The following is a 57,671-nucleotide window of genomic DNA, read 5'->3' as shown; positions in this document are numbered from 1 at the left end:
GACTCATAGATGTGGATTTTTAAGCTTAAACAAAATTTTAGGAAATATTTTATTACAATGAGATAAAGATAATTTATTTTTTTATGAAAAAACACTTTTTTTTTATTGCTCTTAACCCTTTAAACATAAGGGATGAAGAAAAAAATAAGAAAAAAATCACTTTTTTTTGATTTTTTTAAAACCAAAAATTAATCTCATACGTATATACCATTATAAAAGTAAGTGAAATAATACAGAAGTAAAAAAAATAGATAAAAGCCGACAGCAAGTTTCAAAAAGTAAATTTCAATAATCAAAAAATTAGTGTCATGAATTACATACATAAATTAAAAATATTGATAGTTGCCTTAACAAGCGTTTTGCAATTTGCAAATTATACCGGCAGCAAAGTTCGTAAAGGTATTGTTCGAAATAACCTATCTGAAGTATCTGTAAATGATAACTCAGAAAACATAAAAGATATTGTTGATATAGGATTTTAAGATATAAAAATTTATAGTTGATGAGGATCGGACTTCCAGCCGAAAATTTTACCCAAATTACAAACAGCCAGACAAGAGAACCATTTGAAAATTATACAAGCCAATCATTTATAAAGTAAGCGGAGTTAGTAAATCAGGGATAAAATAAATTTTCATCATAACCGTGATACGTCAACTATAATTTAAATAATAAAGCAAAAACTGCTTAGAAAATTTATTTCATGGTTTGATTTGTTTGTATGGGGAGAAGCCTAACGAGTGATTAACGTTAGGCTTCATTTTTTTATTTAACTTTTGATTAATAAAAAATAATCCAGCAAATAACCTCTAAGAAACTGATTTTGATTAATTTTATAAAAAATTAAAACATGAAAAAAATAATATTAATGGCGTATGGTGCACTACTTTTATTTAGCTGCCAAAACCAAGCGCAAACCAATAAAACAAAAACGCCTAAAACGGATAAAATCATGACAAAAGAAACTATTTATCAATTTAAAGTAGAAGATTTATCAGGAAATCCTTTTGATTTTGCTTCCTTAAAAGGTAAAAAAGTAATGATTGTAAATACGGCTTCAAAATGTGGTTTAACGCCTCAATACAAAGATCTTGAAGCGATTTATAAAGAATATAAAGATAAAGGTTTTGTAATTGTAGGTTTTCCGGCAAACAATTTTGCATCTCAGGAACCAGGCACAAATGAAGAAATTGGTGCTTTCTGTCAACAAAATTATGGTGTAACTTTTCCTATGATGGACAAAGTTTCGGTAAAAGGAGATGATATGTGCGAAGTGTACAAATTCCTTACTCAAAAATCTAAAAACGGTTTACAGGATTCTGAAGTAGAATGGAACTTTCAAAAATACCTGATCAACGAACAAGGCGAATTGGTAAAAGTAATTAAACCAAGAACTTTGCCTACAGATCCTGAGGTTATTAACTGGATAAAAAGTTAATTAATAAACTATCAAACCAAACAATCCGCAAATTTGAATTTTCAAGTTTGTGGATTTTTTTATGTTTTTACCTCAAAGAGCGCAAAGAAGATTTAAACAAAGTTCGAAGGATTATAGAAAAAATAAAAAAATCCGTCTAAAATCCGCGTTTTCGCTTTAGCGAATCTGTTTCATACGTGTATATATTGTGCCCTTTCCGGTTAAATATCTACTTCAATATCAACTGCATAAAAACCAAATCCAGCCAATGATCAAATTTATACCCAACTTCACGAATTGTTCCGGTTATTGTAAAACCAAATTTTTCATGAAAAGCAATACTTCCTGCATTATCAGCATCAATGGCACCAATCATAACATGATAACCTTGTTCTTTTGCCAAACGAATTAATTCTGTTAATAATTGAGAACCAATACCTTTTCCTATTATGTGATCGACAACATAAACAGAATGTTCAACCGTATATTGATAGCCAATTTTTTCACGAAATTGTCCGTAACTTCCAAAACCAACAACTTCTCCGTCTAGATCGGCAACAACAATAGGCAGGTTTTTCATTTTTTTATCTTCAAACCATTTTGTCTGTACTTCAATTGTTTGAATGTCATAATTGTAATTTGCCGTTGTATGTAAAATAGAATGATTTACAATTTCCAGAATTTTTTCTAAATCATTTGCTGTTGCAGGTCTAAGTATAATACTCATTAGTGTTTTTGTTTTTTTGGAGATAAATTTACGATTAAATCAAACAAATTTCACATAATAATCGTGAATTAATGGCTATTATTTCGCGTTCAGTTCCGCTAATAAAGCATCGACATCTTTAGAATTCCAGTTCATTTCCTTAGAAATTGTTTTGGCATCTTTAGCATATTTTAAAGCAGATTTTTTATCTTTTATTTTATTGTAAAGCCTTGCCAAAAGTAGATTCCCGTCATAAGAATCATTTAATTCTAAAGAATGTTTTACCCAGAAAATTGATTTTTTCAGGCTTTCTTCATCTGTAATATGTTTCAAATATGTTTGTCCAATATCTTTCAAAAAACTGGCATCATTCCAAACTAATTTCTGAGTATCTTCAAGTGTAATTTTTTTATAAAACTCCCATTTTTCGGTTCTTTCGGCCAAAGTTAAATCAAACTTAAAAACAAGAGAATCGGTTTTTTGCAAACGAATTGATTTTGCGATTTCCCTTTGTTTGTAATAGTTTACCGTATCTAAATTATCAACGTAAGGACGCAATAATTCCGTTACAATATTTTCAATTTTGCGATCAACACGATTTTGCGAAGCCACTGCGGCAAATTCCTTTTGGTGATTTAAAACAAACTGAAATTCTCTCGAATTAATATCCGTAACGCCATTAGCAATCACGCGCCAGTTGGTTTCACTAATTAACTGGGCATCAGATTGTGTATTAAGGTAAATATGTGTGGGAATTGATAAATCAGTTCGGTCTTTTCCTTTTTTCAACGTGTTTAAATAAGCAAAAAATAAGGTTGAATTGCCTGGATCAGCCAGAAATTGTTTTTCTAAATAGGGCAATTGCATCTTTGGATTTAAGGCATAATTGGCTTCCGTCAAAAATTCTGCTTTTTTCGATTCTCCTTTTAAAGCATATAATAAGGTCTCATTATTTGGATCTATAAACAAAAAAGTAGGCAATGATTTGGTATTGAATTTATCCTTAAGTGCAATTCCTTCTTCTTTTTCGATGTTTTTCCAAATACAGACATAGTTTTTCTTAAGAAAATCCATAACGCCAGCATCACTGAATACGTCTTTTTTCATTTGATTACAATGCGGACACCAATCGGCGTAAAGCATTACAAAAAGTGGTTTTCCTTGTTTTTTTGCTGTTTCAAGACCAGTTTTATAAGGTGTATCATCTGGAACAAACTGATTTTGAGATTTTACAGTTTGAATGGTAAGAAATATTAAAAGCAGATAAAAGAAACGCATACTATTATTTTTTATCGAAAATTCCGTTGCACAAATATATCCTCTTTTTACAAAAGCAATCTTAATATCTTCCTAATTTATAAGCAAAATCCAGTGTGAAGTTTGTAACTTTGTAAGATCAAAAGGAATCTCATCTTTATAGATTTTCTTTAAAAAAAATAATACGCCATAAGAATGATTTACCCCAAAATACCGCTTGCACAAAGCATTATCGAAATTTGTTCAGCAAAAGGAATCACTAATATCATAATTTCCCCGGGATCACGAAATGCACCTTTAACAATAGGCTTTGCACAAAATCCAAATTTTACCTGTTATAGCATTGCAGATGAGCGTTGTGCTGCATTTTTTGCTTTAGGAATTGCGCAGCAGACTAAAATTCCAACCGCCATTATTTGCACGTCAGGTTCTGCCTTATTAAATTATTATCCGGCTTTTGCGGAAGCATTTTACAGTGAGATTCCGTTAATTGTCATTTCTGCAGATCGTCCGCAAAGTAAAATTGATATTGGAGACGGACAAACAATTCGTCAGGAAAATGTTTTTCAGAATCATTCCGTTTTTAATGCTAATCTAACCGAAGACGCTTCAGAAGAAAATGATTTAAAAATCAATAAAGCTATTGAAACGGCAATTCTTCAAAAAGGTCCGGTTCATATAAATGCACCTTTTGAAGAACCTCTTTATCAAACTGTTGAAACACTTTCGGTTCATCCAAAAATAACAGCTTTAAAAGAAAACAAAAGAATTGCAACCATTGAAAATGCAGCAGAATTTGTTTCGGAGTGGAATTCTGCAAAGCGCAAATTAATTATGGTTGGGGTGAACGAATCAAATTCTATTGATCCAGAAATTATTGAAAATTTTGCCAATGATCCTTCAATTGTGGTGTTGACAGAAACAACATCAAATCTTCATCATCCTCGTTTTATTAATAGTATTGATACTTTAATTACACCATTTGAAGATTTTGATTTTCAGGAATTTCAGCCAGAAATTTTAGTGACTTTTGGCGGAATGATTGTTTCGAAAAGAATCAAGGCTTTTTTACGAAAATACAAACCAAACGAGCATTGGCATATCGATACTTTGCGTGCCTACAATACTTTTGATGCAAATACAAAACATGTGGTCATGGAGCCAAATGATTTTTTTACCGATTTGTTTTCAAAAACTACTTTTACAGAAAGTGATTATTTTTCTAAAATTGACAAAATATACTATTTACGCAAAATAAGAAAGCAAGAATATTTAAGTAAAATTCAGTTTTCAGATTTTAAGGTTTTCGAGAAAGTAATTGAATCATTGCCTAAAAATAGTCAGTTACAGATAAGCAATAGTTCTGCAATTCGATACGCACAATTGATTGATATTGATGCGTCTGTCGAAGTATTTTGCAATAGAGGGACAAGCGGAATTGACGGAAGTACATCGACAGCGATCGGAGCGGCGGTAGGAAGCCAAAAGCAAAACGTATTTATAACCGGCGACATTAGCTTTTTGTATGATAGTAATGCTTTATGGAATTCGTACATTCCTAAAAACTTCAAAATCATATTAATTAATAATGGCGGCGGCGGAATTTTCAGGATTTTGCCCGGACATGAAGAAAAACCTGTTTTCAATACTTATTTTGAAACTTCACATCATTTAACTGCAGAGCATTTGGCCAAAATGTATAAGTTCAACTATTTGACAGCAAACGATGTAGATTCATTGGAGGATGGTTTAAAATCTTTTTACAACAATAATGATAATCCTGTAATTCTGGAAGTTTTTACACCGACATTAGAAAACGATATAATCTTAAAACAATACTTTAAAGAGTTGGTTTAATTTTGTAGTAAAAATAGTGTTAAAATTTATGTTTTGCTAAATAAATGTTTTAGATTTGATCCCGAAAGATTAATCTAATAAACATATATTATGAGTGCAAGAGCAGAATTAATTAAAAAGTATGCCGAAGATTTGAAAGAGAAATGTGGAGTAACACCAGACATGGATTTACTAACAAAAGTAACAATTGGTTGTGGACCATCAATATACAATGCTGATGCATCAACGGTTGCTGCAACTCAACATTCTGAAATAGATACTGTAAAGAAAAATTTCCTGATTAAAAAATTAGGCTTGCCAAATGGTCCGGAATTAGAAGCGGCAATTCATTCGGTTCTTGAAAAATATGGACATTCGAACAAACATAAATACAGAGCAGTTGTTTATTATTTATTGACAGTACACTTCAAAAAAGAAAGTGTTTATAATAAGTAATTTTCTATTTAACTATTATATAAAAAGCATCCTTAGTGATGCTTTTTTCATTTTATTTTATGAGAGTTTTAAAAATTCCAATAAATATAGGATTTACTCCTTTTAATCTCAAACATTTTTCTTTGAACCATTTTCAAACTTCGTACATTTGCACCTTAGAAACTTAGTTGCTTTGTGATTTAGAACCTCATTATAATGATTGAAATAGGAAAATACAATACACTTACCATATTACGGGATACCAAAGTTGGATTATTTTTAGGAAATCCTGAAAAAGATCCGGAAGGAATTCACGATATATTATTACCCAATAAATACGTACCAAATGAATTTGAAATAGGCGAGGAGCTTATTGTTTTTGTTTATTTAGATCACGAACAGCGTCCAGTTGCCACAACTCTTGAACCTTATATATTATTAAATGAATTTGCTCTTTTGCGAGTAAATTACATCAATCAGGTTGGTGCTTTTATGGATTGGGGAATGGAAAAAGATATTCTGGTTCCGTTTAAAGAACAGGCGCGTCCAATGGAAAAAGGAAAACGCTACCTGGTTTACCTTTATATGGATGAAAAAACCAATCGTTTGGTAGCGTCAAGTAAATTGAACCAATTTTTAAGCAACGATCAGCTTACTGTTGAAAAAGGAGAAGAAGTGGATTTAATCGTTTCGCATATAACCGAATTAGGTATTAATGTAATCATCAATGAACAGCATAAAGGATTATTGTATAAAGATGAAGTTTATGATGACGCCATCAGAACCGGTGACAGAATGCGCGGATATATCAAAAACATTCGTCCTGATAATAAAATAGACGTAGCATTGCAAGTGCAAGGTTATCAAAGCATTGAACCAAATGCAGAGAAAATTTTAGATGAATTGCGTGCTAACAGAGGTTTTTTACGTTTAAATGATAACTCTCATCCCGAGGATATTAAAACGGTATTGAAAATGAGTAAAAAAACGTTTAAAAAAGCAATTGGAGCTTTATATAAAGAAAAGCTCATTGAAATAAAAGAAGATGGGATTTATTTGATTCAGGAGAATTAAAAATTAAATTCCAATATCTTTAAATTCCAAATTAATATATAAGTTGGAATTTGGAATTTTTATTTTGGAATATATTTCAATTAAAATATAGCCCGAGGTTTCAACCTTGGGGAACGTATGAAATTAGAATATTTTATCCAAACGGTTGAAACCGTTCGCTTTGTCTGTATTTGGTGGAATTTGGAATTTCTATTATAGAATGTATTTCAATTAATATATAGCCCGAGGTTTCAACCTTGGGAAACGTATGAAATTAAGATATTGTCTCCAAACGGTTGAAACTGTTCGCTATGTCTGCATTTGGTGGAATTTGGAATTTCTATTTTGAAATGTATTTCAATTAAAATATAGCTCGAGGTTTCAACCTTGGGAAACGTATGAAATTAAGATATTGTATCCAAACGGTTGAAACCGTTCGCTATGTCTGTATTTGGTGGAATTTTGAATTTTTAGTATAGAATGTATTTCAATTAAAATATAGCCCGAGGTTTCAACCTTGAGAAACGTATGAAATTAAGATATTGTATCCAAATGGTTGAAACCGTTCGCTTTGTCTGTATTTGGTGGAATTTGGAATTTCTATTATATAATGTATTTCAATTAAGATATAGCCCGAGGTTTCAACCTTGGGAAACGTATGAAATTAGAATATTGTATCCAAACGGTTGAAACCGTTCAATATGTCTGTATTTGGTGGAATTTGGAATTTTTATTATAGAATGTATTTCAATTAAAATATAGCCCGAGGTTTCAACCTTGGGAAACGTATGAAATTAAGATATTGTATCCAAACGGTTGAAACCGTTCGCTATTTCTGCATTTGGTGGAATTTGGAATTTCTATTTTGGAATTTAAAGCGCATTATAACAGGAAAGGCTACTCATTACAAGTAGCCTTTCCCTTTTTATTCTAGTTTTAAAAAAAATTGTAATTAAAAAAAAACAGAAATAAAATTATTCGAATCAATCAAAAAATAAAAGCGTTAAAAATTTTAGAAATTACTTTCTGATTGGGTATGTCTTTAAATAGTTTGCTGCATTCGTATTCAAAAGCAAAAAATTAATTTCACGGCTGAACCATTTGGTTGATAAAATATTTATAGAAAGTTCTTCAATTTTAAATTAGTCCCCATTATCGTAATCCTTTGTTAGACAAACTGAATTAACAATTCTATTCTTTAACCTTAGGTGTTACTATCTCTTCCTTGAAGTTTCAACAAATGCGTAAACCATTTGCTCATCAGTTAAAGTTTTAGCATTCAAAACCCTAAAAAAATGAGCGACAAATTTTTTAAATTTTCTCAAAAAAATCATTTTTTAGGTTAATAAATCAGTGAAAGAAAATCAATCTGAAATCAATAAATTAAATGTATCTAATTGATTTCTAGGCTGTAAAATTACTTCTTTTTTTTTAAACCGAATGTTAAATAATGTTATTTTTTGTAGGGAAATACTAATTGTTAACATTCCGGGTAATTTTAGCAAACACTTAAACTAAATAGAGTAGGTAAAAATATAAAAATGGTTTATTTTTACATTATAATTATTTAAAATAAAACAAATAGAAATGGATTGGATAACTGCCAGAGAATTTGAAGATATAACCTATAAAAAATGTAACGGAGTTGCAAGAATTGCTTTCAACAGACCAAATGTTAGAAATGCTTTTCGCCCAAAAACAACTTCAGAATTGTATCAGGCATTTTATGATGCTCAGGAAGATACGTCAATTGGAGTAGTTTTACTTTCTGCGGAAGGACCATCAACCAAAGATGGAGTGTATTCTTTTTGCAGCGGTGGCGATCAAAACGCACGCGGACATCAGGGTTATGTTGGAGAAGATGGACAGCATCGTTTAAATATTCTTGAAGTGCAGCGTTTAATTCGTTTTATGCCAAAAGTGGTTATTGCGGTTGTTCCGGGATGGGCAGTTGGTGGCGGACATAGTTTGCACGTAGTTTGCGATATGACTTTGGCAAGTAAAGAACATGCTATTTTTAAACAAACAGATGCCGATGTAACCAGTTTTGACGGAGGTTACGGATCTGCATATCTGGCTAAAATGGTAGGTCAGAAAAAAGCACGTGAAATTTTCTTTTTAGGCAGAAACTATTCAGCTCAGGAAGCTATGGATATGGGAATGGTTAATGCCGTAATTCCACACGATGAGTTAGAAGATACAGCATACGAATGGGCACAGGAAATTCTACAAAAATCACCAACCTCTATCAAAATGCTAAAATTCGCCATGAACTTAACAGATGACGGAATGGTGGGGCAACAGGTTTTTGCCGGCGAAGCTACTCGTTTAGCCTACATGACCGAAGAAGCAAAAGAAGGAAGAAATGCCTTTTTGGAAAAAAGAAAACCAAATTTTGGCGAAAATAAATGGTTGCCATAAAGTGTAATTAACTTTTAGTCTCAGTGCCAGTTTTCAGTCACATTATGAAAACGGATACTGGTCTGAAAGTTTTTTAAGAATTTAAATAAAAATATAATCAAACCAATTTTAAGTTACAGCTAAGTCTGAAAACTGACACTGGGACTGAAAACTTTTCTAGAAAATCTAAAATAAAAAATAATGAAACATTGGATTGAAGCCGCCAGATTGCGCACATTGCCTTTATCAGTTTCCGGAATTATCGTAGGAAGTATATACGCCTTATCAAACCCAACCTCGACTATTGATACACCAACAGAAGTTTTTAGCTGGAAAATTTTTGGCTTTGCACTTATAACAACACTTGGTTTACAGGTTTTATCCAATTTTGCAAATGATTACGGCGACGGCGTAAAAGGTACCGACAATGCCGACCGAGTTGGTCCACAGCGTGCTATACAAAGCGGTGTTATCACGCCGCAAGCGATGAAAAAAGCTATTATAATAACGTCATTATTAACGCTTTTATCTGCAATAATCCTGATTTATTTTGCTTTTGGAGAAAGTAATTTTGGATATTCTATTTTCTTTTTATTATTAGGAATCGCCGCAATTGCTTCTGCAATTCGCTATACCATTGGTAATTCAGCTTATGGTTATAAAGGTTTTGGAGATCTATTTGTGTTTATTTTCTTCGGATTGGTAAGTACTTTAGGCGTGAATTTTTTATATTCAAAAGAAGTAGATCCGATATTAATTTTACCTGCAATTTCAATAGGTTTATTAAGCGTTGGTGTTTTAAACCTGAACAATATGCGCGATGAAGAATCAGACAGAAAATCCGGAAAAAATACAATCGTAGTACAAATTGGCGGAGCAAAAGCAAAGATTTATCATTTTACATTAATTATTACCGCAATGCTTTTGGTAGTGGTTTTTGCAATTTTAAGCCATTACCGTTTCGATCAATATTTGTTTTTACTGGCTTATATTCCTTTAACTAAACATTTAATTACCGTTTATAAAAACCAGAATCCTAAGTTATTAGATCCTGAATTAAAAAAACTCGCACTTAGTACATTCCTGCTATCTATATTATTGACAGTATGTATGATTTCGCTGATTTCAGACATATTTGTTAATCTTTTTTTAGGCGGAAGATAAAATAAAGTTCAACTTTTAAAACTCATCAAATGAAAATTACATTTTACGGACATGCTTCTTTAGGGATCGAAGTAGGAGGAAAACATATTCTTGTTGATCCTTTTATTACTGGAAATCCAAAAGCTGCAGCAATCGACATAAACACACTTAAAGCAGATTATATTTTACTAACGCATGCACATGGCGATCACGTTCTGGACGTTGAAGCTATTGCAAAACGCACCAATGCTACAATCGTTTCTAATGCAGAAATTACGAGTTATTATGCACAAAGAGAATTAAAAGCGCATCCGATGAATCACGGTGGAAGCTGGAAATTTGATTTCGGAAAAGTAAAATATGTAAACGCAATTCACTCCAGTTCTTTTCCTGACGGAAGTTACGGCGGAAATCCCGGAGGTTTTGTAATCGAAAGCGAGCATAAAAATATCTATATTGCCGGCGATACAGCACTTACAATGGATATGAAATTGATTCCGTTAAGAACAAAATTAGATTTGGCTATTCTTCCAATCGGAAATAATTTTACAATGGATGTTGAAGATGCTATTATTGCTTCTGATTTTGTAGAATGTGATAAAATTCTGGGTTATCATTTTGATACATTTGGTTATATCGAAATCAACCATGAAGATGCCATTCGCAAATTTTTTGATAAAGGAAAAGATTTGATGCTTCTTAATATAGGAGAATCAATCGAGCTATAAATTAAGGAATAATTTGTCATCTGAGCGGAGCCGAATGATAAGGAGCTATTTCCCGCTTTCGGCTATATCTTTTTTGAGGCAATGAAAAATTTGCCTCAAAAAAGGATACCGCCTCTATCGGGGCTATGGCTTTAGTTTTCATAAGAAAATTATTTTGGCACAATATATGTCATTTCTACGAGGAAAATTGCAATAACTAATTGTCAAAGATTACTGTTTTCTTTGCAGCGTTTAATGTGTGATTTTCTCCTTTTCGAAATGAAAATGGATAAATAAAGCTTAATCATTTTAATCTGAAATCTGTGGCGAACAAACAATTAGAGAAAATTAGTGTAATTTGTGGCAAAAAAAATAATATGACTTTCAAAAAACTAGTCCTATTTCTTTTAATTTCTATTTCATATAACTCTTTTGCACAAAAAGATGGTTACTGGGACAAAGAACGAGCTACTACAAAAGAAATTATAGTGTACGCCCGTGACAGAATCGCGCTGACAACCGAAGATTTACCTGTTGGTACAACTGAAATTGTGTATAGAATTACACTTTTAGACGAGAATCAACAAATGGCAAATAGTCTGGTTTCAGTACTAAAGGCGATTCCGGATCCTACAGGAATAAGTCAGGGTTCTGCCGGTGCTGTTTTTTTAATGTCAAAAATTTCCGGAGACGACACTTGTACTTATGCATTATTTACTTCAGGTGAAAACGCAAAAAAATATATTGAAGACGGAAAAACAGATAAAGCCTGTTACGCACAAGTTGACGCTGTCAGTAAAGATGCAAAACGATTATCGCTGGATAAATCGTCTTGTTTAGGTCAAAACATAAGTACAATTTGGTTTGGTTTTCACAGTAAAAACTGGGTTATGAATCAAAAAATTGTTTTAGAAGTTGTGCCGTGGGTTGATACAAAACTAAATCGAGGCTGGAATCAGGATAACAAAAACGAAATTATCAGTTTATGCAAAACATCAACAATGGCACAAAAAATGGCCAATTCTGACGATTTTTGCGTTTGTATTTTGGATAAAATTATAAAAAAATATCGTTATTCAGAATTCCAAAAACTATTGCCTATTGAGAAAAATAAAGCATACAAAGATTTTGGGAATGCCTGTTACGGAGATGCCGATATTTCTAAAAACGTTTATAACGACTTGAGAACACAAGCTTCGGTATTAATAAAAGCGCAAAAATACAACGAAGCAATTCCAAAATTAAACACCATCATTAATGACGGAAAAGCCACAGCGCTGGATTACAGCTCTATTGGATATTGCTATATTTTGACAAAACAATATGCAAAAGCAATTAAAGCATTAAAAGAAGGTGAAAAACTCGACGATACAGAATTGTTGGTAAAACTGAATCTTGCTCACGTTTATTTAGTTAGTGATGATTACAGCGAAGCAAAAGCGATTTATAAAAAATACCAAACCCAAAACGTCACTGACAGTTTGAGCTGGACAGAGAAAACGAAACTTGATTTTGCTGCATTTCAAAAAGCAGGATTGCCATCAAAAGATTTCGAAAAAATCTTAAAACTTTATAATTAAAAAATTTTCACCATATAAGTGATATAAGTTCATTTAAATAGTTTTACAGCAAAACTTCGACTTATTTATATCACTTATATGGTTCAAAAAACCATGAAAGCAACTTATCACAAATACATGCTTGAATTCAAACGCCCGTCAGGAACGTCGCGTGGTGTTATGACCGAAAAAGAAACCTGGTTTATCATTCTTGAAAACGAGGGTAAAAAAGGAATAGGCGAGTGTGGTATTTTACGCGGTTTAAGTGCTGATGATCGAGAAGATTATGAAGAAAAATTAAAATGGGCGTGCGAAAATATTCATTTAGGAGAAACCGCCCTTTGGGAAGCTTTATTGGAATTTCCGTCGATACAATTCGGAATTGAAATGGCTTTTTTATCCTTAAAAAGTGAAAATCCGTATGTATTATTTCCTTCTAATTTCACCAATAATGCGCAATCAATTACCATAAATGGCTTGGTTTGGATGGGTGAACCATCTTTTATGAAACAGCAAATTGAAGAAAAACTAGCGGATGGTTTTAAATGCATCAAACTTAAAATTGGGGCTATAGATTTTCAAAAAGAATTAGAATTATTGCAATTTATAAGAAGCCATTTCTCTGCAGAACAAATAGAAATCCGCGTTGATGCAAATGGCGCTTTTGGCTTAAATGAAGCTTTAGATAAACTCAAGCAATTAGATCAATTTCAACTTCATAGTATTGAACAGCCTATTAAAAAAGGAAATATCGAGGCAATGAAAAGTCTCTGTGAAACAACACCATTTCCGATTGCTTTGGATGAAGAACTGATAGGTGTTTTTTCATTAGAAGAAAAAGAAAAACTTTTACAGGAAATCAAGCCACAATATATTATTTTAAAACCTAGTTTTATTGGTGGTTTTAGAGGAACTCAGGAATGGATTACACTTGCAGAGAAATATAATATTGGCTGGTGGATCACATCGGCACTTGAAAGTAATATTGGATTAAATGCCATTGCGCAATGGACGTTTTTACAAAATTCAAAAATGCCACAAGGTTTGGGAACTGGCGCACTTTATACCAATAATTTTGATTGTCCTCTTGAAGTTTCCAACGGTCAATTGTGGTATAATACAACTAAAAACTGGGATTCAAACTTCTTGGATAAAGCATAAAAAAAGAGTCTTTCTTCTTGAATCTTTCTTCTATAATCTTTCTTCACTATTCTTTTCCACCCAATATATTTTCCTGAAAATCTTTCAAATCCTCCCATTTTCCTTCATAGGCCAACAAAGCTTGTTTTGCCCATGTACTTGGATTATGCATTGCGTAATTTTCTCCACCGGCATCTAAAACAGCTTGTAGTTTTTCCGTTGATGCCTCTGATAATTCCTGCCATGTATTAATTCCGGCAACATTCAATAAAGTTTCAATTTTTGGCCCGATTCCTTCTACAATTTTTAAATCATTTTCATTTATTTTTTGATTGTAAACTTTTGCAGCCAAATTTTCATTAAAAAGAAATTCAGGTGTTTTAATTTCCGAAAAAGATTGAGCAGTATTCGAAATATTACTAGTAGCTTCAAGATCAGCTTCAAGCGATGAAATTTTCAGGTGTAAGTTTTTAGTATTTGCTTTGCATGCGTCTAAATCAGCTTGCAAAGCAGCAGCGAGAGAAACGTCTTTTTTCGAATTCATCTTTCCAAGTAGGTAACCTAATATTCCACAGATTAAACCAACCAGAACCGGTATTAAGATATAAGGTACATTCATGGCAGTATATTTTAATTAAACTTCACCATTGATCTAATAATTATTATTAATCTACACAATTCAGATAATTAAAGATGCTATCAAATTTAACAAAAAAATAAATACATAATGTTTTCATTATCAGATATTTTAAATTTAATATTCTAATTTTTAGATAGTTACAAAATCGAAATAAATTGTTTATATCAAGGAATAGCAATTTCATGACTGAATTAAAATGAGTAACTTGCAGTAAAAATTTAATTTGCAGTTGAAATGATTGAAATAGAAAGAAAGTTTCTTGTAAAATCTGGTGATTTTAAAGAACAGGCTTTTACTCAAAATAACATTGCTCAGGGCTATTTAAGTTCTCTTCCTGAACGAACAGTGCGCGTGAGAATTAAAGGAAATAAAGGATTTATTACCATAAAGGGAATTGGGCAACATGGCGGAATGTCGCGTTTTGAGTGGGAAAATGAAATTCCGCTTGACGAAGCACAGGAATTATTAAAATTATGTGAAAAAGGTAAAATCGAAAAAACACGCTATGAAATCAAAGCCGGAAAACATGTTTTTGAAGTAGATGAATTTTATGGAGAAAATGAAGGTTTGATAATGGCCGAGATTGAATTGGAATCGGAAACAGAATCTTTTGAAAAACCGGACTGGCTTGGTGAAGAAGTTACAAATGATCAAAGATATTATAACGCTTATTTGAGTAAAAACCCTTTTAAAGATTGGGAAAAACAATAAATTATGACAGAATACGATTTGATTATTGTGGGAGGCGGACCAATTGGTTTGGCCTGCGCAATTGAAGCTCAAAAAAAGAAACTGCGTTATTTAATTATTGAAAAAGGTGCAATTGTAAATAGTATTTTCAACTATCCTTTATATATGACTTTTTTTTCAACGGCTGAAAGACTAGAAATTGGCGATATCCCATTTAATTGCCTCGCTCCAAAACCAGGTCGTCAGGAAGCATTGGAATATTACCGAAATATTCACCGTTATTTTAATTTTTCGATTAATTTATTTGAAAGAGTACTTAGTGTTAAAAAACAGGAGAACTCAATTTTCAAAATAACATCTGATAAAAATATTTACGAAGCCAAAAACGTTGTAATTGCTACAGGTTTTTATGATATTCCGATTGAGATGCATATAAAAGGTGAGGAGTTACAAAAAGTTCGTCATTATTATAAAGAAGCTCATGAATATGCTTTTAGAAATATTTTGGTCGTTGGCGCGAATAATTCTTCTGTAGATGCGGCTTTAGAATGTTGGCGAAAAGGTGCCAATGTTACGATGGTAATTCGCAAAAATGAGATAAACAACAGGGTGAAATATTGGGTTAAACCTGATATAGAAAACCGAATTGCAGAAGGAAGTATTAAAGCGTATTTTGAATCAAATATTACTAATATTACAGAAAATCAGGTAGAAATTTATACGCCAAACGGAAAAGTGACAATTGAAAATGACTTTGTTTTAGCTTTGACAGGTTACAAACCAGATTTAACTTTTCTGGAAGATATGGGCATCGAACTTTCTAACGATGAATTGAAAATTCCATCTTACAATCCTGAAACCATGGAAACTAATGTTAAAGGATTATTTCTTGCCGGTGTCGTTTGTGGCGGAATGCAAACGCATAAATGGTTTATTGAAAACTCGCGTATCCATGCTAATATGATTGTGGATTTTATTACTTCTGCCTAACGGATAATAATATTTTCAGATAAATGCTTAAAAAACATAAAAAAAAAGCTGGTTACAAACCAGCTTTTTAAATTTATAATTATTCTTTCCCACCGTCAAGAACATCTTGCCAGTCTTTCAATTCTTTCCATTTTCCCTGATAAGCCAGTTCCGCTTGTCTTGCCCAGGTTCCCGGATTATGAATTGTAAAACCTTCTCCAGCGGCATTTAAAATATTTTGTAATTTTTCAACAGAAGTTTTAGACAATTCAAACCAGGTATTAATTCCGGCATTGTGATATAATTCTTCAATTTTTGGACCAATTCCTTCAATTATTTTTAGATCATTTTCTTTAACTTTTTTATCTAAAATCGTAGAAGCTAATACATTATTAAAAGGAATAGGATTTACATTTGAAACAAAATTAGAATGCTTTGTGTCTTTTGATAAATCAGAAATTTTAGCATTTAATTTTAAACTATTTTCTCTGCAAAATTCTAAATCATTTTCTAAAGATGAAACTTTAAGATTTAAATCTTGTATAGTTGATCTACATTTTTCCAGATCCGATTTATAAGTCACAGATTCATAATTGTTTCCTTTTTTAGAATTCATTTTTCCAATTAAGTAGCCTAAAATTCCACAGATTATCCCAACTAATGCAGGGATTAAGATACAAGGTATATTCATGATATATTTTTTAATTAAATTATTTTATAGTAATTACTGTTCGTCTGTTTTTTGCCATTCCTTCAGGAGTATTATTTTCGGCAATAGGTTCCTCAGATCCTTTTGATTGTGTCTCAATACGAGAAGGTTCAATTCTGTTTTTGATCAGGAATTTTTTAACAAATTCAGCTCTCTTCTTTGCAAGAAGAATATTTGCATTAGGATTTCCACTGTTATCAGAATGCCCAACGATTAAAACGGTTGCATCGGGATTTTGAATTGTATATTTTACAATATTTTTGATTTTTTGAAGCTCTTCAGCATCTAAATTGTAATTTGCCTGATTAGTGTTAAAATGCAGGATAAGCGGATTTGCATTTAACTTATCCTTAAATGAATTAGCAGCTACAAGAGCATTCAATTTAAAGTTTACAGGACCTAATAGAGTGTCGCTGCTTACATCCCAATTATCTAATAATTCTCCGTTTGTATCAAATTGCGCAGCAGGTAAACCAAGAGATACAAAGTAATCCTTAATATCATTTGCACGAGCCAAACCAAGATTGTCGAAAATAGTTGTATTGCTTTCACCTTTCATTGCATATCCTGTAATAGAGATTTTCTGATTTGGATTTGCAATTAAAATAGTTTTTAGCTTTTCTATCCCCATATTTATAGAGTCAGAAACAGGTGTTATCAGTGTACCATTGCTTTTTAAGAAATTAAAATTAGCATCACATTGATAATTAATCTCAGGGCCGTTAAGAATAAAAGGATTACGGCTATTCTTTAATGTTTTAACAGGTAGTTCGCCGTTCTGAACTGTTTTGGTAGATATGCAGCAATTACAACAAAAATGAAGGAATAAAATTGTCCCCAATATAATTGTCGCTGCTATACCTAATAAATAAAATAATTTCTTAGACATATTTTTAAGTTTAAAATTCGGACAAAAATAATGGCTTAATATTCATTTAAGTATCAAAATAAGACAATTTTTCTTGTTAATATTTAATTTTTAAAAAATAAAAGCAAAAAAAACTCTCTCTTTAAAATATCAAATTTAAAGAGAGAGCAGTATTATTAGTAAAAAGTAACTTTACGAGCTACAAGATAGCATAGAACAACCAACTTTAGATCGAGCCCAATCTGGTCGTTTTGCAAACCATTTTTCAGATTCCGGTTGTTCGTCGTATGGTTTTTGCAAGAGCAGATACAATTCGTTTATTAAAGAATAATCTCCCTGATCTGCAGCATAAATGGCTAATTGAGCCATATAATTTCGAAGTACATATTTTGGATTAATAGCATTCATTTTTCCTGAACGATCTTCATCCGAAAGAACTTCAGCATTTAATCTTTCAATATAAACAGAAAACCATTTTTTCCAGGATTCTAAAATATCCCCGGAAATTTCTTCTACCGAATAAAATGCATCAGTAACTTTTTCAATGGCACTTTCAGGTGAATCGTTTTTTTTGATCTTGCTTAAATTTCTAAAAAATATCGTCATATCAGTTTCTGATAATTGTAAAATCGTCTCTAAACCAGTAATTAATTTACTATCAGCTTCAGTTGAAGTAAATATTCCTAATTTGCTTAAAGACATTGTTTTATAATCTTCTTCGAAATCTGTAATAAATGATGCCAATATATTTTCTAAAGGTTCTGCCTCATTAATTAAAGGATAGAGAGCATTGGCTAATTGATATAAATTCCATTGCGCAACTTGTGGCTGATTTCCAAAACGGTATCTTCTGTTTTGACTATCGGTTGTATTTGGTGTCCAGTTCGGATCGTAATTTTCCAGCCAGCCGTAAGGTCCGTAATCAATTGTGATTCCGTGAATTGACATATTATCGGTGTTCATTACACCATGAACAAAACCAACACGCTGCCAATGCACAATCATTTCGCGGGTTGTATCGGCAACTTTTTTAAAGAATTGTATATATTGTTCTTTTGGTTCGCCTTTAATTTCCGGAAAATAATATTTGATATTATATTCCACAAACTCTTTTAAGTTTTTAAGCTCGTTTCTGGCTGTAAGCATTTCAAAACTTCCAAAACGAATAAAAGACGGCGCTACACGACAAACTACAGCACCTTTTTCATAAGCAGGATTTCCGTTGTATAAAATGTCGCGTAAAACCTGATCTCCGGAAAGCATTAGCGAAAGCGATCGGGTAGTGGGAACTCCTAAATAATGCATGGCTTCTGCACATAAATATTCTCTTATTGAAGAACGCAAAACGGCTAGACCATCAGCAGTTCTGGAGTATGGCGTTTTTCCGGCACCTTTTAACTGCAAGGTAAAAAACTCATTGTTATGTTCAACTTCCGTTAAATTTATGGCGCGGCCATCGCCCAATTGTCCAGCCCAATTTCCGAATTGATGTCCGGCATAACACATTGCATAAGGTTTTGTGTCTGGCAGAATTTCTTTTCCCGAAAAAGCATTCAAAAATTCTTCTGATTGGATTTCATCTTTAGAAATCCCAACTAATTCAGCCACTTCTTCAGAAGCGTGAATTAATTTAGGCTCAGATGGTTTTGTTGGATTTACATATGAAAACAGCGCATTTTTAACCTGACGAATTTCATTTGTTTCGCCTGGATCTGCAGGTAATTCAGCAGTAAATCGATTATTTATTTTTAAATTTTTCATTTTATTTTTTATTTTTTTGCCACGGATTACACAGATAAAAAATGATTTTTTTAAACATAAAATGTTTTATTTTTTACCATTAAGAGATTAAGAAAAATTAAGAAGCTGTACTTAAATGATTAGTTTAAAATAATATGTTTGATTTACTTTATCAATAAGAAGCTAAATTATATTAAGAAGCAATCCTTAATTTTTCTTAATCTCTTAATGGTTAGTTTAAAAATAACTTTTTTTTACTCTTTTCTTAATTTTTTTAATCTGTCGCAAAACCTTATTTAATTTACTAATTTATCTGCGTACATTTTTTTTAATTTTTGAACTTTCGGATCAATTACGATTTGGCAATAACGAGCATCCTGATTGTTGTTGTAATAATTTTGATGGTCTTCTTCGGCATCGTAAAATTTTTCAAATGCAACTAGTTGTGTTACAATAGGATCGTTATAAAAAGTTTTTACTTCTTCAAAAACTTGTTCTGCAATTTCTTTTTGTTCTGCATCATGATATAAAATAACAGAACGATATTGAGTTCCGACATCTGCGCCCTGACGATTTAAAGTTGTTGGATCATGGCTTGTCATAAAAATATAAATAAGATCATGATATGAAATTATGTCAGGATCATAAGTAACTTGTATGACTTCGGCGTGACCGGTTCTGCCAGTACAAACTTCACGATAAGGCGGATTTTTAATAAATCCTCCGGAAAATCCCGATTTTAAAGATTCAATTCCTTTTAACCGCTGAATTACAGCTTCAATACACCAAAAACATCCGCCACCAAAAGTGGCTACAGACAAATTTCCCATAAATGGTATTGTTAAGTTTTACATGCCCTATTAATCCGATAGAATATTATGATAATTTATTCAAAAAAATACCAATTAATTAAAGATACTAAAAGGTTATTTAATGTTTGAAGTTTATAATTGATAAATTCACAATTCTATAAAAAAGCAATATATTTGCAATCAAACTCAGGCACACTAATGAATAGCAAAAATAATACCATCAGTTTAGAAACGTATTTTCAGGATTTTAGAAAAGATATTGTTGGAATAAATCAGGAATTTACATCTGCGTACGGTCAAAAAAAGATCATTTATACGGACTGGACGGCTAGTGGAAGGTTATATCGACCAATTGAAGAGAAACTTCTTAATGAATTTGGACCTTTTGTAGCCAATACACATACCGAAACTACTGTGTCAGGTACTGCCATGACAAAAGCTTATCATCATGCCAGACATATTATTAAACGCCATACGAATGCCAATCAGGATGATGTTTTGATTACTGATGGAACCGGAATGACGGGCGTTATCAATAAATTTCAACGTATTCTGGGTTTGAAAATTCCGGAAAATTTAAAAGATTTTATCACCGTTCCTGCCGAAAAAAAGCCAATTGTTTTTATTTCGCACATGGAACATCATTCTAATCAAACGTCATGGTTAGAGACTATTGCCGATGTTGAAATTATTCCTTCTTGCGAAAAAGGACTTTTTTGTCTGGATAATTTAGAAGAGTTGCTGGAAAAATATGCTGATCGTACAATTAAAATTGCTTCGATTACGTCTTGTTCGAATGTTACGGGTTTGAAAACTCCTTTTCATGAAGCAGCCAAATTAATGCACCAGCATAATGGGGTTTGCTTTGTAGATTTTGCCTGTTCAGGACCTTACGTAGAAATTGATATGCATCCTTCAGATCCGGAAGCGTATTTGGATGCTATTTTCTTTTCTCCGCACAAATTTTTGGGTGGTCCCGGAACTTCGGGAGTTTTAATTTTCAATAAAAAATTATACAATAATATGATTCCTGATTGTCCTGGCGGAGGAACCGTAAGCTGGACAAATCCTTGGGGTGAACATAAATATATCGACAATATTGAAGATCGCGAAGATGGTGGAACTCCAGGTTTTCTTCAGGTTATAAAAACGGCTTTGGCAATTGAGCTAAAAGAAGAAATGGGAATCGAAAACATTTTGCAGCGCGAGCACGAAATTGTTGATTATGTTTTTAGTGAATTAGAACCAATCGAGAATATTAAAATTCTTGCGGGTCAGCATAAAAATCGTTTAGGAGTTGTTTCCTTTTTTATTGAAAACTTACATTTTAATTTAGGTGTAAAATTATTGAATGATAAATTCGGAATTCAAACCAGAGGCGGTTGCAGCTGCGCCGGAACTTACGGTCATTTTTTACTTCATGTAGATCAGGAAACTTCAAACAAACTGGTGAACGAAATTACAATTGGTGATTTGATCAAAAAACCGGGATGGATCAGAATGTCGATTCACCCAACAACAACGGATGAAGAAATAGCTTTTGTTTGTGAAAGTATTAAAGATTTAGCTCAAAATCATGAAACCTGGGCTTTGGATTATTCTTATAATAAAAACACTAACGAGTTTATTCATAAAAATGCAACTTCGTTTGAAGATGAGTTGGTTGAAAAGTGGTTTAAGTTTTAGAAATTTACTTTTAGGGTTGTTTAAATTTAACCGCAAAGAGCGCAAAGGCTTACGCAAAGTTCGCAAAGTTTAATAATAGCTTTGCGAACTTTTGTTTTTTATAAAATTACATGCAAAACCTTGCGTTCCTTGCGGTTAAGTGTAATCTGTTATGTTTTTTATCTTTAATAAATTACAATATTTCTAAACTAGCCCCGATAGAGGCGGTATCCTCGCAGTGAAACGGAGAGATAAAGCCGAAAGCGGGACAAATGGTCTTGAAAACCAAATATTTCTGCTTCTTATAATAAATAAAAAACCCGACATGCTAATGAAAAGCTGTCGGGTTTGTATTTTTAAATAATTAAAAATTATTGTGCTTGTTGAAATTTTTTGAGTGATAACAAAGCTTGTTCTTTTATTTTGCTCTGAAAAAAACCTGTCCATCCCAAGAGTAGTCCTTTAAAACCGAAAGCTTGTTTTGACCATTTCCAAACATCAAAACTATCTGTGTGTTTGATGATTAGACCGTCCTGAAAAATAAATTCGGCAGCAATTCTATTGATTACTTTTCTGTTGGTTTTGCTAAAATTATAAGTCGCAACCCAATTTGCAGATCCGGTAGAATCGTCAGCTTTTACATTAAAGAACTCAATTTTAAGATTGCCCTTACTTCTTAAAAGCAACATTTTCCACATATCAGAAACTTGTTCTTCTTTTAATAAACCAAAAGCGGGATCAATAAAATGAATTTTTGGATGATAACATTCACTCATTGTTTGGTAATCGGCGTTGGCAAAAGCAGTATAAAATTTGGCAATTAAGTTTTCGTTCGGGTTCATAAAATACAATTAGAATATAAATATAAGATTTATTAAAGGAAAAAATCTTTATAAAACGCTAATTTCTTTTGCTGTATTGAATGTTTTTTTGGATTGGTCGAACGCTGTAGAAAAATAAGATATTTTATTTACCGCTGTAAAATATCCGGTCTGGTTGCCAAAAGTATTTGAATTTCCTGTAATAATGAATCTAATTCCCTTAATATCAGTATTTTTCAATTTATTCATTTCTGCCGGTGTAAAATAATAATAGGAAGTTGTTTTTCCATCTGAAGATTCTTTTACATTTTTATCAACGCAGGCGATAACATCGGCATTGGCCAAATCTACATAAACTCCTCCGGCAATTCGGGCTTTGTCATTTGCCGTTGCGATTGTTAATTTTAAAATTCCGCCTTTTTCTGTTTTTGCAATCTGAACGTTTGCTTCGCCCGTATACGCATATTTTTCGCAGATAAAAGTATAATTTTGTGTTGCTGGATATGGTTTAGAACCATTTACAATCATGGTTTCCTGAGCATTAGAGAATGTTGAAATCAACAATAACACAAAAAGAGGGAATTTTAAAATCATAGTTTAATTTATTAATCTGTTATTTGGGATTCGAACTTTTCATCCCAATCCATTGATTTTATAGCAGAAACTAAATTATTTTCATTTACAAAAACACGTAATTCCTTATTGGCTACTTTTTTAGAGTACAAGGCGTGGTAACGATAAATAGTTTCTTGTTTTGTTTTGTAGACACCGTCTAATTTCAAATCTATAAAATTGCCATAATATTGTCTAAATCGCTGGCAGGTTTTTGTTAAGCGTTCTTCTGTTGTGTTTTCCATTACAGATTGTGTAACTTCGGTTTCATTAAAAGGTTTAAACTTAGAGGTATTGCAGGTTTCTAAAACCCGCTTGCCTAAATCGTACGCTTTTTGTTGCTGTGAGGAACTAATTTCGGACGCCACAACTTTTTTAATTTTTAAATCTTCGGTATCTCTGCTAATATTTTTGGACTTACAGCCAATTAGCAACAACAAACATATAATCAATCCTGCTTTCTTCATAACTATTTATGTTATTTTTAATAATAAGTTAGGGTCGGGACAGTTTTCTATGTAAAAATTTAAGTCATTTATATTGCAGACTCCGGGATAATCGCCATTATAATTTTCAATATTATTTATAATCTGAAAATGCAAATGAGGTGCATAATCTCCATTAATTGTAGAATCTCCAAAGGTTGCAAAACTTTCACCTTTTCTAAAAACAGTCCCAACGGTTAAGTTTTCTATACTTTCTAACGATAAATGTCCGTATAAAGTATAAAATTTTTCATTTTCAATTTCATGCTCCAATATAATCGTTGGCCCGTAATCGCCTAAACCTTCATTATTTTTAAAACTATGAATTTTTCCGTCAAGCGGAGCTACAATCGACGTACCCACTTTTCCCCATAAATCCAAACCAATATGAATGTTGCGTTCCGGATTATTTTCGTTTTTAAAAATGGTACTTCTTTTATATAAATTCCGTCCTTCAATATAACCGCCAAAAGCAATTTCGGCATCGTTCTTTTTTAAATAATCTGATATATAATCTTCAAAATCAGAGGCGTTTGATGGTTTTTTCTCCACCAGTTCTTTGTTGGTTACAGATAAATCTAATGCTACATATTTTGAAAAATCTATACTTGAATCGATAACTTTAGTAGGTGGCAAGGATTTTAAAATAGAAACTAGGGTCTTCATAAAATGGTAAATTAAGCAACTTTTTCAATGATAATTAATTCGTTGTGAACCTCTATGCGGGGCAACATTTTTGAGGAAAACAATTTAGGATTTATTTCTGAAATATACTTTTTATTTCTAACATTATGTGCTTCATCCAAAATCATGGTATTAAAAAGCACAAAGCCTTCATTTTTTAATAATGAAAAAACACGGTCTGTAAAGAATGTTTCAAACAAAAAATTCGGCATTTTTATATCTTCAAAAACATCAATAATAATCAAATCATATTTGTCTTTGGTTTTTAGCACAAACTCAAAAGCATCATCGATCACAATTTCGAGTTGCTTAATCTGGTCAAGATTAAAATATTGATTTGCAATCTGAATCATATCGGGATCAATTTCAACTCCTGTAATTTTACCTTTATATTCTATTTCGTCAACAAGAGTTTTAATCACGCTTCCGCCGGCAACGCCCAGCAATAAGATATGATTCATTTTCAGAATGTTCTCATATCCAATATTTCGCAATCCATACCTTAATATACGCTGCAAACTTCCGTATGAATAATTGGTGTTTTCAGAATCTAAAACTAATTCTCCATTTGCCCAGGTAACTTCGATCATTTTACTTCGGGCTGATTTCTTTTTAAATATTTTTATTGGAATCAGATAACTGAATATTTTTTGAATCATTTTGTAGTGCTTTTACTCAAAATTAGCATTAAAATCTTTTATTTTGCATCAAATAATAAATTTAATGAAGAAAGATTTATACAAGTTCATTTTTTTTAAGTTAATGGGCTGGAAAATAGTAGGGATAGAAAATGCCGAAGTAAAAAAATGTATCCTGATGGTGATGCCTCACACTAGCAATCATGACTTTTATTTGGGAGTTTTAACCCGCGGAATTTCCGGATTGCAAATGAATTGGGTTGGAAAAAAAGAATTATTTACTTTTCCGTTTGGGTATTATTTTAAATATATGGGCGGCGAACCTTTAGACAGAACTGGTGGTTTGAATAAAGTAGATTCTATTGCCGCTATTTTTGACAGAAAAGAAGTTTTTCGTCTGGCAGTCGCTCCGGAGGGAACACGAAAAGGAGTTAAAGAAATTAGAAGCGGATTTTATTATATAGCGCTTAAAGCAAATGTGCCCATTGTTCCGGTAGCTTTTGATTGGGGTAAAAAAGAAGTGAATCTTGGAAGACCTTTTTATCCAACAGGAAATTACGAAGCTGATCTCGAAATTTTGAAAGAACATTATAAAGGAGTTTTAGGCAAAATTCCTGAAAATGGAGTTTGGTTCTAAATTTTCAATATTTTTTTGCTTACGTGAGAATCTCTTATTTGAAAAATATTTTAAAAAATTTTCAAATACGCGAAAAATTCAAATTACGGGATATATACCTTAAATGTCCCGTTTTTATAAAAAAATACAATTTTCTCAATTTCGCCTTCTACTGAATTCAAATTTGAGTTTTTAATTTCCGGAGAAATTCTTTTTTCAGGATTTTCTGTTTCTTTATGATTCATTTCCGAAAACAGATTTGTAGCAATTAAATTTTCATTTGATGGGACAGGAGCAGAAGGTTTTTCAATTTCTGTTGTGTTTTCAATTTTTGGAATAACAGTTTCTTCTTCACTTTTAGGAAAAGTTCCTTTGCCGTTTAAAATCCAATAAAGATCGACATCCGGAAAAACATCTAAAATTTTGAGTACAAAATCCAGACTTGGTTTGTTTCTTCCCGAAAGTAGGTGAGACATACTGGAGCGCTGCACGCCAATTTTATCCGCAAAAGAAGAGGCATTTAAAGCATAATAATCTAGTATTATTTCAAGCCTTTTTACAAAATCATCGATGTTTACCATTGTAAATTACATTATTAAAAGGTGATGTTTACAAATGTAATTATAATAAATGGAATAAGCAATTTTACAATAGTAAATAGTATTTTTATTAATGAAAAAGACTTAATTTCACTATAAGTAACGACGTATAATTGATTGAAATAGAGTCATTTACTTTGTCGCATTAACATATATAACAATTGTTAACTTTAATTCTTTATAATCTGTGATTTAAACATTAAAAACTGTTTACATTTCTAAATACTCATTATTTTTAACTGTTTACAAATGTAAAAATAAAGATGTTTACTTTTGTAAACTAATCGAATTACAATGAATTTAGAAGAATTATTTAACCAATACAAAGAGCAATCTATATCAGGGCGTTATCTTACTTTAGATCATATTAAGCCAATATTAGAAAAGCTAAATACAAATAATCAAGTTAAAATTATAGGTCATTCTGTTTTAAACAAACCTATATATAGTTACGAAATTGGTACAGGAGAAACGCGTATTTATTTATGGTCTCAAATGCACGGAAATGAAAGCACCACAACTAAGGCACTTTTTGATTTTATAAACGTATTAAAGAGCGGATCTGATTTTGCTGAGAAAATGCTTAAAACATTTACTTTTTATGCTATTCCGATTCTAAATCCTGATGGTGCAGCACTTTATACACGTGAAAATGCTAATAAGATAGACTTAAACCGTGATTCTCAAAATCTGACTCAACCTGAGAGTAATGTTTTAAGAGCTGTATTTAATACTTTTAAACCGCATTATTGCTTTAATCTCCACGATCAGCGTACTATCTTTGGAGCCGGAGATACAGGAAAACCAGCTACAGTTTCGTTTCTTTCCCCTTCTTTTAATGAAGAAAGAGACATAAATGATAACCGCTTAAAGGCAATAAATTTAATTGCCGGAATCAATGATGTGCTGCAGGAGTATATTCCGGGGCAAGTAGGGCGTTTTGATGATTCGTTCAATATCAATTGTATAGGAGATACGTTTCAGTTTTTAGGTGTACCCACTATTTTATTCGAAGCAGGGCATTTTCAGGGCGATTATGAAAGAGAAATTACCCGAAAATACATATTTTTCTCACTAATTTCAAGTTTTAAACTACTTTCCGAAAACGATTTAGTTGATAATCGATTTAATGATTATTTGAATATTTCACAAAATAAAGTGGTTTTTTATGATTTTATGTATAAAAACATCAAAATAAATTATGATGGTATCGAAATTATTACGAATTTTGTCGCACAATACAAAGAAGAATTGATTGAAAATAAGATTCAATTTAATGCTTACATAGTTGAAGTAGGCGATTTGGAAAATTATTTCGGGCATTATGAATATGACGGACAAGGTGCTGAATATTCAGATGATTTGGATAACTTTCCGAAATTGAATCAGAAAGCAGATTTTTATTTAAATAAAAATGTTAAATTTGTTAACGGATTGACAAAAAGTTAATTTTTATGTGAATTTGTTATTTTTTATATATATTTTTATACTTTGTTATAGCAATTAGTAATATTAATTAAAGAATTATGAGTAAATTTCGTTTAGATGAAGTAGATCACCAGATTTTAGATATGTTAATAGACAATACGAGAGTTCCGTTTACTGACATTGCAAAAAAATTATTGATATCTGCTGGAACAGTACATGTTAGAGTAAAAAAAATGGAAGACGCAGGGATTATAATGGGATCTTCACTAGCCTTAGATTACGATAAATTAGGGTATTCATTTATTGCTTATGTAGGTGTATTTCTTAATAATACGTCTCAAACTAAATTTGTATTAGAGCGAATCAACCAAATTCCATTCGTAACTGTAGCTTCTGTAACAACAGGAAAATTCAATATTTTCTGTAAAATCAGAGCGAAAGATACAAAACACGCGAAGGAAGTTATTTTCATGATAGACGATATCGAAGGCGTTTACAGAACAGAAACAATGATTTCATTAGAAGAAAGTATAAACGATAAGAAGCGTTTGATGCATACTATTTTTAAAAATATGTAATATTTTCTTGAATGCTATATTAAAATATAACCTCAAGTTTATTCTTGGGGTTTTTTTATGACCAATTAACCAACCAACTATAGATTATGTACACGTTACCTAAAATAGAACGTTTTAATCAAGATGTTCTTTCAAAATATCACATTTACAATAGTGTATTTATAACATTACCTTTTGATTCTATTGACAATACTGGAGTTTTACTTCCTTTATTTACAGAAACTTGCGAAACGGGCTTTAAAAAACAAGAAACACCAAAAGAGATTTTTGATTTCTTTTCGAATAAATATTTAAATAATGCTTCTGAGACTGAAAAAATCGATTTAATGTTTCGATTTATTCAGTATATAGAACGTCAGATTGTATTATTTGATGCTATCGAAGACGCTGCTTTTCCCGTTGTAAACAACATGGAAGGACGCGGTTCTCTTCGTGATATCAAAGAGAAATCAGATGCAAAAGAAAAGGATGATGATCTTATTGAATTCCTTGAGAATTTCAACGTAAGAACCGTTTTAACAGCACATCCTACGCAATTTTATCCTGGGCCGGTTCTGGGAATTATAAATGATTTAACGGAAGCGATCCGATTGAATAATTTATTGAAAATTAAACAATTATTAGCTCAGTTAGGAAAAACACCTTTTATCCAGAACGAAAAACCAAATCCTTATGATGAAGCGGTGAGTTTGATCTGGTATCTGGAAAATGTTTTCTACGCAACATCAGGAGAAATTGTTCACTATTTGCAAAAAAATATTCTTCACGGAAATGCGATTCAAAACCAATTAATCAAACTTGGTTTTTGGCCGGGAGGTGACCGTGACGGAAATCCTTTTGTAACAACAGAGATTACTTTAAAAGTAGCAGAACGTTTGCGTACTTCTATTTTGAAGTGTTATTATGTTGAAATGAGAAGTTTAAAAAGAAAGCTAACTTTCTCAGGTGTAGATACTTTGGTATTAGATCTTGAACAAAAACTTTATCGTTCCGTTTTTTATTCAAAAGGAGAAATTTACATTACTTTAGAGGAATTATTATCACAACTGAATGCAATTCGAAGCATTATAATCGAAAAACATCAATCATTATACTTAGATGAACTGGATGCATTTTTGGTAAAAATTAATTTGTTTGGATTCCATTTTGCGACTTTGGATATTCGTCAGAATAGTAAAATTCATAATGTTGTTTTCAAAGATGTTGTGAATTATTACCTGAAGTCAGGATCTAAAATTTTTCCTGAAAATTATTATGAATTATCAGAAGAAGATAAATTGATTGTTTTATCAAAAGTAAAAGGAGAATTGAATCCGGATCATTTTGACGATGAAATCACAAAATCTACTTTAGAATCTGTTCAGGCTATAAAAACGATTCAGGAACGCAATGGTGAATTTGGTGCAAACCGCTACATTATTAGTAATAACGAAAGTGCCCTGAATGTAATGGAGACTTTTGCAATGATTCGTTTGAATAATTGGGAAAATCCTACGGTTGATATTATTCCGCTTTTTGAATCAGTTGATGATTTGCAAAATGCACACCATATCATGGAGCAATTGTATACAAATCCTGAATATTCTAAACACTTGCAAGACAGAGGAAATAAACAAACGATCATGCTTGGTTTCTCTGACGGAACAAAAGATGGTGGTTATTTAATGGCTAACTGGAGTATATATCAGGCAAAAATTGCTTTGACAGAAATTTCAAGAAAATATGGCATTAAAGTAATTTTCTTTGACGGCCGTGGCGGACCTCCGGCTCGTGGTGGTGGAAAAACACATAAATTCTACGCTTCTCTGGGACCAAAAATCGAAAACAACGAAATTCAGATTACAGTTCAGGGACAAACGATTAGCTCTAATTTCGGAACGCTGGATTCTTGTCGTTACAACATCGAAAACTTATTAAGTGCAGGTGTAACCAATCAGGTTTTCAGCAAAGAGAAAAACGAATTAACTGCTGCAGAAACGGCAATTTTAACACAGTTGGCAGGTTTAGGTTATGACAAATATCTGAGCTTTAAAAACCATCCAAAATTTATTCCATATCTGGAAAAGATGAGTACTTTGAAGTATTATTCTAAAACAAATATTGGAAGCCGTCCATCAAAAAGAAGCAAATCTGAGCAATTGGATTTTGCTGATTTAAGAGCGATTCCTTTTGTAGGTTCATGGAGTCAGTTGAAACAAAATGTACCAGGATTTTTTGGAGTAGGAACGGCGTTGAAGTATTTTGAAGATAATAATCAGTGGGATAAAGTAAGTGATTTGTATCATAATTCATTATTCTTTAGAACATTGCTGGAAAACAGTATGATGTCATTGGCAAAATCATTTTTTCCTTTAACAGCATACATGAGAAAAGATCCTGAATTTGGGGAATTCTGGCAAATCATTTATGATGAATTTGTAGAAACAAAACGTCTTTTGCTTAAAATTGCAGGTCATGCAACATTAATGGAGAATTATCCTGATGGTATAGCTTCGATTCAGGTAAGAGAGCGTATTGTGATGCCATTGTTGACCATACAGCAATATGCTTTGTTGAGAATTAATGAATTGAACAAAGAAGATGGCAATAATGAAGAGCTAGTTAAAGTATATGAAAAAATCGTAACAAGATCTCTTTTCGGAAATACAAATGCGAGTAGAAACTCAGCTTAACATAGAATTTTAACTCATTTTATAATTAAAAAATAAAAGAATGAATTCAAGCCAATTATCAGAAAATGAATATTCAGGCGGATTTGCGACTTATATTCGTGAAGCTGGAGATGTAAATTTGATTGAAGAATTAGAGATTTCGCTACATGATTTTATCCGATTTGTTCAAAATATCCCGATGGATAAATTTGATTATCGCTATGCTGAAGGCAAATGGACCATTAAGGATATTATCCAGCATTTAATGGATTGCGAGCGTATTTTTGCTTATCGCGCTTTACGTTTTTCAAGAAATGATAAAACACCTTTGGCAAGTTTTGAAGAAGACGATTATGCAAATAATACCGATTCAAATAAAAGAAGTATTCAGGATTTATTAACGGAATTATCTGCTTTAAGACACTCAACTTTATTATTTTACAAAAGTTTATCTGAAGAACAACTTAAACGTATTGGAACTGCTTCTAATATTCAAATTTCTGTTCGTGCGTTGGGCTTTGTAATCATCGGACATCAAAAACATCATCAAAAAGTTTTTGAAGAAAGATATTTGTAGAAGTTAAAATATGACATATAAAAAAATCCTGTTAAGTAAATTTCACAGGATTTTTTGTTTTAATAAGTTGTCATTTCTTACATCCGTTAAACCCGACAGGTTTTTAAAACCTGTCGGGTTTACTATGCGAAATGAAATTATTTATTCCTCTCCACAATAGCAAGCCCAAAACGGATTTTATCATAAGATAATTTCTCTTCAAAATGATCATAATATGGTTTCAAAGCTGTTGGATATTCAAGTTCAACTTGTGCTTTATGCAGAAGTTTAACCTCTTCATCAGAAACAAACTGGCTTATATCAATATCATGTCCGTCCACATATAATTTAGCTAAATGCGAAATAATGGTAGTTTGACCAAGATTTCGTTTTGCAGCAATTTCTTCAATAGTATTTCCATTTTGAAAAAGCTCTAAGGTTGTTTTATATGTGTTGCCTTCTTTTTTGGGTTTAGATTTAGCGTTTTCTCTTTTTACTTTTTCATAGTAAATAATGGCATCTATAAACTCCTGTCCATATTTTTCGAGTTTCGCTTTACCAACACCATCAATGGCCAAAAATTCTTCGTCACTCATTGGTCGTAAAGTTTCCATTTGTCTCAAAGCAGCGTCACTGAAAATTACATAAGCCGGAACTTCTTCATCTTTAGAAATTTCATAACGCAATTTTCGAAGTATTTCAAAAAGAGAATTTTTCGCCGCTTTTGTTTTTGTTTCTTTGACTTCGTTTTTATCAATTACTTTTTTAACAACAGTTGTCAGTTTTACTTTTTCACCTTCAAACAAAACTTTCCTGGCAAAAGGAGTGAGTAAAATTTTATTATGCTGATGAAAAGCAATTTCGCAATATCCGAGATTAATCAACTGAATCAGGTATTGATTCCAATCGTACCAGGAAATGTCATCGCCAATTCCGTACGTTTTTAAGTTTTGATAATTTTTTTCGTAGATATATGCGTTTTTTGATCCTCTTAAAAAATCGACAATTACAGCCAAAGGTTCAGATTCCTGCAAACGGGTAATAGCTGAAAGTGCTTTTTGAGCTAAAATTGTTCCGTCAAAAAATGTTGGCGGTTTTTTACAAATATCGCAGTTACCGCAGTTTTCAGTAACCAATTCACCAAAATAAGAAAGAAGAATTTTTCGTCTACAGCTCAAAGCGTCTGCATATTGTTTCATTCTTTCCAGTTTTGCTAGCTGAACATCAGAATTTAATCCTTCTGAAGCAAATTTCTGCAATTGAATAACATCTGCATAACTTTCAAACAAAACAGTTTCAGCAGGTAATCCGTCACGCCCTGCACGGCCAATTTCCTGATAATAACCTTCTATATTTTTGGGCAAATTATAATGAATTACCCAGCGAACATTCGATTTGTCAATTCCCATTCCAAATGCAATGGTAGCGCAAACTACCTGACAATCATCATTTATAAATTCATCTTGTGTTTTAGCACGGATTTTATTTTCTAAGCCGGCATGATATGCTTTTGCTTTAACACCGCTTTTTTGCAATTTTAATGCAAGTTCTTCTGTTGTTTTTCTGCTTAAGCAATATATAATTCCCGATTCGTTGGGTTTGTTCTCAACGAAATCAATAATTTGTTTGACACGATCTAAGGCAGGGCGAACTTCGAGACTTAAATTTTTTCTATCGAATGAAGCTACAAAAGTTTTAGGGTTTCTTAATTTTAGCTGTTTTGTAATATCCGTACGCGTTGCTTTATCTGCCGTAGCGGTCAAAGCTAAAACCGGAGTAGAAGGGAAGCGGCTTTTTAAATATCCCAAATTCGTATAAGCCGGTCTAAAATCATGTCCCCAAGAAGAAATACAATGCGCTTCGTCGATTGCAATTAGACTGATTGTCAATTCATTAAAAACAACATCGAGATAAGATAAACTTTCGGGAGCAATATAAACAAGTTTAAATGTATTAGATTTTAAATTGTCGATATAAAATTGCTGTTCTTCGCTGGATTGACTGCTGTTGATATAACAAGCAGAAATTCCGTTTGTTTTTAGACTATCTACCTGATCTTTCATTAAGGCAATTAAAGGCGAAATTACAATTGTAATTCCGGGTAAAACCAAAGCAGGTAATTGAAAACAAATCGATTTTCCTCCACCGGTTGGCATTATCGCTAAAGTATCCTGTCCCGAAAGAATGGTTTGGATAATCGTTTCCTGATTCGGTCTAAATTTCTCAAATCCAAAATTTTCTTTTAGTTTGGCATGTAATATTTCTGAATTCATTTGGCTTATAATAATTAAGCATTAAATATAGAAAGAAAAGATAAATTATAATATTTTTCTTATAAAATAATTTTCTGTAAATTTTAAACAAATAAAAAAGGAACCCTGAATAGAGTTCCTTTACTTTATTTGGAAAGAGACAAATTAATCCTCGTCGTCTTCGTCATCATCTTCATCAGCAATATCATCCGGGTCTCTGTCATCATCGTCATCGTCATCTCCGCCATCTGTATCTGGTTTATCTATTGCATCATCATCCTCATCGTCATCAATATCATCGTCAAGATCAAGACCTTTTACTGGTTCAATTACATCAACATCAACGTCGATATCATCGTCTTCATCATAATTTTCGATTCTGTCAGCAAGTTTAGTACTAATTTTTACTAAATAAATAGTGTCTTCAGTACGAACTTCAACAGCTTCGATCAATTCGTTTTTAGCATTTCTAAAACGGATTACATCCGAATCATCATAACCATCAGGAAACTTTTCTACCAAAAGGTTTAAAATTTCGTTGGTAAGTTTAGCGTAGTCTACTATAACTCTTTTCATAAATATCCTATAAATCTAATAAGTAAGCAAAAATTAACGGTGCTACAATTGTTGCATCCGACTCAATAATAAATTTAGGGGTTTTAATATCTAATTTACCCCAAGTGATTTTCTCGTTTGGAACTGCACCTGAATAAGATCCGTAACTTGTTGTTGAATCTGAAATCTGGCAGAAATAACTCCAAAACGGAATATCATGCATTTCCATATCCTGATACAGCATTGGTACCACGCAAATAGGAAAATCTCCTGCAATACCACCACCAATTTGGAAAAATCCAATTCCGTTAGAACTGTTTTTTGGGTACCAGTCAGCAAGGAATGTCATATATTCAATTCCCGACTTCATAGTAGAGGCTTTCAAATCTCCTTTGATAACGTATGATGCAAAAATATTACCCATTGTACTATCTTCCCATCCCGGTACAATAATAGGTAAGTTTTTCTCAGCTGCAGCATACATCCAGCTATCTTTTAAGTCAATTTCGTAATATTCTTCTAAAACACCTGATAACAACATTTTATACATGAATTCATGTGGAAAATAACGTTCTCCCTTATCATCAGCATCTTTCCAGATTTTGTAAATGTGTTTTTGTAAACGACGAAAAGCTTCATGCTCAGGAATACAAGTGTCAGTAACACGATTTAATCCTCTTTCAAGTAATGCCCATTCGTCTTCTGGTGTCAAATCACGGTAGTTTGGTACTCTTTCGTAGTGAGAGTGAGCAACCAAATTCATGATGTCTTCTTCTAGATTGGCTCCGGTACAAGAAATAATCTGTACTTTATCTTGTCTAATTATTTCGGCAAAAATTTTACCAATTTCTGCTGTACTCATAGCGCCAGCCATACTTACCATCATTTTGGCACCATTTGCTAATTGTTGTTCATACGCTTTTGCAGCATCAACTAAAGAAGCAGAGTTAAAGTGTAAATAATGTTTTTCAATAAACTGACTGATAGGTCCTTTCATTTTTTTTGTTTTTTTGTTTTTTTTTTGAATTAAAAGTTTCAACCTTTTAGATGACACTGCAAATTAATAATTTTATAGATATTAACATTTAATTTGCAGGTTTTTTTTTATACTTTTTTTGTGTATCCTAAAATCTTCAATACGTCGTCAGAAGTTTGTTGTTCTGAGAAAACCTCAGTTGCTAAAATCCCGTTTTCGTCACGATCTATCAAAATATGTTTAGGCTGTGGAATCAAACAGTGGTGTAATCCTCCGTATCCTCCAATAGTTTCCTGATACGCACCTGTATTAAAGAAACCAATGTATAATGGCTTTTCTTTGTTGTATTTAGGCAAATAAATCGCGTTCATATTTTGCTCTGAATTGTAATAATCGTCACTATCACAAGTCAAACCTCCTAATAAAACCCGCTCGTAAGTATCATTCCAACGGTTCACCGCCAGCATGATAAAACGTTTATTTATAGCCCAAGTATCAGGCAAAGTAGTAATGAATGAAGAATCAATCATATTCCATTTTTCTCTATCATTTTGTTGTTTTTGATACAAAATCTGATAGATGGCACCGCCACTTTCACCTACTGTAAATGATCCAAATTCTGTAAAAATGTTCGGAACATCAACTTCTGCTTCATCGCAGGCAATTTTAATCTGATTGATAATTTCATCAATCATATATTGATAATCATATTCAAAGGCAAGCGAGTTTTTAATCGGGAAACCACCACCAATGTTCAATCCATCAAGAGTAGGGCATTCCTTCTTAAGTGCAATGTATACTTTGATACATTTTACCAGCTCGTTCCAGTAATATGCTGTATCGTTTATTCCGGTATTAATGAAAAAGTGAAGCATTTTAAGCTCTAATTTGTCATTTTCCTGAATTTGTTTTTTATAGAAAGAAACGATGTTTTTATATCCAATTCCTAATCTTGATGTATAAAACTCAAATTTAGGCTCTTCTTCAGCTGCAATACGAATTCCAATTTTGAATTTTCCTTTGATTTCGCCCTGAAGCAAATCAAGTTCTTCATAGTTGTCAATGATTGGAATAGTGTTTTTATGTCCGTTGTTGATTAATCTTGCAATATTACTGATATATTCGTCTCTTTTGAAACCGTTGCAGATTACATAAGTACTTTTATTGATCTTACCATTTTCAAGTAAATTCTCTACAATATTAACATCAAATGCCGAAGATGTTTCAATATGAATGTTATTCTTGAAAGCTTCATTCATAATGTATTCAAAATGAGAACTTTTTGTACAATAACAGTAGTAATATTTTGCTTCGTATTTGTTCTTTTCCATTGATTTTCTGAACCAGGCTTTCGCTTTGTTGATGTTTTCAGAAATCTGAGGCAAATAAGTAAACTTTAATGGCGTACCATATTGTTCAACCAATTTCATCAAATCGATACTATGAAATTGTAAGTTGTCTTTGTTTAATTTAAATTCCTCTTGTGGAAAATAATATGTTTGGTTTATTAGATCAGAATATTTTGTATTCATTTATTTTTCAATATTTTAGGATTGTAATTTTAATTTAAGATACGATAATAATCTTAAATTCAAACCCTAATATTGGCAAATATAATTTGCAGTTTTTCGTGTTCGGCTTTTGAGCAAAGGAAAACATCAAAGCAAAACGGACTTTTACTATTATAAAAACGGTTCAACATTCTTAGTAAAGAACTATTGAGCCGGTTTCTATAAGAACTAAAATGTCTTTGTTTTTTATTTGTTTTCATCGTGGCAAATGTAAAAAATAATATATACCTAAAGCAAAGGTTTTGATTAAAAAAAAGTTTAAGATTTATAATCTTGAAACGCATCTAGAATCAATTTATTTTCAACGGATTGGTTAATTTTTATTTTTCCTATTCCTTCAATTAATGCAAATTGAATTAATCCGTATTCATTTTTTTTGTCGTGAACAAGCAATTCTAAGATAGGTTCGATGTCATTTTCTTCAAACTCTATAAAATCGTAAATACTTTGAATTGCAGTTTTAATTTCTGCGTATTCTTCAGCTGTAATTAAATTTTTATGTAATGAAATATAACTTTCCAGAATCATTCCCACAGCGATTGCTTCTCCGTGTAATAATGTTTTTTTGGTTTCGCTCTCCAGAAAATAACTTTCAATAGCATGACCTAAAGTATGCCCGAAATTCAAGGCTTTACGAATATTTTTTTCTGTTGGATCCTGAATTACAATTTCATTTTTAATTTCGACCGAACGATAAATTAATTCATCAAAATCTGCGTAATCAATTGATTTTAAATCCAAAAATTGTCTCCAGTAAGGAGCGTCATAGATTAGACCGTGTTTGAGCATTTCTGCCAGACCGGAACGCATTTCGCTTTGTGGTAAAGTTTCAAGATAATCGGTATCAATTAAAACCATTTGCGGAACATTGATAACGCCAATCTGATTTTTAAGATTTCCAAGATCAACTCCTGTTTTTCCGCCCACAGAAGCATCAACCATAGATAAAAGAGTAGTAGGAATATTGATAAAATCAACGCCGCGCTTGAAAGTAGAAGCGACAAATCCGCCTAAATCGGTTACAACGCCGCCGCCAAGATTAATTACAAGAGATTTTCTATCAGCACCAAGTTCCGTTAATACATTCCAGATTTCGATACAGGTTTCAATGTTTTTGTTGGCTTCACCAGCTTCAAATTCGATGATTTCAATCGTTAAATCTGTTTCAAGTAAGGGCAAAAATTTAGGCAGACAATATTCATTTGTTTGATTATCAACTATAATAAACAAATTAGAATATTTATTTTCTTTTAAATGAGTATTTAGAGCTTCGTATGCATTTTGGTTGAAATGTACGAGATAATTATTGGCTTGAATAGACTGCATATCTTTTTGGTTAATTGAAACCGCAAAATAAGGCATTTTAAACTAAATAATATTCAAACTTTTGCTATAATTTGTGTCAAAAACACCTTAAATAAAATGACATTAAATAAGGAACTGCTTATTTGCAGGTTTTATTTAATTGCAGTTGTGCAGCAGCAAAATTTTTAGATTTAGAAATATTAAAATAATGACAGGAATTTTCTAAGTCATTCATTTTATTATAACAAGTTGCGATATAAAATTCGGTCATTCCATCATTTAATCCTTGATATTTTAAAGCATTTAAAAAATAATTAATAGCTTGTTTATAATGTCCCGAAAAATAATAGCACAAACCTATATTCTGCATTATATATATGTTTTTTGAATCGATCTTAAGTGCTTTTTGGTAAGATGGAATCGCTTTATCAAATTTTGATTGCGCTAAAAAAAGTTGCCCTTCGTTTGTATAGCTTTTAACTAAAATATCTTTTTTTAGATTTAGTAAAGTGCTGTCGTTTGGAATTTCTTTTAATCCCTGGTCAATAAAATGAATTAAACTTTTCTGGTTGAAATTAGTTTTTTGTAATTCATTAGCCGGAATTGTCCAGGCTTCAGTAATTTTTCTAAACCTAGAAAACAGTTTATGTTCCTTTAGTATTTCGATGGTATCTTTTTTTAATGCCGCTAAATTGGTTGAATATTTATAATAGAATAAATTTCTCGGGCGCATATAAAAAGCTTCTTTAGTATAGATATAGGCACTATCAATATTTCCTTTTTCTTTAGAAATAAAATACTTGTAAAAATTTATCCTACCGGAATATGGGTTTATTTTGCTGGCCTTAGCAAAACAGGATAGCGCCTTATCATACTTTTTCTCTCTAATATAATAAATCGCAGCATATTCATAAAATGATTCTGAAGTAAGAAATACATTAGGAAAGTGAGGCATTCTTTTAATAATTTCATCACCGGTTAATTTACCTTTTAGTTTGTTATTAATATCATCTTTAATAATTTCTCCTTCAAGATTTGAAGCTTTATAAATTAAAAAAGCGGAACAGCTGGTAATAATTGCTATGCCAATTAGTATAGGGAATGTTTTTATTTTGAATGACAAATAATTTTGAATAAAACCACGAGAGTTTACTAATGTTAATGCCAATAATAAACTAAAGAATATTTGCATTGTTGGTTTATACATTGGGAAATTAAAAAAAGCATCACAGCTGTAGACAAGTAAAAGCATTAAACTTAGAACTGCTATGTTTTTTGTATCGCCGTCGTTAGATTTTACAATTCTTATAGTATTGACAAAAAAGACGAATACAAAAAGAGATAAATAAAGGATGCCATTTAATATTCCGGTTTCAGCAAGTACTTCTAAAAAATCATTATGGGGATCTAGCGAAACGGTAAAATCATTTTCGGATGTTTTTTCATAAGGAATTGATTCAATACGATAATTACCTAATCCTATTCCTAATAGGGGATTTGCCTGGCTCATTTTTAAGGCATTTCCCCAATAAGCTAATCTTGCTTTTGCGGAAGCATCTGTTGCATTTATTTGTGTAATCCTATTTTCTACCGATTTATAACGCTCATTATTTTTGTATTTCTCAAAAGAGCGATTTGAAACAAATAATGAAATTATTATTGGTAAAATCAAAATGAAACTTTTGATTAAGCTTGATCGACTGAAAAAATGTGTTTTTAAGAAATAAAAAATATAAACAATAATGATTAAACCTAAACTAAGTAACGATGCTCTTGCACCCGTTAAAAATATGGCAGTAGTAACGAAAAATAATATAAATAGTGAAAATTTCTTTTTTATACCCGTAAAATAAGTAATTCCGAGAAATAAAAACGGAACCTTAATCGTTAAACTTGCAGCCAAAATATTGATATTCCCGGTGTTACCAGTCATAGTATTTAAAGCTTCTGCAACTGAAACATACCTTGAAAATTGTGTAAATTTATATAACGCCAAGCCTGACTGGAAAAAGGCACTAACTGAAATAATGAGAACAATTTTATACAACAGATTAAGTTTATCTTTAAGTAAAATGGTAAGATTTAGAAATAGACAAAAGATAATTATTAATTCAGTAATTCTGGTGATAACAAGAGAAGTGTTTTTAGCTGCAATAACGGATAATCCACAAAGTAGTAGAAAAACTAGATATCCTATACTGAGATAATTTCTGCGCAGTATTGGAATTATATCCGTAGAAATCATTTTTGAATTCACGTAAAAATAAATCCCTATTAAAAGATTTAAAACAGATAAATACAAAAACTGAGCATTTGCAATTAAAACACCTGATGTATTGGGTATAAAATCAATAAATAAAAGTAAAGCAATAAAAATTAAAACAATATATGTAGGAATGATTGATATTCCATTGTTTGTATTTGTTCTGATATTCATGATTATTTGTTATTTTTTACAAGGTATAATTTGTAAGAATCTGCAAATTTATTAAATTAAATCATAATATAATCTTTTTCTTACTTTTTAACATTGCGAAAGTTGATTTTTACTCCAATAGCATTCATCCAAAAAATACATTTTTGGTTTGAATATCTTTTTAAATGTCAAAAAACTCTTGTTTACAAGCTTAAAATCTACTCAAATGTTATTAGCAATATTGAAAAATAGGCGACGTTTTAGTAAATAATATTCAAAACTCTATCTATCTTTGCACAAAAAACTGACCTTAATGGAAAAAATATTCGATAACACTCAAGTTGCTTTCTCACTAAAGAGCGATACAGAACTTGATAGAGCTTATTTTCTTTTTAAAATGATTGACAGTCAACCCTTAGTAAGGATAGGAACTGCTGTTACCAATTTTGCTATCAAAGCAAATCTTCCTGTGGAAGGATTAATTCGTGCAACTGTTTTTGACCATTTTTGTGGTGGTGTAAACGAAAATGATTGTATTACAGTAGTAGACAAAATGTTTACAAAAGGAGTTTCATCTGTTTTAGATTATTCAGTTGAAGGAAAAGAAGAAGAAGAGCAGTTTGATGCTGCTTTGCAAATGACTTTAAAAACGATTGAATTTGCTAAAGAACGTTTAGCGATTCCGTTTGCTGTATTTAAGCCAACCGGTTTTGGCCGTTTTGAATTGTATGAGAAATTAGGAGAAAAACAAACATTAACTCCCGCAGAACAAGCAGAATGGGATCGTGTTGTGGCTCGTTTTGATCAGGTTTGTGGTGAAGCGCATAAAAAAGATGTGGCTTTATTAATTGATGGTGAAGAAAGCTGGATGCAGGATGCTGCTGATGATTTGGTTACCGATATGATGCGCAAATACAACAAAGAAAAAGCGATTGTTTTTAATACTTTACAAATGTACCGTTGGGATCGTTTGGATTATTTGAAAAAATTACACGAAGTTGCTAAAAATGAAGGTTTCTTTATTGGAATGAAATTAGTTCGTGGCGCTTACATGGAAAAAGAAAACAAACGCGCCGAAGAAAAAGGATACGTTTCGCCAATTTGTGTTTCAAAAGAAGCTACAGATATAAATTATGATGCTGCTGTACATTATATGTTAGAGCATTTAGAAATAATGTCAATTTTTGCTGGAACTCACAACGAATTGAGTTCTTATAAATTGATGGAAATGATGCAGGAAAAAGGAATTGCCAAAAACGATAACAAAATCTGGTTTGGACAATTGTACGGAATGAGTGATAATATTAGTTACAACTTAGCTGAAAACGGTTATAATGTCGCTAAATATCTTCCTTTCGGACCTGTAAAAGATGTGATGCCGTACTTGATTCGTCGTGCTGAAGAAAACACTTCGGTTGCCGGACAAACAAGCCGTGAATTATCAATGATTAAAGCAGAACGTAAACGTAGAAAAGGAAAATAGTCTTCAGTCTCAGTTTACAGTTTTCATATTAAAAAAGCTGTTTTTATTGGAGCTTTTTTTTGTGTAATCATTTAAACCCGACAGGTTTTTGAAACCTGTCGGGTTTGTTATGTTAAGGATTCTCGGAAAGTTTGTCATTTCGATTCTGATAAAACCAAATCTTTTTAGGAGCTAATCCCGCTATCCGTTCCAATCTTTTGCTTTTTAAAGGAAAAAGCAAAAGGATTTCCACTTCTATCGGGGCTAGGGCAATCATTTCCATAAAAACATTCCGTTTAGTATATCATTTCGAGGAACCAGAAATGAAAAAAGGATGAAAGATCTTAATCTTTCACCCTTTTTATATTGGAATTTAGAATTTCCTAAAATTGGAATTTCTTCATTAAGAGTTACTAAACTGAAGATTACTCAGATTTTTATAAATCCCGTTCTCCAGGTTTATTAATTCCTGATGCGTTCCTTCTTCTGTGATTATTCCGTTATCCAGAACTAAAATTTTGTCAGCATTTCTAATAGTTGAAAGACGGTGGGCGATAATAATACTTGTTCTTCCTTCCATTAAAACTTCTAAAGCTTCCTGAACCAGTTTTTCGCTTTCACTGTCTAATGATGATGTTGCTTCATCCAGAATCAAAATACTTGGGTTTTTAAGCAAAGCTCTCGCAATTGCAATACGCTGACGTTGTCCTCCTGATAATTTTACGCCGCGTTCTCCCACAAGTGTTTCGAATTTTTCCGGAAATCCTTCAACAAAATTCAAGGCATTGGCCTGTTTTGCTGCCAACATAATTTCTTCATTTGTGGCGTCCGGTTTTCCGTAAGCAATATTTTCTCTGATCGTTCCTCCAAATAAAATTACATCCTGCGGAACAATACTCATATTTCCACGAAGATTTTCAAGATCATAATCGTAAATACTTTTCCCGTCAACAAGGATTTCTCCTGATGTAATATCGTAAAAGCGTAATAGTAGAGATGAAATAGTCGATTTTCCGGCACCACTTGGTCCAACGATTGCTATTTTTTGACCAAATTCAGCTTTGAAATTTACGTCTTTTAAAACCTGAACTTCCTTGCGTGAAGGATAACTAAAAGCAACATTATTGAAGCTAACAACTCCTCTTAGTTTTTCTATAGAAGATGATTTTTGAGTCGCTTTTATATCTTCGGGAGTTTCCTCTAATAATTCAAAAACGCGTTCTGTAGCTCCAACTGCTTTCTGGATTTGAGCATACATCTCGGCAATTCCTCCAAAAGAAGCACCAATAAAGGTGGTATAAAGTACAAATGAAATTAAATCACCAACACCTTCAACTTCTCCTTTAATAGTTAAAGTAATTCCGTACCAAACAACGGCTACAACACATCCAAAAAGGCAAAGAATAATAAATGAGGCAAAATAACCTCTGTATTGACCTCCTTTGATAGCGATTTTTACAATTTCTTTAATCTTATTTTTATAACGCTGAATTTCGTACCATTCGTTAGCAAAAGCTTTTACATTGCTGATTCCCTGTAACGTTTCTTCAACGATTACCTGACTTTCGGCCACTTTATCTTGTGTTTTTTTTCCGTATTTACGAATAAATCGCCCAAAAATTACTGCTGCAACGGCAACAACGGGAACGATTGCCAACATCATTAAAGTCAATTTTGGACTAATACTTCCCAAAATAATAAAACCTCCAATGATTAATATAAACTGACGTAAAAACTCCGCAATTGTGGTCGTAAAAGTGTCTTGCAATTGCGAAATATCAGCGCTAATTCTACTATTAAGTTCTCCAACACGTTTTTGAGAATAAAATGACATTGGTAACTTAACCAGATTCTCATACAATGCAAAACGAATATTTGACAATGAGTTTTCGGTAAAATTCACAAAAAGTGAAATTCTGAAAAAAGAGAAAATAGCCTGCAACGCCAAAATTACCATAAGTGCCACGGCAATTTCATTTGCTCTGTGAAGATCTTTATTGGTAACACAATCTACCAGCATTCCCATTAATTTTGGAAAGGCGAGGGCAGTAGCGCTGGTTAATAATAGGAAAATCAAACCCAGGAAAAATTTCCATTTATGGTTTTTAGCGTATTTAAAAATTCTGAGAGCTTTTTGAAGTGAGTTAGAGTCTAATTTAGCTTTCGGTAAATCATTTTCTTGAAATCTTGCCATTTGAATATACAATTAAGGTATGCAAATGTATGACTATAGCAAATGAATACAAAAGAATATTACCAATTCCGTTTTCAGATTTCGTTTTTTAACTAAATGATAAGAAAATGCTAATTTTAATTTACGATTTAAGAAGCTGAAAAATAGATTGCTAAATAAAAATATGAAAAAATATTTCATTTTATTTTTAAAAACGCTTGCAAATACAAATTCTAGCTGTATATTTGCACTCGCAATCACAATATGATAGCGACCTAGTAAAATAGGGCGATTAGCTCAGCTGGTTCAGAGCACCTCGTTTACACCGAGGGGGTCGGGGGTTCGAACCCCTCATCGCCCACCAAGAAACTCCTTAAGAAATTAAGGAGTTTTTTATTTTTATTCTAGCTGTTATGGCAACTATTTTATATCACTTATTAATCCGTAAAATCATATCAGCAATTCTCTTTGTCTCAGTATCTGAAAATATCGGTGTAAAATAATTCACATAATTTAGAAGTTCGTTGACAGTCAAAATCTTAACATACTGAAACTCCGCTTTTGGTTTTATGGTAGTCAAAACAATGAGATTTTTAATTGGTATTTTTTTTTCACCCCAATGATGCTTTTCTAAACTTAAATGATAATTACTCATCTCGTTATTTAGCAGATAAAATAATGCAAAGCTCGACCTCTTAATTTGTTCTACAGGTGAACGTAAGCTTAAATTTTTCAATGATTTTTCACTCCAATTTTTTGTCTCGATAAGAAATATTCCCGATGGACCTACAAGTATGTGGTCAATTTGAACGGACTTTATATAATCATTTTCTTGTCTATTATAGATTGCAGGCGAAAATGAAACGGCAAAATCATTAATTAAAAAATACTCGTCAGATAGAGTTTCTAATGTCTTAACTACTTTTTGTTCTCCTAATGCACCATAAATGTAACTACTGAGCTCGTCTATTATTGCTTTTTTTCTTTCGAGTTCTGATAAAGGGTATTGAACATTTTGCTTCACTGCTTCATTAAAATCTGAAGTAATAAATTGATAACGATTGCTTTTGATTTGGTAATCTTCAACAAGTTTGTTTATTGACATTTTCACTTCAATTTCAAAATTATGCTCCTTGCGCTTAATTTTTATTTTATAGTTCCAATACCTTAAACGACTGGCTAGTTTCTGAAAAAAGTTTGTTGAAGAATTACTTGTTGAAATATCCAGTTGCCGTTTCAGTTTATCAATTTCGTTTGTCAATCTTTGAACTGATTGTTGTCTTTGTATTTCGATTGCTATGTCTAAATTCGGCAAATCTATGTTAAGAGTATTTTTTTCTTCCTCAATCAGATTTTCATAGTGAGAAATTAATCGCTGTCTTAAAATCGTATATGATTTTTGAAAATCGATAACTTCTTTCAATGATTTAAAGTCATGGATGTTGCTTTGCTCTAAATGTAATTTTAAAGCCGTCAATGAACCAATCTTATTATAAGTCCTGCACATTTGTTTGCCGCTTGTTAATTATTGGGTGTCATTATTAACTCTAACTTAGTTATTCCTGCCATAAAATAGCATCTGGAACTCTGTAAAGTAATTTAGCTGTGAGTAATTATTCTTTTTAGCTAATATAATAAAAATTTTACTACAATTTACTGCTAGTTTAAAGATAAATCTAACATTGTCAAGTGTTTATAAATCACATCTAAATAAAATAATATTTGGATTCTCATCAATTATATCGTCCAATTTCCTGAAATTTAATTTTTGGAGAAGTTTAACGGAACTTTGATTCTCTTTATGTGTTTGGGCATCTATCGTTTTTATTCCCTGTGTTTTTATTGCATATTCTAAAACCTTTTTTACAGCTTCATTCATAATTCCCTGGCCATGATATTCAGGAAGAAGCTCATATCCAATTTCGCATTTCTTTAAATTTTCTGAAAAGTCAAAAAGACAAATTGTACCAATTAATTTATCTTCACCAGTCTTTGTAATTGCCCAATAAAAAAGCTCGTCATCTTCATTTTCGATTATATTGCTGATGAAATTTAAGGCGTCTTCTACTGTTTTGCTCGGTTTTCTGCCAAGAAATTTATTTACTTCTGCATCCGAACGCAATTGCAATATTTCTTCCGAATCATTTATTGAAAGTTTTCGAAGCGTAAGTCTTTCGGTAATTAAGATTGGAAAAGTCTGTAAATTCATGTCGTTTTTGTTTTCAGTATTTTTTTCAGATTAATAATTAATTGTCTATCAAACTAATATACCAAATGTTGTGTCGCAATTTATTAATCTTTTTTAAGATAAAGGAGAGATCTTATTCCTTTTTTGCTCATTCATTTTTTAATTCTTACTGATAATCCAAAGGGATATAACTTCTAAAACGCTATAATGATTTTTTACTATATTTGGCATTGATATTCTTTTGTTTGGCAGATTTATTGCTAATAAGAAAATCGAATCATAAACCCCAAATTTTAAAAATGAAAAAAAATCTAATAACTCTTTTATTTGTATTTATTGTTATAAATATATTTGGGCAAACGCCAGCTAATGATGTCACTAATAAGGTCTTAAATGCGGTTACAAAAGTTCCGTTAGACGGAGCATCAATCCTCATTTATGATTACGACGGTTCGCTTATATCATTTGATTTAGAGGCTGAACATATTAATTGGACTGTAAAAGCCACGGATTCTTATACAGAAATGTGTGCAAATAAAATAACGCTGCAAGATGGTGTGATTTATATTCCGTTTATTAATGGTGAAATTTTCGCAGTTGATAACCAAACCGGTGAAATTTTTTGGAAATCAAGAATAGGAAATATTACAGATCAAATTGTATTAAAAGATCAAATTCCAACCCTAAATAATGGAAAACTTTATATCACGGCTCAAAATGGAAACATTTACGCTCTCAATATAAAAAATGGCAGTTTGTCGTGGAGTTACAAATTAGATTCTGCAAATAACGATATTCCGGTGCTCTTTTTTGACAACAAAATTTTTACCCAAAGTGGCTCAAGTTTCTATAGTTTTGATGCGAATACAGGAAAACTTCTTTACCAAAAAACCTTTGAGCAGCCTTTGTCCGGAAAACCTGTAACAGATGGTGAAAATATTTTTATAGCAAATGAAAAAAATGTGGTTTTTGCTTTAAGTCCCGTTAAACCGGATATTTTATGGGAATTTAAATTAGATGAAAATCAAAATAATATCAGGGAACGTATATTTTGCAAAGACAAAAAGATATATTTTGCAGCACAAGGCGCAGAAGTTTCTTCAATATATGCCGTAGATTCAAAAACAGGAACTCAGCTTTGGAAAAGAGATTTTAGCGATAATGTCGAATATGTAGTTGAGGAAAGTGATAATATTTGGGGATATACGCGTAAAGCAAAACTTTTTCAATTGGACATTACAAATGGCGAAATAGCATTTGAAGTAAAATTAACAACAAAACCTATTTCAAATCTTGAATTTGCGATTGATGATTCTTTGTTTTATTATTCTGATGCTGCTTTAATTCAATTTGAATTTAATACAAAAGACGAAAACGAAGTTTATCTTAGAACATCCATTAAAGATGACGTTTACAGTGCGTATGTAAAATTAATTCGATAAAAAATCAAGTGTCAAATTCTAAAAACACATCAAATATTTCCAAAAACTCCTTAATAAATTAGGGAGTTTTTTTATAGAATAAATTTCTAAAAACATAGTTGACAAAAGCAACTATTTGTTATATTTGTATTTTAAATTCAAAATACATGGAAAATATAACCTCTCAAATTAGATCATTTAATAGATTTTATACGTCGCATTTAGATATCTTAAATCAGCATTATCTTAATAGTGATTACTCTTTAACAGAATTACGTATTGTACACGAAATTGGCGCAGCAAAAGAAATAACGGCTCAGGAAATTTGTGAAATCCTAAATCTTGACAAAGGCTATTTGAGCAGAATAGTAAAACGACTTTTGAAAGATGAAATAATTGAAAAAAGCTCTTCTGTGCAGGATAAACGTGCTTTCAATATTAAACTTTCAGCGTCTGGAGAAAAATTATTAAAGACTTTAAGCAATATTGCAGACCAACAAACGGAATCAAAAATTGAAAATCTAAGCCCTTTAGAAAAAGAAAAACTGGTGAATTCCATGCGTGATGTAAAGAATTTATTAGCTGGAAATAATGATAAACTTTCGACAAATGAAATTACATACCGTCATGATATTAAACCCGGGGATATTGGTTACATCATTTATCTTCACAGCATAATTTATGCGCAGGAATCAAGTTTTTCGAGCGAATTTGAATTGTATGTAATAAAATCTTTTTCCACCTTTCTGGAACATTATTCTCCTGAAAAAGACCGTATTTGGATGGCTGAATACAATAACAAAATCATCGGCTGTATCGCTATTGTTCATAAAACAGAAGAAGAAGCTCAGCTAAGATGGTTTTTATTAGATCCCGATTTCAGGGGATTAGGAATTGGTAATAAACTTTTGAATGATGCTATCGCTTTCTGTCACGATAAAAAATATAAAAACGTATTTCTTTTAACTACAAACATGCAGCTTCGCGCACTCGAGATGTACAAAAAAATTGGATTTGAATTGACCGAATCAAAAAAAGTAAATCAATGGGGAACTATTCTTCATGATGAACGTTATGATTTGAAAATTGTTTAAGATTAAAATGAAAAACTCCATTATTTCTAATGGAGTTTTTTTAGGCTTTTAAGTTACTATAATCCTAAATTTATTTCATTTTAACATTGAAGGCAAACCTAATTTTGGTAAATGAAAACAAGATTACAAATGACAATTTCATAATTTACTTTATTGGTTTACAGTAGTTTTATAGGAATATAAATATCGATAATATGAAGATTTTCAGGATGAAGTTTTGGATCATTTAGATGGTTTAAGAAGAAATTTCTATTATCAGGCTGGTAACCGTTTTCTTCAAACCAGACTTCATAAATATAATTCCAGGTTTTAAAACACTCAGACATAGGCGCTTCTTTGTGAAAAATGGCGTATAATCCGCCACTAATTACAGTGTTGCCAATTAATCCCTCGCCAATTGTTCCTTCAGGCACAGATAAACATACATCGGCCTGAATCATTCCATCAAGATTAGCGTTGCTTCGATAAACTGTAAGCGCTTTGGTGTCAGGAAAATTCACAAGATTTCTGGGAGTCGCCCAGTTAAACAATTGTTCAAACATTTTACCAAAAGTTTCGCTGTCATGGCTGTTAACATTCAGATTTCTAACATAAATAACATTAAATTCTTCTATTTTTTTGATTTCAAAATCAAGTTTCATTGCATCACTCATTTGATTATTTTTTAGATTATTCAATTTGAGTGCAAGGTAACTTTCGATTTCGGCTTTCATTTGTCCAATATTGCTATGCGTTATACCAATATTGCTATTTCTATGTAAATTACGCCATTCGGTAGGAGAAAAATCGTGTTGTTTCCTAAAACTTCTTGAAAAGGAAGAAATGCTTAAAAAGCCACAATCAGATGCAATTTCGCTGATTGTTTTAGATGGATTGTTCATTAAGAAAAAAAGCGCTCTTTCTATTTTTGCATTTTTAATAAAATCATTTAAAGTTATTCCCGTTACAGATTTAAAAATCCTGTGATAATGAAATTTTGAAAAACTTGAATAGGAGGCAAGTTTCTCTAAAGAAAGCTCTTCATGCAGGTTTTCCTTTATATAATCAATGCTTTTATTAATTCTAAAGTAATATTCTTTAATAGACTCTTCCTTTGTCATGCCGGATTTTTTTGGTACAATTTTTATCTATCGAAGTATAAAAAATAAGATAATTATAATGATCACAATTGGAATACGGGGATCAACTTCATCAAAAAGTTTAGGTTTTTTTTTGAATAAAAATACAGAGCCTGTCATAACCGTAATTGCAGAACAAAGTAAATATCCTAGTTCCCCAGCTTTCTGATCTCTATCATTTCGGCAATTGATATCCAGATATTCCTTGTCTTTATCTACCAATGAATGAATTTCACAAGTTGTTTCGCTATTAATAAGACCTGAATCTGTTTTTAATATTTTAATAGAAATAGTATCATTAATATCTATTGCGTTTAGTATGTCATCATCTTTCACACAACTATAATCATAACTTGAAATTTTGAATGTGGTTTTATTATTATAACATTTAAACTCAATCCATTTTCTTCCGTGTTTTCCTTTAATTTCTTTGAATTCAGGTTTCTGTATAATAATTAAATTTTCAATTGTTTCAAGTTCTGATGGTGTTATTTCGTAACTTCCATTTTTTAATTGGAGGAAATAATATATTGCTAAAAAGAGACAAATCACGGCAACGAATAAATAGCCTATTCTTTTATTATCCCAATCTTCCTGATTATTTTTTATTAACCTTTTACTTATTTTTTTTGGATATTCTTTCCGCAGTTTATTTTTTTCTCTGTTTATCACTTAAATATTTTCTTAGCGGAATATCATAAAATACCATAACCAGATAAGCAAGTCCAATTAGTAAAATGATTCCCGTGATTACAATTAAAGTCAGTTCTGTCGTTGTCGGTTTATGGTTGGTGTAATAATTTCCAAACATCCATAAAACGGCATAATGTGTCATATATAAAGGATAAGAAATCTTCCCGGAAAACACACAAATCTTTTTGAAACTCGGCGTTAACGAAGCTCCTGCACCCAAAGCGATCAGCAAAGGAAAATAAAACAACACGATTAAAGGTTCTGATATCCAGTTAAAATCTGAAAAAGGCATAACAAAAGCAAGAAGTAATAACACGGTTAAACCAATAAATCCAAGGTTATTTTTGATAATCCAGTTCGAACGGTAAATCAGTAATCCGGCTAAAAAAGAATAGGATATTCTGGCGCATCCATCCCAAAAAGTTGGACCGCTCCAGCCTCCCAATAAATTACCTGAATTATAGCCCACGTAACAAATTGCAAAGGCCGAAAGAATAGTTAGCAATAACAAAACGTTTCTGCCAATTCGATACAATACAAAGGCATAAACAATATTGGCGATATATTCCCAAAATAATGACCAGGCCGGTGCATTAAAACTAAACAAATTAAAACCGCGATCTGCAATTACAGGTAGCGGAATCATGAACAGGGAACAAAAAAATGCCAAAATAATTTTACCAGTACTATACAATTCCAAATGACCGCCAAAAGGATCAAACAAAAAAGCCAGCAAGCCTAATATTGATCCCGCAATGACAAGCGGATGCAACCTGATTATTCTGGATATAAAAAATTGTCGAAGCCCCATTTTTGCAATACGATCGTCATAAGCATATCCGATTACAAATCCCGAAAGGCAAAAGAAAAAATCAACAGCCAAAAAACCATGTCCGATAAAGTTTTGGCTTGGATCTGTGAAAACCCATTCCATAAAATGAAAAAGCACAACGGCTATGGCAGCGATGCCTCTTAATCCGTCCAGAATTTCAAAATGTTGTTTTGTTTGCAGAATTGTAGTGGAATTGGTGGTTGTATTCATTCTAATATAACAATCAGATCGTGTTGAATGTGGCGATATTGCCAGATCTGATGGGATTGCAAAGTATAGAAATTAATATTTAAAACAAAATTTGAATTACTATAAAATAGGAGAATCCACAAATAATAAAAACCTCCAAAATCAGCGAATTTGGAGGTTTCTTGCTAGAATCAACATTTTAGATATAATGTATAAAAATTTAATTAAACACATAGAAACATAGAATTTATGATTTTAAAAAAGTAAATCAAAAAGAAACTCGTTTCTCACACATAGCTATGTTTGTTAATGCAAGTGAAACGCCTTTTTTGAGTTTAATAATTCTATGTTTCTATGTGTTTAAAATATTATAGCAAAAAGGTTAAGATTAATAACTTATTTCATCAGACTAATATTAGTAAGACCGCCATCAGACAAAATTTCTGTACCTACTATAAAAGCCGAATCATCTGATGCCAAAAATACAGCAGCGTTTCCAATATCAGACGGAAGTCCTTGTCGGCCAACAGGTGTAATATCTATCCAAAGCTGTTTTACCTGTTCTAAATGTTCCTCTGGCACAAGTTTTCCAAAAACAGGCGTATCAATTGAACCTGGCGAAAGCGTATTAACTCTTATTTTTCTGGAAAGTAAATCCAATGATAAACCTTTTGCCAAAGAAATAATAGCCGCTTTTGCAGCACCATAAACCGCCATTCCCGGAGCCGCGCGATGTGCTGCACTCGAACCAATAAGAATAATAGAAGCTCCGTCATTTAAATACGGAAGCGCTTTTTGCACCGTAAAATAGGCACTTTTAAGGTTCAGATCCATATATTTATCATAACTTTCTTCAGTAGTATCGCTTACGGTTCCCATTGCAATACCGTCTACAACGCCACCGGCATTTACCGCAATGGCATCAATTTTTCCAAACTTTTCAAATGTTTTTTTGAAGATATTTTCCAGGTCATCAGAATTTGTGACATCGCCTGTAATCCCTATAAAATCAGAACCCAAAGCGTCAACGGCACTATTTAATGTTGCTTCATTTCTTCCTGCAACAGTTCCAACAGCGCCCGCATTTTTAAATGCTTCTGCAATACCAAAACCGATACCGCTATTTCCTCCTGTAACTACTGTTACTTTATTTTTTAATTTGCTCATTTTCTTAATCTTAAATTATTATAATCCGTATATACCGCCTGAAACAGTAATTTTCTCACCCGTAATCCATCCTGCATCATCAGAAGCAAGGAACACGGCCACTTTTGCAATATCTTCAGGCTGACCGGCACGGCCAAGTGGAGTAGTAGCAACAAATTTCGCTTCGGCATCACTGCCTGTAAAACCGGCACTTCGGGAACCTTCTGTTTCTACCACGCCCGGTAAAAGAGAATTGATTCGAATATTTCTTCCGCTGAATTCTTTCGATAAAGAAATGGTAATGGAATCAAGGGCCGCTTTTGTTGCAGAGTATACAGATCCCGTTGGAAGAGGTGTATTACTTGCGGCTGAACTAATATTGATGATATTTCCGCCATTTTCTCCAAAGAATTTCAAAGAAGCCTGAATAGCCAATAAAGATCCCAAAACATTAATGTTAAATTGGTTATGAAAAGAAGCTGAAGTAAATTCTTCAATTGGCGCATATTGATAAATACCGGCATTATTAACCAGAATATCCAATGTACCAAAGGCATTTTTTGTTTCTTCAAAAAGTCTCGTTACATCTGATTCTTTAGATACATCTCCGTGCACAGCGATGGCAGTTCCGCCGTTATCTGTTATTGCTTTTACAACTTTTTCTGCATCTTCTTTGCTTGATGCATAATTTACTACCACTTTTGCGCCTTCTGCCGCGAAATATTTAGCAATAGAAGCGCCAATTCCTTTTGATGCTCCCGTAACGATTGCTACTTTGTTTTTTAATTTGCTCATTTTTATATTTTCTAATATTATAATGCAAATTTAAAACGGATTAATTTATTTTAGTAACTTTGTAACTAAAAGTAACAGTAACCTCGAAGTAACAAAGTAACCTCATGGAATGTAAACCAATTGAAAAAGAACAACATAAAAAAGAGATGATGGCAGTTCAGGACTCAATGGACGTGCTAAGCGGAAAATGGAAAATCGCTATTATATCCTCGATTTGCTATTATAACAAAAGAAGATTTTCGGATATTCTGAATGATGTCGTGGGGATTTCAAACAAAATGCTGAGCAAAGAATTGAAGGAATTGGAAATAAACCAATTGATTAAAAGATCTGTTTTAGAAACGCAGCCTATAACGGTTCAATATACATTGACAGATCACGGAAAAACATTGCAGACCATCATTAACAATCTGACTGATTGGGGAATAGAACACCGTAAAAAGATTGCAGGCGTTTAAAGTTGTGTTGAATTCTTATTTTCCTCATATTCTTTAACCTGTTTTTTTGTGGCAAGACCTTTCCAGCTTAGTTCCAGTATTTCGGTCAGAAATTTTATGTTGTAATTATGTAACCACATGCAAATGTAGGGATAAGGCTTGAAATGATCCGGCAAATGAAAGATTTCTGGATGACTGTCCAGATATTTATCACGTATTTCAAAATCAAGTCTGATAGGAATAAATTCTCCGCTGTCATGAAGTCGGCACATCAATTTGCCGCGCACTTTTACAGATGGAGTTTCTTCGTGCGAGATACTCTCTTCTGCACCCGGAAATGTCAAAGCGATATTTTTTACAACATCAAAATCAGCGTAATTAAATTTCATTTGTTAGTCTGTTTTTTACGATTAACCTGGTTTAAACAAAAAACTCCATTAAAAATAATGAAGTTTTTTTGTTTGAAACGTTATGTTACGATTTTTTTACCACGGACTCACTTCTGAGCTGTCTTCGATATCATTACTAAAGAATTGTCCTGTTGGTGCATTTTCATCTGTAAAAGTATGTTTTACGATAAAATTTGCAGCACTTTCAACAGTTCCTGGACCAGAATGATGATTAAAATCTGTGGCAGTATAACCCGGATCAATAGCATTTACTTTAAAGGGCAAATCTTTCAATTCATAAGCCAATATAATCGTGTAAGCATTCAAAGACGCTTTTGAAGTAATATAACTGGTTGCTTTAAAATTATAATATTTCCAATTTGGATCGCTGTGCAATGTCAAAGATCCCAATCCTGAAGTGATATTGCTGATTCTTGGGCTTTCCGATTTCTTAAGCAATTCTAAAAAAGCCTGAGTTACCATAATTACGCCAAAAAAGTTCGTATCAAATACATTTTGAATATCGTTTATGGATGTAGTTACTGCGCTTTGAGGCAATGCACCGCTGATTCCGGCATTGTTGATCAAAATATCAAGCTTTCCTTTTTCGTTTTCTACTTGTTTTGCTGCAGCCAAAACAGATTCTGGTTTGGTAACATCGATTTCAATAGCTTTGATATTCTCAAATCCGTTTTTTTCTAATTCTTCTACAACTGCTTTTCCTTTTTCAAGATCGCGGGTTCCTAAATAAACAAATAATCCTTTTTTTGAAAGTATTTTGGCCGTTTCCAATCCAATACTTCTGTTTGCTCCTGTAATTAAAACTGATTTCATTTTTCTTATTTTTAAATTATAAAGCAAATTTCCGTCGAATAAAAAGATAATCTTTTGTCATTTGGCAAAAAGCAACTTAGCGAATGTTTTTTCTAATGCGGCTCAAAGAAGATTGCGTAATTCCGAGATAAGAAGCTACATAAGAAAGCGGAACACGATTTACGATATTCGGGTAAATTTCCAGAAACATCTGATATCGGGTAGTGGCATCTTCAGAAATTAACGGACTTCGTCTTTCTACTTTTTGTCTTAGTGCTTTCGAAATAAGCTTATGAACAATCGCGTCCCAGCCCACAATCGTATCCGAAAGTTCCCTCCAGTCTTTTCTTGAAAAAATAAGGATTGTAGCATCTGTAGTAGCCTGAACATAAGCCGTTGACGGAATTTCATTTTCAAAACTTTCTAGATCGACGACCAGATTATTTTCATCAATAAAATATTTCGTGATTTCCTCCCCTTTATTATTGTAATAACAAACGCGAACAATTCCGTCTAAAACAAAACCAACTTGCTGTGAAATTCTCCCGGCTTCAGAGAAATATTCGTCTTTTTTAAGTTCTAATGTTTGGATTTTCTTTAAAATTAAATCAATCTGTTGTTGATTTAAACTTCCAAATTGCAATATATATTCTATAATTTCTTTCATACTGCAAGTTAATCAAAGTTATTTTTATGGAATTTGTCATTTGGCAAAATATTTCATTCAGACAACTAACTACGTTTATTGTACAAAGTGAAAATCATAAAATTTGTAAGGAAAAAACTAAAAATTTCTTAAAGTGATTTGAAGACATTCTAACTTATTGTAAATTAGGTATTAGATAAATTTTAAATACACAAATCATGAAAAATAAAATTATATTGCTCGTATCATTATTTGGATTTATAATAACGGCAAACGCCCAGAAGAAAATAGAAATTGCTGAACTGCCACAACCGGCACAGGAATTTTTGAAGAAACATTTTAGCAATACTACCGTTGATATAGCTAAAAAAGATGCTGAACACGGCGAAAAAGGCTATGAAGTCAAGCTAAAAGACGGAACCGAAGTAGAATTCTGGAAAGATGGTTCGTATCGTGAAGTTGATGGCGGTGATAAGCCAATTCCAACTGCTTTTATTCCGCAAGCTGTAAAAGATTATGTGAAGAAAAATCATCCAAACGAAAAAATCACGCATATTGATTACGGTCATAAAGATCTCGATGTCGATTTAACCAACAAAATTGATTTGGAATTTACTAAAGAAGGAAAAATTCTAAAAGATGAAAAAGACAAAGATTAAATAAAAAACTCCATCAGTGCTGATGGAGTTTTTATTTTGATAGTAATTTTTAAACGCGTAAAGAACCGCGAAATCCTCTCGCTGCATAATAAGAATCTGCACCATTATGATATACAAAAACAGTATTATACCTGAAATCTGAAAAAATCGCTCCGCCAAGTTTCCTGATTTCCGGAGGCGTAACAATCCAGCTTGATGTTTTATTGTCAAATTTTCCCAGTTTTTGCAATTGTTTGTATTGTTCTTCTGTCAACAATTCAATTCCCATATTTGCGGCCATATTTACGGCGCTGTCATTGGGTTTGTTCTCTTTTCTTTTTTCCAGCGCTTCATGATCGTAACACAAACTTCTTCGTCCTTTTGGACTTTCAACAGCGCAATCGTAAAAAATATATTCATCTGTTTTTTGATCATAATCAACAACATCAGGTTCGCCTTCCGTTCTTTCCATTTCATCAAGCGACCAGAGTTTCTGCGGATTTGCTTCTAGTTTGAGCTGAATTTTATCCCATTCAAGACCTTGATGACGATTCATATTATCTTCAAAACGTTTTCTGAGTACTTTAAGTAATTCTTCAGATGCTTCTGGTGATAACTTGTTTTTCATGGCTTTATATTTTATTTATTAAGCATCTCTGCCAAATATTTTTCGAGTTTTTCCAGATTCTGTTTTTGTCCTTCGTCGGCTTTATGTGCTTTTACGATAACATCATACATTTCCGGAGAATCAAATAAGAGCGTCCAGTCTAAAAGGGTTTCTTTTCCTTTAGATTCAAACAAAACGGTTGTGATAAAATGCGGATTAAAATGCTCAAAAACGATTTTCTTATACGGAATAATCTCTTTAAAAATACTTCGGTTTGGAAAATTTGTTCCGTCTGGACCGTGCATCGTTAAATTCCATTCCCCGTTTTCTTCAAAATCCATTTTGTGAATCGTGTTGGTAAAACCATTTGGTCCCCACCAAAGCGTAATATGTTCAGGATTTGTCCATACTTCCCAAACAATATCAGTAGGAGCGTTCAAAGTTTTTGTGCTTCGTAATTGTCTGTTATTGTTTTCCATTTTAAAAGTTCAGGTTTAAGGTTTCAAGTTCGCCCAGCGTGGCAAATTGAAACTTTTTGTTT

57 protein-coding genes and 1 tRNA gene (1 of these 58 only partly in view) are annotated in these 57,671 nt (G+C 32.1%); 24 read left to right on the top strand and 34 right to left on the bottom strand.

The features are described 5' to 3' along the window. Positions 1 to 7 carry the start of an RNA polymerase sigma factor gene (locus AC3QL1_RS16305; protein ID WP_492493009.1) on the bottom strand. The gene continues 524 nt to the left of window position 1, outside the view, so the window shows 7 of its 531 coding nt (coding positions 1-7); its start codon is at positions 5 to 7; its stop codon lies off the left edge, out of view. A 301-nt stretch (positions 8 to 308) separates the two neighbouring features. Between AC3QL1_RS16305 and AC3QL1_RS16300 the strand changes: the two genes are divergently transcribed. Together AC3QL1_RS16300 and AC3QL1_RS16295 are read left to right on the top strand one after the other, a co-directional pair. Beyond that, positions 309 to 482 carry a hypothetical protein gene (locus AC3QL1_RS16300; RefSeq protein ID WP_492493007.1) on the top strand — a complete coding sequence of 58 codons (174 nt, stop codon included), beginning with the start codon at positions 309 to 311 and terminating at the stop codon, positions 480 to 482. Positions 483 to 850: 368 nt separating this feature from the next. Next, entirely contained in the window at positions 851 to 1,438 is a 588-nt protein-coding gene (locus tag AC3QL1_RS16295) for a glutathione peroxidase (protein WP_492493005.1), read from the top strand. A gap of 208 nt (positions 1,439 to 1,646) precedes the next feature. Here AC3QL1_RS16295 and AC3QL1_RS16290 read toward each other — a convergent pair whose 3' ends face one another. Both AC3QL1_RS16290 and AC3QL1_RS16285 read right to left on the bottom strand, forming a co-directional pair. Then, a complete protein-coding gene (locus AC3QL1_RS16290) occupies positions 1,647 to 2,144 on the bottom strand; it encodes a GNAT family N-acetyltransferase (protein ID WP_492493003.1) in 498 nt (165 codons plus the stop codon). Positions 2,145 to 2,222: 78 nt separating this feature from the next. Beyond that, positions 2,223 to 3,401, bottom strand: coding sequence for a thioredoxin family protein (locus AC3QL1_RS16285; protein WP_492493001.1), 1,179 nt, complete (start codon positions 3,399 to 3,401; stop codon positions 2,223 to 2,225). A 174-nt stretch (positions 3,402 to 3,575) separates the two neighbouring features. On the opposite strand from AC3QL1_RS16285, the gene menD reads away from it, so the two are divergent. The 8 genes from menD to AC3QL1_RS16245 all read left to right on the top strand — a co-directional run bounded on the left by menD (position 3,576) and on the right by AC3QL1_RS16245 (position 13,674). Beyond that, on the top strand, positions 3,576 to 5,237 hold the full coding sequence (gene menD / locus AC3QL1_RS16280; RefSeq protein ID WP_492492999.1) for a 2-succinyl-5-enolpyruvyl-6-hydroxy-3-cyclohexene-1-carboxylic-acid synthase: 1,662 nt from the start codon (positions 3,576 to 3,578) through the stop codon (positions 5,235 to 5,237). A gap of 90 nt (positions 5,238 to 5,327) precedes the next feature. Continuing rightward, on the top strand, positions 5,328 to 5,672 hold the full coding sequence (locus AC3QL1_RS16275; RefSeq protein WP_492492997.1) for a DUF2853 family protein: 345 nt from the start codon (positions 5,328 to 5,330) through the stop codon (positions 5,670 to 5,672). A 195-nt stretch (positions 5,673 to 5,867) separates the two neighbouring features. After that, on the top strand, positions 5,868 to 6,725 hold the full coding sequence (locus tag AC3QL1_RS16270) for a CvfB family protein (protein ID WP_492492996.1): 858 nt from the start codon (positions 5,868 to 5,870) through the stop codon (positions 6,723 to 6,725). A gap of 1,566 nt (positions 6,726 to 8,291) precedes the next feature. Further along, entirely contained in the window at positions 8,292 to 9,125 is an 834-nt protein-coding gene (locus tag AC3QL1_RS16265) for a 1,4-dihydroxy-2-naphthoyl-CoA synthase (RefSeq protein WP_035681238.1), read from the top strand. A gap of 180 nt (positions 9,126 to 9,305) precedes the next feature. After that, on the top strand, positions 9,306 to 10,268 hold the full coding sequence (menA, locus tag AC3QL1_RS16260; RefSeq protein WP_492492994.1) for a 1,4-dihydroxy-2-naphthoate octaprenyltransferase: 963 nt from the start codon (positions 9,306 to 9,308) through the stop codon (positions 10,266 to 10,268). Between the two features lie 29 nt (positions 10,269 to 10,297). Next, positions 10,298 to 10,975, top strand: coding sequence for a metal-dependent hydrolase (locus AC3QL1_RS16255; RefSeq protein WP_492492992.1), 678 nt, complete (start codon positions 10,298 to 10,300; stop codon positions 10,973 to 10,975). A gap of 356 nt (positions 10,976 to 11,331) precedes the next feature. Then, on the top strand, positions 11,332 to 12,534 hold the full coding sequence (locus AC3QL1_RS16250) for a tetratricopeptide repeat protein (RefSeq protein WP_492492991.1): 1,203 nt from the start codon (positions 11,332 to 11,334) through the stop codon (positions 12,532 to 12,534). A 93-nt stretch (positions 12,535 to 12,627) separates the two neighbouring features. Then, complete coding sequence (locus tag AC3QL1_RS16245) at positions 12,628 to 13,674, top strand: o-succinylbenzoate synthase (protein ID WP_492492989.1); 1,047 nt, start codon at positions 12,628 to 12,630, stop codon at positions 13,672 to 13,674. A 46-nt stretch (positions 13,675 to 13,720) separates the two neighbouring features. On the opposite strand, the gene AC3QL1_RS16240 is transcribed toward AC3QL1_RS16245, so the two are convergent. Next, positions 13,721 to 14,272, bottom strand: coding sequence for a helix-hairpin-helix domain-containing protein (locus tag AC3QL1_RS16240; RefSeq protein ID WP_492492988.1), 552 nt, complete (start codon positions 14,270 to 14,272; stop codon positions 13,721 to 13,723). Between the two features lie 255 nt (positions 14,273 to 14,527). Between AC3QL1_RS16240 and AC3QL1_RS16235 the strand changes: the two genes are divergently transcribed. After that, positions 14,528 to 15,004: a CYTH domain-containing protein gene (locus AC3QL1_RS16235; RefSeq protein WP_492492986.1), complete on the top strand. Its 477-nt coding sequence runs from the start codon at positions 14,528 to 14,530 to the stop codon at positions 15,002 to 15,004. 3 nt (positions 15,005 to 15,007) lie between these two features. After that, positions 15,008 to 15,973, top strand: a complete 966-nt coding sequence (locus AC3QL1_RS16230; protein WP_492492984.1) for a YpdA family putative bacillithiol disulfide reductase — start codon at positions 15,008 to 15,010, stop codon at positions 15,971 to 15,973. A gap of 79 nt (positions 15,974 to 16,052) precedes the next feature. Here AC3QL1_RS16230 and AC3QL1_RS16225 read toward each other — a convergent pair whose 3' ends face one another. From AC3QL1_RS16225 to msrA, 4 genes are all read right to left on the bottom strand, one after another. Beyond that, entirely contained in the window at positions 16,053 to 16,643 is a 591-nt protein-coding gene (locus AC3QL1_RS16225; protein ID WP_492492982.1) for a helix-hairpin-helix domain-containing protein, read from the bottom strand. Positions 16,644 to 16,662: 19 nt separating this feature from the next. After that, complete coding sequence (locus tag AC3QL1_RS16220) at positions 16,663 to 17,550, bottom strand: OmpA family protein (RefSeq protein ID WP_492492980.1); 888 nt, start codon at positions 17,548 to 17,550, stop codon at positions 16,663 to 16,665. 171 nt (positions 17,551 to 17,721) lie between these two features. Beyond that, positions 17,722 to 19,290, bottom strand: a complete 1,569-nt coding sequence (locus AC3QL1_RS16215; protein WP_492492978.1) for a protein adenylyltransferase SelO — start codon at positions 19,288 to 19,290, stop codon at positions 17,722 to 17,724. A 275-nt stretch (positions 19,291 to 19,565) separates the two neighbouring features. Continuing rightward, positions 19,566 to 20,099: a peptide-methionine (S)-S-oxide reductase MsrA gene (gene msrA / locus AC3QL1_RS16210; RefSeq protein WP_492492977.1), complete on the bottom strand. Its 534-nt coding sequence runs from the start codon at positions 20,097 to 20,099 to the stop codon at positions 19,566 to 19,568. A gap of 180 nt (positions 20,100 to 20,279) precedes the next feature. Between msrA and AC3QL1_RS16205 the strand changes: the two genes are divergently transcribed. After that, positions 20,280 to 21,767: an aminotransferase class V-fold PLP-dependent enzyme gene (locus AC3QL1_RS16205; protein ID WP_492492975.1), complete on the top strand. Its 1,488-nt coding sequence runs from the start codon at positions 20,280 to 20,282 to the stop codon at positions 21,765 to 21,767. Positions 21,768 to 22,117: 350 nt separating this feature from the next. Here the strand turns inward: AC3QL1_RS16205 and AC3QL1_RS16200 are convergent, their stop codons facing one another. The 5 genes from AC3QL1_RS16200 to AC3QL1_RS16180 are packed head-to-tail and all read right to left on the bottom strand — an operon-like array spanning position 22,118 to position 25,007. Further along, positions 22,118 to 22,588 (bottom strand): nuclear transport factor 2 family protein, encoded by a 471-nt coding sequence (locus AC3QL1_RS16200; protein ID WP_492492973.1) that lies wholly within the window; start codon positions 22,586 to 22,588, stop codon positions 22,118 to 22,120. A gap of 48 nt (positions 22,589 to 22,636) precedes the next feature. Next, positions 22,637 to 23,161 carry a hypothetical protein gene (locus AC3QL1_RS16195; RefSeq protein ID WP_492492972.1) on the bottom strand — a complete coding sequence of 175 codons (525 nt, stop codon included), beginning with the start codon at positions 23,159 to 23,161 and terminating at the stop codon, positions 22,637 to 22,639. 11 nt (positions 23,162 to 23,172) lie between these two features. Then, positions 23,173 to 23,646 (bottom strand): hypothetical protein, encoded by a 474-nt coding sequence (locus AC3QL1_RS16190; RefSeq protein ID WP_492492971.1) that lies wholly within the window; start codon positions 23,644 to 23,646, stop codon positions 23,173 to 23,175. A gap of 6 nt (positions 23,647 to 23,652) precedes the next feature. Continuing rightward, positions 23,653 to 24,330 (bottom strand): peptidoglycan DD-metalloendopeptidase family protein, encoded by a 678-nt coding sequence (locus AC3QL1_RS16185; RefSeq protein WP_492492969.1) that lies wholly within the window; start codon positions 24,328 to 24,330, stop codon positions 23,653 to 23,655. Between the two features lie 11 nt (positions 24,331 to 24,341). After that, on the bottom strand, positions 24,342 to 25,007 hold the full coding sequence (locus tag AC3QL1_RS16180) for a spermidine synthase (RefSeq protein ID WP_492492968.1): 666 nt from the start codon (positions 25,005 to 25,007) through the stop codon (positions 24,342 to 24,344). A gap of 64 nt (positions 25,008 to 25,071) precedes the next feature. Between AC3QL1_RS16180 and AC3QL1_RS16175 the strand changes: the two genes are divergently transcribed. Beyond that, positions 25,072 to 25,623, top strand: coding sequence for a 1-acyl-sn-glycerol-3-phosphate acyltransferase (locus AC3QL1_RS16175; protein WP_492492966.1), 552 nt, complete (start codon positions 25,072 to 25,074; stop codon positions 25,621 to 25,623). Between the two features lie 83 nt (positions 25,624 to 25,706). On the opposite strand, the gene AC3QL1_RS16170 is transcribed toward AC3QL1_RS16175, so the two are convergent. Next, positions 25,707 to 26,183, bottom strand: coding sequence for a helix-turn-helix transcriptional regulator (locus tag AC3QL1_RS16170; RefSeq protein ID WP_492492964.1), 477 nt, complete (start codon positions 26,181 to 26,183; stop codon positions 25,707 to 25,709). Between the two features lie 312 nt (positions 26,184 to 26,495). Here AC3QL1_RS16170 and AC3QL1_RS16165 point away from each other — a divergent pair, with 312 nt between their 5' ends. The 4 genes from AC3QL1_RS16165 (at position 26,496) to AC3QL1_RS16150 (ending at position 31,435) form a co-directional block, all read left to right on the top strand. Beyond that, positions 26,496 to 27,650, top strand: coding sequence for a M14 family metallopeptidase (locus AC3QL1_RS16165; protein WP_492492962.1), 1,155 nt, complete (start codon positions 26,496 to 26,498; stop codon positions 27,648 to 27,650). A gap of 77 nt (positions 27,651 to 27,727) precedes the next feature. Then, positions 27,728 to 28,207 (top strand): Lrp/AsnC family transcriptional regulator, encoded by a 480-nt coding sequence (locus tag AC3QL1_RS16160; protein WP_007805990.1) that lies wholly within the window; start codon positions 27,728 to 27,730, stop codon positions 28,205 to 28,207. An 86-nt stretch (positions 28,208 to 28,293) separates the two neighbouring features. Further along, positions 28,294 to 30,879 (top strand): phosphoenolpyruvate carboxylase, encoded by a 2,586-nt coding sequence (locus tag AC3QL1_RS16155; protein ID WP_492492959.1) that lies wholly within the window; start codon positions 28,294 to 28,296, stop codon positions 30,877 to 30,879. Between the two features lie 40 nt (positions 30,880 to 30,919). Further along, the gene (locus AC3QL1_RS16150; RefSeq protein WP_492492957.1) at positions 30,920 to 31,435 is read left to right on the top strand and encodes a DinB family protein; all 516 of its coding nucleotides are present in this window, start codon (positions 30,920 to 30,922) and stop codon (positions 31,433 to 31,435) included. Positions 31,436 to 31,572: 137 nt separating this feature from the next. Here the strand turns inward: AC3QL1_RS16150 and recQ are convergent, their stop codons facing one another. The 6 genes from recQ to AC3QL1_RS16120 all read right to left on the bottom strand — a co-directional run bounded on the left by recQ (position 31,573) and on the right by AC3QL1_RS16120 (position 40,510). Beyond that, positions 31,573 to 33,687, bottom strand: a complete 2,115-nt coding sequence (recQ, locus tag AC3QL1_RS16145; protein ID WP_492492955.1) for a DNA helicase RecQ — start codon at positions 33,685 to 33,687, stop codon at positions 31,573 to 31,575. 144 nt (positions 33,688 to 33,831) lie between these two features. Then, positions 33,832 to 34,242, bottom strand: a complete 411-nt coding sequence (locus AC3QL1_RS16140; RefSeq protein WP_492492954.1) for a DNA primase — start codon at positions 34,240 to 34,242, stop codon at positions 33,832 to 33,834. Positions 34,243 to 34,249: 7 nt separating this feature from the next. Further along, the gene (locus tag AC3QL1_RS16135; RefSeq protein WP_347053641.1) at positions 34,250 to 35,218 is read right to left on the bottom strand and encodes a deoxyhypusine synthase family protein; all 969 of its coding nucleotides are present in this window, start codon (positions 35,216 to 35,218) and stop codon (positions 34,250 to 34,252) included. A gap of 107 nt (positions 35,219 to 35,325) precedes the next feature. Next, entirely contained in the window at positions 35,326 to 36,729 is a 1,404-nt protein-coding gene (locus AC3QL1_RS16130) for a type III PLP-dependent enzyme domain-containing protein (protein ID WP_492492952.1), read from the bottom strand. A 297-nt stretch (positions 36,730 to 37,026) separates the two neighbouring features. Further along, positions 37,027 to 38,094, bottom strand: a complete 1,068-nt coding sequence (gene aroB / locus AC3QL1_RS16125; RefSeq protein WP_492492951.1) for a 3-dehydroquinate synthase — start codon at positions 38,092 to 38,094, stop codon at positions 37,027 to 37,029. A 118-nt stretch (positions 38,095 to 38,212) separates the two neighbouring features. Further along, positions 38,213 to 40,510, bottom strand: coding sequence for an O-antigen ligase family protein (locus tag AC3QL1_RS16120; RefSeq protein WP_492492949.1), 2,298 nt, complete (start codon positions 40,508 to 40,510; stop codon positions 38,213 to 38,215). A gap of 292 nt (positions 40,511 to 40,802) precedes the next feature. On the opposite strand from AC3QL1_RS16120, the gene AC3QL1_RS16115 reads away from it, so the two are divergent. Continuing rightward, complete coding sequence (locus AC3QL1_RS16115) at positions 40,803 to 41,972, top strand: proline dehydrogenase family protein (RefSeq protein ID WP_492492947.1); 1,170 nt, start codon at positions 40,803 to 40,805, stop codon at positions 41,970 to 41,972. A 112-nt stretch (positions 41,973 to 42,084) separates the two neighbouring features. Here the strand turns inward: AC3QL1_RS16115 and AC3QL1_RS16110 are convergent, their stop codons facing one another. Next, complete coding sequence (locus tag AC3QL1_RS16110; RefSeq protein ID WP_492492945.1) at positions 42,085 to 42,234, bottom strand: hypothetical protein; 150 nt, start codon at positions 42,232 to 42,234, stop codon at positions 42,085 to 42,087. 120 nt (positions 42,235 to 42,354) lie between these two features. Further along, positions 42,355 to 44,145: an ABC transporter ATP-binding protein gene (locus tag AC3QL1_RS16105; protein WP_492492944.1), complete on the bottom strand. Its 1,791-nt coding sequence runs from the start codon at positions 44,143 to 44,145 to the stop codon at positions 42,355 to 42,357. Positions 44,146 to 44,410: 265 nt separating this feature from the next. Here AC3QL1_RS16105 and AC3QL1_RS16100 point away from each other — a divergent pair. Next, a tRNA-Val gene (locus AC3QL1_RS16100) sits at positions 44,411 to 44,488 on the top strand. A gap of 66 nt (positions 44,489 to 44,554) precedes the next feature. On the opposite strand, the gene AC3QL1_RS16095 is transcribed toward AC3QL1_RS16100, so the two are convergent. Beyond that, entirely contained in the window at positions 44,555 to 45,547 is a 993-nt protein-coding gene (locus tag AC3QL1_RS16095) for a nuclease-related domain-containing protein (protein ID WP_492492942.1), read from the bottom strand. A 270-nt stretch (positions 45,548 to 45,817) separates the two neighbouring features. After that, positions 45,818 to 46,333, bottom strand: coding sequence for a GNAT family N-acetyltransferase (locus tag AC3QL1_RS16090; RefSeq protein ID WP_492492940.1), 516 nt, complete (start codon positions 46,331 to 46,333; stop codon positions 45,818 to 45,820). 278 nt (positions 46,334 to 46,611) lie between these two features. On the opposite strand from AC3QL1_RS16090, the gene AC3QL1_RS16085 reads away from it, so the two are divergent. Together AC3QL1_RS16085 and AC3QL1_RS16080 are read left to right on the top strand one after the other, a co-directional pair. Continuing rightward, the gene (locus tag AC3QL1_RS16085; RefSeq protein ID WP_492492938.1) at positions 46,612 to 47,754 is read left to right on the top strand and encodes an outer membrane protein assembly factor BamB family protein; all 1,143 of its coding nucleotides are present in this window, start codon (positions 46,612 to 46,614) and stop codon (positions 47,752 to 47,754) included. 146 nt (positions 47,755 to 47,900) lie between these two features. Further along, complete coding sequence (locus AC3QL1_RS16080) at positions 47,901 to 48,827, top strand: bifunctional helix-turn-helix transcriptional regulator/GNAT family N-acetyltransferase (protein ID WP_492492936.1); 927 nt, start codon at positions 47,901 to 47,903, stop codon at positions 48,825 to 48,827. A gap of 158 nt (positions 48,828 to 48,985) precedes the next feature. On the opposite strand, the gene AC3QL1_RS16075 is transcribed toward AC3QL1_RS16080, so the two are convergent. From AC3QL1_RS16075 to AC3QL1_RS16055, 5 genes are all read right to left on the bottom strand, one after another. Then, the gene (locus AC3QL1_RS16075; protein WP_492492934.1) at positions 48,986 to 49,927 is read right to left on the bottom strand and encodes an AraC family transcriptional regulator; all 942 of its coding nucleotides are present in this window, start codon (positions 49,925 to 49,927) and stop codon (positions 48,986 to 48,988) included. Positions 49,928 to 49,954: 27 nt separating this feature from the next. Further along, positions 49,955 to 50,617, bottom strand: a complete 663-nt coding sequence (locus AC3QL1_RS16070; RefSeq protein ID WP_492492933.1) for a hypothetical protein — start codon at positions 50,615 to 50,617, stop codon at positions 49,955 to 49,957. After that, the gene (locus AC3QL1_RS16065) at positions 50,595 to 51,680 is read right to left on the bottom strand and encodes an acyltransferase family protein (protein WP_492492931.1); all 1,086 of its coding nucleotides are present in this window, start codon (positions 51,678 to 51,680) and stop codon (positions 50,595 to 50,597) included. The genes AC3QL1_RS16070 and AC3QL1_RS16065 overlap by 23 nt, the downstream gene beginning before the upstream one ends. Positions 51,681 to 52,055: 375 nt before the next feature. After that, positions 52,056 to 52,826, bottom strand: a complete 771-nt coding sequence (locus AC3QL1_RS16060; RefSeq protein ID WP_492492930.1) for an SDR family oxidoreductase — start codon at positions 52,824 to 52,826, stop codon at positions 52,056 to 52,058. Positions 52,827 to 52,844: 18 nt separating this feature from the next. Further along, positions 52,845 to 53,600: an SDR family NAD(P)-dependent oxidoreductase gene (locus AC3QL1_RS16055; protein WP_492492928.1), complete on the bottom strand. Its 756-nt coding sequence runs from the start codon at positions 53,598 to 53,600 to the stop codon at positions 52,845 to 52,847. 104 nt (positions 53,601 to 53,704) lie between these two features. Between AC3QL1_RS16055 and AC3QL1_RS16050 the strand changes: the two genes are divergently transcribed. Beyond that, complete coding sequence (locus AC3QL1_RS16050) at positions 53,705 to 54,058, top strand: winged helix-turn-helix transcriptional regulator (protein ID WP_492492927.1); 354 nt, start codon at positions 53,705 to 53,707, stop codon at positions 54,056 to 54,058. Here AC3QL1_RS16050 and AC3QL1_RS16045 read toward each other — a convergent pair. The 3 genes from AC3QL1_RS16045 to AC3QL1_RS16035 form a co-directional block, all read right to left on the bottom strand. Beyond that, positions 54,055 to 54,426 carry a hypothetical protein gene (locus AC3QL1_RS16045; protein WP_492492925.1) on the bottom strand — a complete coding sequence of 124 codons (372 nt, stop codon included), beginning with the start codon at positions 54,424 to 54,426 and terminating at the stop codon, positions 54,055 to 54,057. The two genes, AC3QL1_RS16050 and AC3QL1_RS16045, sit on opposite strands and share 4 nt — an antisense overlap. Positions 54,427 to 54,522: 96 nt before the next feature. Then, positions 54,523 to 55,260: an SDR family NAD(P)-dependent oxidoreductase gene (locus AC3QL1_RS16040; RefSeq protein WP_492492923.1), complete on the bottom strand. Its 738-nt coding sequence runs from the start codon at positions 55,258 to 55,260 to the stop codon at positions 54,523 to 54,525. 76 nt (positions 55,261 to 55,336) lie between these two features. Beyond that, positions 55,337 to 55,906, bottom strand: coding sequence for a Crp/Fnr family transcriptional regulator (locus AC3QL1_RS16035; protein WP_492492921.1), 570 nt, complete (start codon positions 55,904 to 55,906; stop codon positions 55,337 to 55,339). Between the two features lie 197 nt (positions 55,907 to 56,103). On the opposite strand from AC3QL1_RS16035, the gene AC3QL1_RS16030 reads away from it, so the two are divergent. After that, positions 56,104 to 56,544, top strand: a complete 441-nt coding sequence (locus AC3QL1_RS16030; protein ID WP_492492919.1) for a PepSY-like domain-containing protein — start codon at positions 56,104 to 56,106, stop codon at positions 56,542 to 56,544. A gap of 49 nt (positions 56,545 to 56,593) precedes the next feature. On the opposite strand, the gene AC3QL1_RS16025 is transcribed toward AC3QL1_RS16030, so the two are convergent. Together AC3QL1_RS16025 and AC3QL1_RS16020 are read right to left on the bottom strand one after the other, a co-directional pair. Continuing rightward, positions 56,594 to 57,151 carry a DUF4256 domain-containing protein gene (locus tag AC3QL1_RS16025; protein ID WP_492492917.1) on the bottom strand — a complete coding sequence of 186 codons (558 nt, stop codon included), beginning with the start codon at positions 57,149 to 57,151 and terminating at the stop codon, positions 56,594 to 56,596. 11 nt (positions 57,152 to 57,162) lie between these two features. Further along, entirely contained in the window at positions 57,163 to 57,609 is a 447-nt protein-coding gene (locus AC3QL1_RS16020; RefSeq protein WP_492492915.1) for an SRPBCC domain-containing protein, read from the bottom strand. Between the last annotated feature and the right edge of the window lie 62 nt (positions 57,610 to 57,671).

The sequence above is a fragment of the Flavobacterium sp. GW823-FHT04A11 genome (assembly GCF_058796535.1).
Note: the sequence above shows the minus strand (reverse complement) of the source record. Positions and strands in the feature narration are given on the sequence as shown.

Excerpts from the sequence above, each read along its gene's own strand:
- AC3QL1_RS16030 (WP_492492919.1), top strand. The coding sequence starts at position 56,104 with ATGAAAAATAAAATTATATTGCTCGTATCATTATTTGGATTTATAATA.
- AC3QL1_RS16225 (WP_492492982.1), bottom strand. The coding sequence starts at position 16,643 with ATGAATATACCTTGTATCTTAATCCCTGCATTAGTTGGGATAATCTGT.
- AC3QL1_RS16135 (WP_347053641.1), bottom strand. The coding sequence starts at position 35,218 with ATGAAAGGACCTATCAGTCAGTTTATTGAAAAACATTATTTACACTTT.
- AC3QL1_RS16165 (WP_492492962.1), top strand. The coding sequence starts at position 26,496 with ATGAATTTAGAAGAATTATTTAACCAATACAAAGAGCAATCTATATCA.
- AC3QL1_RS16150 (WP_492492957.1), top strand. The coding sequence starts at position 30,920 with ATGAATTCAAGCCAATTATCAGAAAATGAATATTCAGGCGGATTTGCG.
- AC3QL1_RS16175 (WP_492492966.1), top strand. The coding sequence starts at position 25,072 with ATGAAGAAAGATTTATACAAGTTCATTTTTTTTAAGTTAATGGGCTGG.
- AC3QL1_RS16110 (WP_492492945.1), bottom strand. The coding sequence starts at position 42,234 with ATGGAAATGATTGCCCTAGCCCCGATAGAAGTGGAAATCCTTTTGCTT.
- AC3QL1_RS16035 (WP_492492921.1), bottom strand. The coding sequence starts at position 55,906 with ATGAAAGAAATTATAGAATATATATTGCAATTTGGAAGTTTAAATCAA.
- AC3QL1_RS16055 (WP_492492928.1), bottom strand. The coding sequence starts at position 53,600 with ATGAGCAAATTAAAAAACAAAGTAGCAATCGTTACGGGAGCATCAAAA.
- AC3QL1_RS16115 (WP_492492947.1), top strand. The coding sequence starts at position 40,803 with ATGGAAAAAATATTCGATAACACTCAAGTTGCTTTCTCACTAAAGAGC.
- AC3QL1_RS16215 (WP_492492978.1), bottom strand. The coding sequence starts at position 19,290 with ATGAAAAATTTAAAAATAAATAATCGATTTACTGCTGAATTACCTGCA.
- AC3QL1_RS16155 (WP_492492959.1), top strand. The coding sequence starts at position 28,294 with ATGTACACGTTACCTAAAATAGAACGTTTTAATCAAGATGTTCTTTCA.
- AC3QL1_RS16105 (WP_492492944.1), bottom strand. The coding sequence starts at position 44,145 with ATGGCAAGATTTCAAGAAAATGATTTACCGAAAGCTAAATTAGACTCT.
- AC3QL1_RS16085 (WP_492492938.1), top strand. The coding sequence starts at position 46,612 with ATGAAAAAAAATCTAATAACTCTTTTATTTGTATTTATTGTTATAAAT.
- AC3QL1_RS16060 (WP_492492930.1), bottom strand. The coding sequence starts at position 52,826 with ATGAGCAAATTAAAAAATAAAGTAACAGTAGTTACAGGAGGAAATAGC.
- AC3QL1_RS16270 (WP_492492996.1), top strand. The coding sequence starts at position 5,868 with ATGATTGAAATAGGAAAATACAATACACTTACCATATTACGGGATACC.
- AC3QL1_RS16205 (WP_492492975.1), top strand. The coding sequence starts at position 20,280 with ATGAATAGCAAAAATAATACCATCAGTTTAGAAACGTATTTTCAGGAT.
- AC3QL1_RS16255 (WP_492492992.1), top strand. The coding sequence starts at position 10,298 with ATGAAAATTACATTTTACGGACATGCTTCTTTAGGGATCGAAGTAGGA.
- AC3QL1_RS16285 (WP_492493001.1), bottom strand. The coding sequence starts at position 3,401 with ATGCGTTTCTTTTATCTGCTTTTAATATTTCTTACCATTCAAACTGTA.
- AC3QL1_RS16200 (WP_492492973.1), bottom strand. The coding sequence starts at position 22,588 with ATGAACCCGAACGAAAACTTAATTGCCAAATTTTATACTGCTTTTGCC.
- AC3QL1_RS16290 (WP_492493003.1), bottom strand. The coding sequence starts at position 2,144 with ATGAGTATTATACTTAGACCTGCAACAGCAAATGATTTAGAAAAAATT.
- AC3QL1_RS16180 (WP_492492968.1), bottom strand. The coding sequence starts at position 25,007 with ATGATTCAAAAAATATTCAGTTATCTGATTCCAATAAAAATATTTAAA.
- AC3QL1_RS16195 (WP_492492972.1), bottom strand. The coding sequence starts at position 23,161 with ATGATTTTAAAATTCCCTCTTTTTGTGTTATTGTTGATTTCAACATTC.
- AC3QL1_RS16170 (WP_492492964.1), bottom strand. The coding sequence starts at position 26,183 with ATGGTAAACATCGATGATTTTGTAAAAAGGCTTGAAATAATACTAGAT.
- AC3QL1_RS16080 (WP_492492936.1), top strand. The coding sequence starts at position 47,901 with ATGGAAAATATAACCTCTCAAATTAGATCATTTAATAGATTTTATACG.
- AC3QL1_RS16240 (WP_492492988.1), bottom strand. The coding sequence starts at position 14,272 with ATGAATGTACCTTATATCTTAATACCGGTTCTGGTTGGTTTAATCTGT.
- AC3QL1_RS16120 (WP_492492949.1), bottom strand. The coding sequence starts at position 40,510 with ATGAATATCAGAACAAATACAAACAATGGAATATCAATCATTCCTACA.
- AC3QL1_RS16045 (WP_492492925.1), bottom strand. The coding sequence starts at position 54,426 with ATGAAATTTAATTACGCTGATTTTGATGTTGTAAAAAATATCGCTTTG.
- AC3QL1_RS16130 (WP_492492952.1), bottom strand. The coding sequence starts at position 36,729 with ATGAATACAAAATATTCTGATCTAATAAACCAAACATATTATTTTCCA.
- AC3QL1_RS16220 (WP_492492980.1), bottom strand. The coding sequence starts at position 17,550 with ATGTCTAAGAAATTATTTTATTTATTAGGTATAGCAGCGACAATTATA.
- AC3QL1_RS16025 (WP_492492917.1), bottom strand. The coding sequence starts at position 57,151 with ATGAAAAACAAGTTATCACCAGAAGCATCTGAAGAATTACTTAAAGTA.
- aroB (WP_492492951.1), bottom strand. The coding sequence starts at position 38,094 with ATGCAGTCTATTCAAGCCAATAATTATCTCGTACATTTCAACCAAAAT.
- menD (WP_492492999.1), top strand. The coding sequence starts at position 3,576 with ATGATTTACCCCAAAATACCGCTTGCACAAAGCATTATCGAAATTTGT.
- recQ (WP_492492955.1), bottom strand. The coding sequence starts at position 33,687 with ATGAATTCAGAAATATTACATGCCAAACTAAAAGAAAATTTTGGATTT.
- AC3QL1_RS16250 (WP_492492991.1), top strand. The coding sequence starts at position 11,332 with ATGACTTTCAAAAAACTAGTCCTATTTCTTTTAATTTCTATTTCATAT.
- AC3QL1_RS16265 (WP_035681238.1), top strand. The coding sequence starts at position 8,292 with ATGGATTGGATAACTGCCAGAGAATTTGAAGATATAACCTATAAAAAA.
- AC3QL1_RS16065 (WP_492492931.1), bottom strand. The coding sequence starts at position 51,680 with ATGAATACAACCACCAATTCCACTACAATTCTGCAAACAAAACAACAT.
- msrA (WP_492492977.1), bottom strand. The coding sequence starts at position 20,099 with ATGGGAAATTTGTCTGTAGCCACTTTTGGTGGCGGATGTTTTTGGTGT.
- menA (WP_492492994.1), top strand. The coding sequence starts at position 9,306 with ATGAAACATTGGATTGAAGCCGCCAGATTGCGCACATTGCCTTTATCA.
- AC3QL1_RS16050 (WP_492492927.1), top strand. The coding sequence starts at position 53,705 with ATGGAATGTAAACCAATTGAAAAAGAACAACATAAAAAAGAGATGATG.
- AC3QL1_RS16245 (WP_492492989.1), top strand. The coding sequence starts at position 12,628 with ATGAAAGCAACTTATCACAAATACATGCTTGAATTCAAACGCCCGTCA.
- AC3QL1_RS16020 (WP_492492915.1), bottom strand. The coding sequence starts at position 57,609 with ATGGAAAACAATAACAGACAATTACGAAGCACAAAAACTTTGAACGCT.
- AC3QL1_RS16160 (WP_007805990.1), top strand. The coding sequence starts at position 27,728 with ATGAGTAAATTTCGTTTAGATGAAGTAGATCACCAGATTTTAGATATG.
- AC3QL1_RS16190 (WP_492492971.1), bottom strand. The coding sequence starts at position 23,646 with ATGAAGAAAGCAGGATTGATTATATGTTTGTTGTTGCTAATTGGCTGT.
- AC3QL1_RS16295 (WP_492493005.1), top strand. The coding sequence starts at position 851 with ATGAAAAAAATAATATTAATGGCGTATGGTGCACTACTTTTATTTAGC.
- AC3QL1_RS16230 (WP_492492984.1), top strand. The coding sequence starts at position 15,008 with ATGACAGAATACGATTTGATTATTGTGGGAGGCGGACCAATTGGTTTG.
- AC3QL1_RS16090 (WP_492492940.1), bottom strand. The coding sequence starts at position 46,333 with ATGAATTTACAGACTTTTCCAATCTTAATTACCGAAAGACTTACGCTT.
- AC3QL1_RS16300 (WP_492493007.1), top strand. The coding sequence starts at position 309 with ATGAATTACATACATAAATTAAAAATATTGATAGTTGCCTTAACAAGC.
- AC3QL1_RS16075 (WP_492492934.1), bottom strand. The coding sequence starts at position 49,927 with ATGACAAAGGAAGAGTCTATTAAAGAATATTACTTTAGAATTAATAAA.
- AC3QL1_RS16140 (WP_492492954.1), bottom strand. The coding sequence starts at position 34,242 with ATGAAAAGAGTTATAGTAGACTACGCTAAACTTACCAACGAAATTTTA.
- AC3QL1_RS16040 (WP_492492923.1), bottom strand. The coding sequence starts at position 55,260 with ATGAAATCAGTTTTAATTACAGGAGCAAACAGAAGTATTGGATTGGAA.
- AC3QL1_RS16235 (WP_492492986.1), top strand. The coding sequence starts at position 14,528 with ATGATTGAAATAGAAAGAAAGTTTCTTGTAAAATCTGGTGATTTTAAA.
- AC3QL1_RS16185 (WP_492492969.1), bottom strand. The coding sequence starts at position 24,330 with ATGAAGACCCTAGTTTCTATTTTAAAATCCTTGCCACCTACTAAAGTT.
- AC3QL1_RS16275 (WP_492492997.1), top strand. The coding sequence starts at position 5,328 with ATGAGTGCAAGAGCAGAATTAATTAAAAAGTATGCCGAAGATTTGAAA.